We start from the raw sequence: 57671 nt of genomic DNA, 5'->3' as shown, positions 1-57671 counted from the left end.
TCGCTGTTGAGTTTGATAATGCCGTTTGCAAGATAAGAGAGCTCATCCGCTCAAGGCAGCTATTTTTGCGTGCGATCATGCATGAGCTAAAGACTCCGATTGGCAAAGGTAGGATCGTCTCTGAAATGGTTGCAAATGAGACCCAAAAGATGAGGCTCATAAACGTTTTTGAGCGACTTGAGATGCTGATAAATGAATTTAGCAAGGTCGAGCAGCTCCTTTCTAAAAGCTACGCGCTAAACTATCAAGAGTGCCATTTCTCGCTCATTTTAGAGCAGGTGCAGGATATGCTCATGCTTGATAAATTTGAAGAGCGAGTGAGCTGCGACATCAGAGATGACGTCATATTAAGAGTGGATTTTCAGCTTTTTAGTTTGGCGATTAAAAATTTGATAGACAATGCCCTAAAATACGCAGAGGACAAAAAGGCCATCTTGATCTGCGATAGCGAATTTATAGCGGTTAAAAATTTAGGCAAAAAGCTAAATCATCCGATTGACTACTACAAACAAGCCTTTGTTAGAGGCGATAAGGTGAGTGCAGGAAGTGGTATGGGGCTTGGACTTTATATCATCGAGCAAATTTGTCAGATGCAAAAATTTGAACTAGTTTATGACTACGAAGACGGCTATCACGTCTTTAAAATTTTACTTCGTGCAAAGGCAAAACGCGCATGAAAAGGGGCTTAGAGAAATTTAACGAACTAACTGAGTCTTTTGCCAAGCTGCCAGGTGTCGGTAAAAAATCAGCCGCAAGGTTTGCCTATTTTGTCTGCATGCAAGATAGCTTTGCAGGGCTAAGGCTCGCTCAAAATATCGAAGATGCGGTGAGGTTTATCAAACGTTGTGAGCGTTGCGGTGGGCTAAGTGAAAATGAAATTTGTGACATTTGCAGCGACGAGAGCAGGGACAGTGAGGTCATTTTGCTGGTTGAGAGCCCAAAAGATATCTTGGTTTTTGAGCAAAATGGCATTTATAACGGCCTTTACTTCGTGCTTGACGAGATCGATGATGACGCCATAGAGAGGCTGCGAAGTGCTATCACGCAAAATGGCTCAAAAGAGGTTGTTTTTGCCTTTACGCCGGGGTTAAATTCAGACGCGCTCATGCTTTACGTCGAGGACAAGCTAGGGATGAGTGAAATTTCATTTAGCAAGATCGCCCAGGGCGTGCCAACTGGTGTAAATTTAGAAAACGTCGACATGCTTTCACTTTTAAAAGCCTACGAAAGCCGTACAAAAGCCTAATTAAACTTTCTTTTAGTTATAATTTTGCCTAAAATTATAGAAATTTAGCCAAGGCTCAACAGCTGCTAAATTTAAAGGATATAGGTTGATTTTACTCATAGATAATTACGATAGTTTTGTTTTTAATGTCGAGCAATATGTTAAAGAGCTTACCGATGAAGAGGTTAAATGTGTTAGAAATGACAAGATCACGCTTGATGAGATCAAAAAACTAAACCCAAGCAAGATAATCTTAAGTCCAGGACCAAAGCATCCGAAAGATAGTGGAGTTTGCTTAGAAATTTTGCAGGCAGACCTTGGTGTGCCAGTACTTGGAATTTGCCTCGGACACCAAGCTATAGGACTTAGTTTTGGTGCAAAGATAAAAAGACTAGATGACCCACTTCATGGAAAAACATCTTTTATTGATGTAAAAAATAAAGAGCCACTTTTTTATGGGTTGCCTGAGCGCTTTGAGGTTATGCGCTACCACTCACTTTATGTTGATGAGCTCCCAGCTAGCTTGAGTGCTGATGCGGTGAGCGATGATGGCGTAGTTATGGCACTTAGCGTAAAAGATAAGCCGATATTTGGTATCCAGTTTCACCCTGAGAGCTACTTTACGCAATACGGTAAAAAGATAGTTGAAAATTTTGTAAATTACAAAGCAAAAGATGAGGTTAAAGAGCCAAAAATTCGCTCACTTAAGCCATATCTTATCAAGCTTCAAGAGAGCATACCGCTTGATGATAGTGACTTTGAGCAAATTTGTGAGATAATAGCCAGTAAAGAGTACGAGATCGTGCAGCTTTCGGCACTTTTGGTGCTTATAAGCGAAAAGAGCCTCTACCCAAAAAGTCTTGCTGCGCTCGCGAAAAATATCCTAAAATACTCGCAAACTTACCGTGATGACACGCCTATGATCGATCTTTGCGGCACTGGAGGCGACGGCTTTAAGACGATAAATATCTCAACAACTGTGGCATTTATCCTTGCAAGCCTTGGCGTAAAGGTCGCAAAACACGGCAATAAAGCAGTTTCAAGCAAGTCAGGTAGCTCTGATGTGCTTGAAATTTTAGGCGTAAAAAGTGAAAAATCACTGGCAAAACAGTGTGAAAATTTAGCTAGTAAAAATTTAGCCTTTTTTCATGCGCCATTTTTCCACCCGCTAGTTGGTGAGGTGAGAGAGGTGCGCCAAAGACTTGGCATAAGAACCGTATTTAACGTGCTTGGACCGCTATTAAATCCAAATTTAAACCTTACAAACCAGCTAGTTGGCGTCTATCATAAGCCTGTTCTAAAACTCTATGCCCAGACGCTTAAAATCCTTGGCAGAAAGCACGCTCTAGTCGTTCGCGGAGATGACGGACTAGACGAGATCACTCTTTGCAGTGAAACAAGCGTTGTTGAGCTAAAAAATGGCGAAATTTTTGAGTACAGCATCACGCCAGAGCAGTTTGGCTTTAAAAGAGCGCTTCACAGCGACATCGAGGGCGGCACGTCAGAGGAAAACGCCAAAACCTTGATCCGCACGCTAAAGGGCGAGGAGCAGGGGGCGAAATTTGACATCGTGGTCTTTAACGCGATGTTTGCGCTTTATGCAGCAGACGGCGCAACGAGCCTAGACGAAGCCAAAAATATGGTGCTTGAAGTGATAAAAAGTGGCAGGGCGTATAAATTTTATGAAGAGTTTATAAAGGCGCAAGCGTAATGGCGCTAGTTAAAATTTGTGGTATCAAAACACTAGATGAAGCAAGTGCGGTTTGCGAGCTTGGAGTCCATTATATAGGGCTAATATTTGCCAAAAGCAAAAGAAGAGTCGAGTTAAATTTAGCTAGGCAGATAGCTAAATTTGCTCACGCCAAAGGCAAAAAAGTAGTTGGCGTTTTTGCTGATCAAAGTGAGTGCGAGATAATGGAAATTTGTCAGTTTGCGGAACTTGATGTCGCTCAGGTGCACGGAGGGGTGAGCGAAAATTTACATGCAAATTTAAAAGATATGGGACAAGAAATTTGGCAGGTTTTTAGCGTGAAAGATAGCTTGCCAGAGGTTGATTTTAAGCATTTTGACATGGCGCTTTTTGACTGCAAGGGCGAAAATTTAGGCGGAAACGGCACTAGCTTTGAGTGGGAAATTTTAAAAGAGGTCAAATTTAAATTTGGCATGGCTGGGGGCATAGGCGAGCACAACATAAAAGAGGCGCTCAAATTTAAGCCATATCTAGTCGATATCAACTCAAAAGTCGAGGACGAAAACGGCATAAAAGACGCGCAAAAGATAGAGAGAATTTTAAAGATCATAGGTGAGGTAGAAGATGAATAGTAAAGCATATTTTGGAAAATTTGGCGGGCAGTTCGTGCCTGAAACGGTGATGTTTGCCCTTGATGAGCTGGAAAGCGCCTATGCTAGCATCGCAAAGACTAAGGAATTTAAAGACGAGCTTGATGATCTGCTTAAAAATTATGTGGGTAGGCCTAGTCCGCTTTTTTTTGCAAAGCGCCTGAGCGAGCACTACAGACATGAAATTTACCTAAAAAGAGAGGATCTAAACCACACAGGTGCGCACAAGATAAATAACGCTCTTGCTCAAGCGCTACTTGCTAAAAAAATGGGCAAAAAGAAAATTTTAGCTGAGACTGGAGCTGGTCAGCACGGCGTGGCGACAGCGACTGCTGCGGCACTTTTGGGCTTGGAGTGCGACGTGTATATGGGGGCTACGGATGTTGCTAGACAGCAGCTAAATGCCTTTCGTATGCAGCTTCTTGGAGCAAAAGTGGTGAGCGTAGAAGACGGCTTAAAAACGCTAAAAGAGGCGACTACGGCGGCCATACAAGCGTGGGTAAACGAGATAGAGAGTGCATTTTACGTCATCGGCTCAGCCGTTGGCCCGCACCCATATCCAAAGATCGTGCGTGATTTTCAAAGCATCATCGGCACAGAGGCCAAAGCTCAGCTTGCAGAGTATGGCAAAAAGGCCGACTACGTCATCGCCTGCGTTGGAGGCGGCAGTAATGCTATTGGAATTTTTAGCGCATTTTTAGACGATGAGAGTGTAAATTTAGTAGGTATCGAGGCTGGCGGCCTTGGCATAGAGACGCCTTATCACGCAGCTACGCTTAGCAAAGGCAAAACCGGCATCATCCACGGCATGAAAACTACGGTCTTGCAAGACGAGTATGGCATGATCTCGCCAGTTTACAGCATCTCAGCAGGCTTAGACTACCCAGGCATCGGTCCAGAGCACGCCCACTTAAACGACATCAAAAGGGTAAAATACGAAGCTGTAACTGACGATGAATGCATAAACGCTCTTTATTTCTTAAGCAAGATGGAGGGCATCATCCCAGCCATCGAAAGCGCACACGCACTGGCGTATCTAGAAAAGCTTTGCCCAAAACTTGATAAAAAAAGCGTCATCGTCGTAAACGTCTCAGGCAGGGGCGATAAGGACATAAATACGGTTATCGGCTACGAAAAAGGAAAAATTTATGGATAAGATAAGAAGCGCATTTAGCGGCAAAAAAGCAAACATCGGCTACATCGTGGCTGGATATCCAAGCCTAGAAAAAACGAAGGAATTTTTAGAAAATTTAGATGAGAGTACGCTTGATCTAGTAGAGATCGGCATCCCTTACTCTGATCCTCTGGCTGACGGTAAACTCATCGCGCAAGCTAGCTTTGAGACGGTGCAAAATGGCGTAAATACGGACGTCGTCTTTGACATGCTTGAGAGTTGTAAGACAAAAGTGACAAAGCCACTTGTTTTTCTGGTCTATTTTAATATCATCTTTGCTTACGGCGTTGATAAATTTCTAAAAAGATCGGTTGAGGCAGGAGTAAGCGGCTTTATCGTGCCCGATCTGCCTTGTGAGGAGTGTGAGGAATTTGCTCTAAAGTGCAAGGAGCTAAATCTAAGCCTGATACCACTTATCAGTGTCACCTCTGGGGGTAGGGCGGATGGAATTTTAAAATTTGGCTCAGGTTTTATTTACGCTCTTGGTGCGATCGGCGTTAGCGGTTCAAAAAGGGCTGATGAAGATAGGATAAAAAATTTGGTCCTAGAGCTTAAGAAAAAGAGCGATTTGCCAGTGGCTGTGGGCTTTGGTATAAAAAACAAAGATGATGTTAATGAGGTAAAAAAATATGCTGATGGAGCAATCATAGGTACGCAAATAGTTAAGCTTTGTGCCGAATTTAGCGGTGAAAAGCTAGTAAAAGAGATAGATAAACTCTTTTAAAATGCTTAATAAATTTATAGCTAATTTAGTAAAGCCAAAGTATAATTGAAAATGCATTTCAAGTCTTAAGGAAGAGATATGAGAAAAGTTATAGATGAAGCTACAAGCTATCTTTGTAAGGATACTTTAGGGCTAGATTTAGAGTTTGGTAAGAGTCTAGGCAAAGGATTTTACGGAGCTAGCATACCAGTCTATAAGGGCAAAAGTGAGTATCATTTTTACCTATTTTTTAAAAAAGATACTTTGAAAATTTTCATGAATGCCTTTTTTGGTCACGAAGATGTTGATGGTGGTGATCTAGACGATCTTTGTAAAGAGATAGCAAATCAGATCATTGGCAAAGCTAAAAATTTGCTAAACGAAAAAGAGCCAAATACTTATAAACTTGGGACACCTGAATTTTTAGGTGAAGTTGAAAATTTCGGCATAAAGCTAAAAGAGAAATTTGTATATAAAATAAAAAATAGAACATTTCAAATAGGCTACGACATACAATGAACGACGAGAGTGCGATAGAGACGCTAGAGCAGCTAGGGCTTTTTAAGAGCTATGATGAGCTTATGGATATAAGCGTTGATTTTATAGCTGAGCTAGGAACTACCACGGTTAGCATAAATGAGCTTTTGAAATTTGAAGCTGGTTCGGTCATAGACCTTGAAAAGCCAGCTGGTGAGAGTGTGGAGCTATATATAAATAATAGAATTTTTGGAAAAGGCGAAGTAATGGTTTATGAGAAAAATTTAGCCATCAGGATAAATGAAATTTTGGACTCAAAGTCAGTTATTCAGTACTTCAAAAAAGAACTTTTATGAAATTTATACTATTTTTCTTACTTTTTGTAACTCAAATTTTAGCTTCAAACCTATTAACTTACAATATCTATGAACGTGCTGATAGAGTCGATATTATGCTTAGCTTTGATGCACCTTATGAAGGAAATATCTTTCAAAAGCGCGAAAAGGACACAACGTCTTTGATATTAAATTCGCTAAATTACGATCAAAGTGCTAGCAAAGATATAAACTCAAAGATTATTCAAGAGCTTGAGATAGAGCCAAAGCAAAACTCACTTGTCTTAAATTTACGCTCAAATGATGCTATTATCGTAAATGCTTCAAAGACGACTGATAGTTTTGGACTCCGCATTCGTGTAACTCTAAAAAATGCAAAACCTCAAATACAAAATATGCCTCAAGCTAGTGCAAAAATAGAGACCCCTAGTACTCCAAAGGCAGATGAAGAGCCTATGCTGAATATAGACTCAAGATATTTTATAGTCTTAAGTGTGCTTATTGCGCTTCTTGTATTTTTATATGTATTTAAAAGATATATTACTTCAAAGAGTAATGATTTTGGCGGATTTAAAACACCTAGAAATCAGTCTCAAAATGATACAAAATCAATGAACTGGCTACTTAAAAATCAAAATAGTGGCGTAAATATCATCTATGAAAAATATCTTGATCGTACTAATAAACTAATGTTATTAAGCTATGAAAATAGGCGTTATTTGGTGATAGTTGGTAGCTCAAATGTAATGCTTGATAGCTTTGGTGAAGACAAGATACAAAATGAGCAGGATTTTGCTATATTTTTCGAAGAGAACAAGAAAAAACTAAGCTCATTTTTAGAAGAACGAAAAAATAGTTTAAGTAACTATAAAGATAAAATGAGCGGAGAATTTTAGTAGTTTTAGCTAAAATTCTCATCCAATTTAAATTTATGCGTTAAAGTTAGTTTCAAAATTTATACAAACGAAATAGCAAAAATTTCAGGCTTTGTGATCTTTTTTATCTCTTCTTTTGCCATAGCAAATTCTTTTGCACCTTCTATTTTCAGCGTATGCCCACTAAATTCGAAGTTTAGATTTGGCCTTTCACAGGTTAGATCAAGTGCCTTTGCTAGTGAGAGTATAAAACTTAGCCATCTTATACACTCGGCTTTTGGAAGTAAATTTTTATATCGCTCAAATTCATAGATGTTTTTCTTTCCGTTTGTGCCAATTACTACTGCAATCAATGCTTTTTGTTCATGCGAAAAGCCATAATTTAAGGCATTTAGGACTATATAGGCTGAGTTTTTATGATCGCCATAAAAGCCAATCTCTTGACCGACATTGTGAAGTTTTGTAGCAACTAAAAGCACTTCAAGATAGTTATCGCTTAAACCGTGAAGCTTTTTTAATACCATAAATATATCTTTTGCATATCTTGTGACCGATTTATTACATGATAATATAAAACGATCTTGCAAACTTTTGATACTTGGATTAAAATTTTGCGGAAATTTAATGCTAGGGCGTAAAAAATCTTTTAAGAACACTCCCTCTCTTACGCCAACCCCACTTGTTATAATATTTTTGGCATTTAGAGCTTCGGCAAGGGCTAAAAAGATATGTGCGCCTTCTCTAATGGTGTCGTATCTATCTTTTTTAATAGGAAATTTATTTAGCTCAAGCACGCTAACATTTGCAATGCTCTCGATGTAGGCTTGCTCGTCGCTAAGCTTATAGCAAAAGCCATGCAGTGATGAGAGTGGATATAAATTTTTGCTCATTATAGCAGATGATATCGCTCTAAGAGAGCCACCAATAGCGATTATATTTTGGCATTTAAATCGCTCATCTATCTGTTTTGTAACTTGTTCTAAAAATTTTGGCAACTTATTTAAGTTTTTCTTATCAAAAAAAAGCTCTTTTAACCTAACTGTACCAATGTCAAGTGAGAGCGTATCTATTATTTTGCCTTTGCTTATTCTGGCAAGCTCAGTTGATCCGCCACCGATATCAATAGTGACGCATTCAGCGATGTTATGGAGTAAATTCTTGGCCGCGATTGCACCAAAAGTAGCCTCTTCTTTGCCGTCTATGACTTTTAAATTTATGCCAAGTTTTTTTCTTAAAAGAGAAATCAAAACATTTGCGTTTGGAGCGTCCCTAAGCGCTGAAGTACCAACACATAAGACTTTATTGCATTTGTAGCTTTTTATGATATTTGAAAATTCTCTAAAAGCCTTTAGCGCTTTTTCCATTGAGCTTTCGGATATTTCATTGTTTGAGCCATATCCGCCTTCACCTAGACGCACTTTTGTTTTATATTCAGCTAGTATAAAAAATGCTAAGCGTGACGTTCTCTCAAATATTGCCATTCGCATGGAATTTGAGCCAAGGTCGATTACTGCGGTTCTCTTTGCCATTTTTATCCTTTTATATTTAAAACTAGGCTTGCGACTGCACCGCTTCTATCGTTTCTATTTTTAATGTCTACTTCGCCACCAAGAGCCTGTGCTGCACCTTTAGCTAGAAACAACCCAAGCCCAGCACCACCTTTGTCGCCATATCTTTTAAATGGAGCAAATAAATCTTTACTCTCATCTATGCCTATTCCTTCATCTATTACTTCGATGATAAATTTATTTTTTATAAGCTTAGAGCTAATCGTAATGGTGCTATTTTTTGGTGAAAATTTAATGGCATTTTGAACAAAATTTTGCACAATGTGAGTTAGCAAGCTAGTTTGTATTTTTAGATTTAAAATTTCTGGTTTTAGGTCCAGTTTTATATTTTTTTCATCATTTTTCGCAAGTATCTCATAGTTTTTCACAAGTTTTTTTAAAAATCCTATGACATCGGTATTTACTGGCTCTTCAAACTGGGCTCCCTCTTGGCGACCGATCTCAAGCACAGAACTTATCATCGCGTTCATGCCGTTTATAGCTTCATTGTTTGATTTTAGTGCCTCGATATATTTTTCGCTCTCGCGTGGCTTTAAAAGCGTAACTTCATTTTTTGTTTTCATTACAGCCAGCGGTGTTTTTAGCTCATGTGCCACGCCTACAAAAAGTTCTTTTTGGTATAAGACAAATGTTTGGATGCGAGAGATTAGCCTATTTATACTCTGCCCAAGTGGTAAAAACTCATCTGGTAGACTTTTTATATCGATTTCATGAAGAAATTTTTCGTCTAAATTTGTAAGTTTGTGACTCAAAATTTTTATAGGTATTAAAAGCATTCTTGATAAAAATAGTGCATAAAAAAGCACCAAAAGTATCGCTGACACATTTACGATTATAATATCTATAAAAATTTCTTCTACTATATGAGCTTGAAGAGTAGTATCTTTTTCTAGGCTTAAATAACTACTTTCATCGAGTTTTGTTATTAAAATAGTTTTACTTTGATCCTTTAATTTTTGCGTTATGATATATGTTTCTTTATCTTGTGGCTCGTCTGTTTTTATCGTTGCTAGAGTTTTGTTTGGATTTTCTATCGTAAATGTTTTTGAATTTAAAGGATTGAAATTCTGAGGATTTTTTTTATAAGCTTCGGCTTGATAGTTTAGCTCATTAACTACACTTTGAAAAACGGTAACCCTTATATAGTGATAAAGCATTACCGAAATAACTACAATTAGCATCATAGCACCAGATGCTAATTGTAGTATAAATCTATTCCTTAGGCTTTTTTGGGAAAACAAAATCTATATCCGCGTCTTCTAACAGTTTCAATTGTTGAAATATTTAGTGGTTTATCCATTTTTTGGCGGATTTGGTTGATAGCGACTTCAATAACGTTTGGAGTTACAAGCTCTGGCTCTTCCCAGATAGCATCAAGCAGTTGCTCTTTAGATACGATCTGATCTGAGTGTCTTGCAAGATGAGTTAAGACTTCAAAAGGTTTGCCCTTAAGCTCAATATCACGACCCAAATATGTGATCTTCTCCTCATCTGGATTTATGATGAGCTCATCGATTTTTATAATATTTGTGCCGCCAAAGCGTAGTCTAGCTTCAAGTCTAGCTACTAGGATATCAAAATCAAATGGTTTTTTGATATAGTCATCAGCACCAGCTCTAAGTGCTTTTATTTCGCTTTCTTTGTCATCTTTTGCAGAAAGAACTACAACTGAAGTGCGTGGAGATTTATGTTTGATGATGTTTATAAGATCTATGCCATCGCCATCTTGGAGCATCCAATCAGTCAAAACTAGATCGTAATTTCTGATACCTATATAGTATTCAGCATCTTTAAAATTTTCAGAGCTATCAGTTTGATAGCCAAACTCCTGCAAGCCCTCAGCAATCGTCTTATTTAGCGTCACTTCATCTTCAACTATTAAAATACGCATTTTGCTTCCTTAAACTAAAATTTATGGGCGATTGTATCATAAATTAAGCAATATTTCAAGATAGTTTAATAAATTTTTAAAAAATAGTATTTATTTTTGCTCCAACAACTACGTTTGGTAAAATTTCAGTTTTTAAAATTTCCATTTTAAGGCTAGTTAGTGAGCTAAATTTCTCTTTTAATGCTTTGCTGGTTTCTTCAAGAGACTCTTCAACGCTTTGGAACTGTCTTTCATTGTAAAAATTTTTAACAAAGCCAATAATTAAAACATAATCAATAAAGCCAGTTGAGCAAATTTCTAGATTTATTTGCACCTCTTGCTTAGCGACTCGCTCAAAATCAAGCATTCCGATGATCGTTTCAAATTTATAATCTTTAATGATCGTCGTCATCTCGCTTTTCATACGACTTTTTTCTCCTTGCCAGATATTAAACGAACGATATTTGGTATGTGTTTATAAACCACCAAAAATGCGATGATTAGTATTGGAGCGTGTGTGTAAATTTCATCTAACTCTGGGTGGATTATAAAGCTTGATGCTATGAGAGCTATCAACGCACAAAGTGAAGCAAGAGAGCTAATTTTTAAAAATTTACCGATCAAAAACCAAACGACAAGAGCGATTATGATCTCAACTGGTAAGAAAAATGCGATCACTCCAGCTCCAGTTGCCACACCTTTGCCGCCTTGAAAGCCCAAAAATATAGAAAAACAATGTCCAGCCACGCTTAAAACCGCCATCGTCCAAAGTACACTTTGGCTAGCTCCCAAATGTGAAGCGACAACAAGTGGCAAAACGCCTTTTAAAACATCACAAATTATCGTTAAAATGGCTAGTTTTTTGGCTAATTTTGGATCTTTTTGTTTTAAAACTCTTAAAACATTTGTTGCACCGATGCTCTTGCTACCTTCGTTTTTTATATCAACATGCCCAAAAATTTTTGCAAGAATGAGACCAGATGGAATGCTTCCAAGTAAATAACTAATGGCATAAAGTATTAAATTTTGCATATTTTACCTTTTAAATTTAACAGAAATGATAGTAAAAAAATACTAATTTTTTTATAAATCATCTCCACAAAAGCACGACTTTTTCGTCGTAGATGTCGCTTTTCTTTGGCGAAATTTGCGTTTCGTTTATAGTGATGTTTTTAACATCATTTGCCTCTTTTAGCGCATCGCACTCTTGCGCAAATTTCTCTTCAAGCTCGCTTATGGCTAAATTTATATCATTTACGCTTTGCTCGCTAAGCTTGACGTCACTTCGCTCTTTTAAAACCTTGTTTGCGCTTCTTGCACTCGATGCGATTTTGCCAGCATTTTGGCGAGATAAGAGCTTGTTGCCAAATAGCGCTCCAAATATGCTTGCGCCTATATTTATAGCAGCGTCAAGTCCGCTTGTGGTCATCTCTTTTTGCTCTTTATCAAGCTTTGCAAGAGCTTTATTTAGCTTGTCTTGCAAGCTTTTTTGCTCTTTTTCAAATTTAGCCGTGAGTTTTGCAGTTTGCTCCTCTAAAATTTCATTGCACTTATCCTGAAGCCTTATGAAAAACTCCTCTTTTGACTCGTTTTCTTTTGAGTAAATTCCCATCGCTTCAAAGGTGTTAAATTTGAAATTTCTATACAAAAACTCTTTAAAATCTTTCTCTAAAGCATCAAAATTTTTAGCGCTCGTTATGAAATTTGGCACAGCTGCAAAGCTTGCACTGCTTGGCTCATTTTCGATTGCATCAACGTGCATGCCTTCGCTAGCCTCATCCCAGTTTGGCTCATTGTCATTTTCGTTTAGTTCATAAAGATAGCTTACTTCATAAACGCTATCGATGCCTTTTTTGGTGTCATAAATTCTCACCTTCGCACTTGCAAATAAATTTGGCGTGAGGCTTTTTGAGTTAGCATAAAGTTGCGTAATCTCATTTGAGATTATGGGCTTTATGCTAAATTTCATCTCGCTTTTATCCACGCTTTGAGTGCTTAAATTTTCTTTTTTATCTTTCATCAAATTTGAAATTTGCTCGCGGCTGAGCGGTCCTTTTAGATAGCTAAGCGCCCAGCGCGTGGAGATGACGTTTAAGCCGTCCTCGTTTATATTTTTGAGTAAGAAATTTCTTTTTGCCAAATTTGATATGAGATTTTCAAGCGAAGCTTTATCTAAGCTTGAGCCTGCGATGCCGCTTAGTCCGTCGATCACGCGGGCTTTGTCCTGCGCTGTTTGGAGGCGGCCGATGAACCAAGTACCGATGTTGCTAAGACCTTTGTAGTCAAGATCTACTGGGTTTTGCGTGCTTAAGACGCAGCCAAGACCAAATGCACGAGCTTGCTTTAAAAGTGTGAGCATAGGTGTTTTTGATGGTGGGTTTGCGTTTGGTGGGAAAAATCCAAAAATTTCATCCATATAAAGGATCGCTCTAAGTGAGCTTGTGCCCTCGGTGCCGCGCATCCATGCGATGATTTCGTTTAGTAAAAGGGTAACAAAAAACATCCTCTCAGCGTCATTTAGGTGCGAGATCGTGAAGATATTACACTTTGCCTTGCCGTTTTCGTCAAATAGCATCTTTGAAATTTCTAGTCTAACGCCTTGAGTCCAGCCTTTAAAACTTGGGCTTGCGATGAGCGCATTTATCTTCATGGCAAGCCTTAGGCGCTCACTGCTTGGATAGAAGGTATCGACATCAAAAACGCCTATCTTTTTAAAAGGCGGATTTGCGATGAAATTTATAAGCTCTTCGATGCTGATATCTTTTTGCTCTTTAAATTTAGTATCAAATATGGTTGAGATGAGCAGCTGTTCTTTTGAGTTCATGTCCTCAGAATTTATACCAATAAGAGATAATACCGAGGCTGCAAGCGAATTTATATAGTTGCTAAAAATTTCTTCATCAGTGATATTTGGGCAGGCAAAGTCACTAAGTAGCGCTACGCCTATGCCAGCTGAGCTTTTTGGTGTGTAGATGTTAAAGCTAGCGCTCTCTTTTAAAATTTTTACTCGCTCAAGATCTTGAAAGCTCGACTCTATGCCGTTTCTCCATAGCTCGGCTTGAGCAGTGGCAAATTCCTCTACACTTTGACCTTTGTTGGCCGCTTCTGCTTCATCTATGTATGGTAAAAAATCCTCCGGCCTCATCTGCGGAAAAGTGAGGGCTAAATTTGTGATATCGCCTTTTGGATCGATGATGATAGAAGGTATATTGTCTATGCAGGATTCTTCTAAAAGCGTGATACCAAGGCCTGTTTTACCGCTACCTGTCATACCTATGATAGCTGCGTGGGTGGTTAGATCCTTATTTTTATAAAAAAATGGCTCTTTATCTTTTAATCCGATATAAAAAAGTTTTAAATTTTCTTGTATTGTTTTCACTAACTGCCTTATTCGTATAAATTTATACGTGAGCGAAGCTCGTCAAGCGTCTCTTTTATGCGCTTTTGCGTAAAATCTTTTATCGTTTCATCATCATCAATGAGTTTCATGCAGTATCTGATGTAGCCTTTATATGCTAGCTCTGTAACAAGTCTTAGCTTTAAAGTCACGTTTTTTACTTTATCTGGTGCGATTAAGATTTCAAAGGTCGCTTCTAGCTCTTCTCCATCTTGAAAATTTGTAGTTTGCGGGCTTAATACGCTTATGCCGCCTTCAGAAACATCATAAAGGCTACCTTCGATCTTGTCTTGCTTGCCTTTGATAATAGCTTTGGTAAAACGATTTGGCAAGATACGTTGGAATTTTCTTTTATATGCGTACATCGTCGTATTTCGTAAGAAGTTTGAAAGAGTGACGCCTTTATTAACTATATTGTAATTAACAATATCAGCACATAATGGCTTTGAGAAAAAGCTATTTGGCAAAATAAAACCTTTGCCGTCTTGCTTCATGGCTAAAATTTGCATCATATCCACGCGAAAAACGACACTATCTTCTTTAACTTCTAAAATTTCAGCCTCATATTTTATATTTAATCCATCATATAAATTTAAAAGCTCTGGCCTTACCTTGGCTTTTTTCATGCGAGTGAATGTATTGATCGGATCTTCATAAAAAAATGTTCCGGTCTCAATCATATCTTTTACACTTATTTCTTGCTGGTCTTTGGCACCACATAAAATTTCTTTGATTCTTGAAACGGCATTTACGAAATAGCCTACGAAGGTGCTATTGTCGCAAGAGTGACTAAAATTTAAAGTCAAATTTAAAAGTAGGAAATTGATTAATTCATCTCTTGCATTTGATTTTGGTATTAGATTATTTAAATCATCTTGTAGCTGCGTAGCATTTGGCTTTTGAATAAGCAGTATATCAAAGATGTTTTCAAGACAAATTTTTACCTGATCGTACGGCACGATAAATGTTAGCTGTCTACAAAATTTGATACCGTCATCGATAAATTTATCTCTTAATTTAAGTATGCTATCTTCGCAATTTATTACAAGCTCTTGCCTGCCTTTAAAATCCATGTAGTCTCCGGAATGTTATTGATTAAAGCCAAGGCTATGATATAAAAAGTTATATTAAAAAAGTATTTAAATTTATTTGGAGGAGAAATTTCTAGGTAAAGACACCTAGAAATTTCTATTGATTATAGTTTGCCTTCGTTGTGTGAAAGGTAGTCAGCAACACCTTCAGTGCTTGGTTTCATGCCAGCATCACCTTTGTTCCAGCCAGCTGGACAAACTTCGCCGTGCTCATTTGTAAATAGCATAGTATCTACCATTCTTATCATCTCATCGATGTTTCTGCCAAGTGGAAGATCGTTGATAACTGCATGGCGAACAGTGCCATCTTTGTCTAGTAAGAATGAGCCACGAAGTGCCACACCAGCATCTTCTAGAAGTACGTCAAATCCGCGAGCGATTGATTTTGTCATATCAGCTACGATAGGGAAGCGAACTTTGCCAATACCGCCTTTATTTACCGGAGTCTCTTTCCATGCAAAATGTGAGAATTGATTGTCGCATGAAACTGCGATAACTTCGATACCACGTGACTTGAACTCGTCATATCTTTTGTCAAATGCGATAATTTCGCTTGGGCAAACAAAAGTAAAATCCATTGGATAGAAAAATACAACCGCGCCTTTCTCGCCAATATTTTTATAAAGATTAAAATCATTTACAATTTGATTGTTTCCTAAAACTGCTGCAGCTGTAAAATCAGGTGCTTTTTTTGTTACTAACATTTGTTCTCCTTAATAATAAATTTTATTGATTGCGAAATTATATCTATTCAAAATTAAATTTAGTTTAAACATATTTTAGAAATTTTTATTTAGTAAATTTAGTGTTATTGGAAAAATAGAAAATGGATTTTGTTAAAAGTTGTAAAAATTTGAATTTTTAAAAATTTATTGATAAGAGTATTTGAAAGAAGTCAGTAAAAGCGTTGCTAAAAATTTAGAAAATGGATTATTGTGATTGTCATAAATCACTAAAATTTTTTCCGCCAAATTTTAGAATCGCTGATCCCCATGTAAAGCCGCCACCAAATGCGTCAAGAAGCAAAACTGAACCATTTTTGATGCGGCCGTCTTCATAGGCATCATTTATAGCCATTGGAATTGAAGCGGAGCTTGTATTGCCATATTTGGCAACAGTCAAGACACATTGCTCATCTTTAAAATTTAATCTATTTTTTACTGCATCTATTATTCTTATATTTGCTTGATGAGGTATAAAAAAATCAATATCTTCGCTTTGCATTTTATTTGCATGTAAAATTTCTATTACGCTTTTGCTAAGTGTTTGAACTGCTATTTTAAAAACTTCATTTCCACTCATATGGATAAAATTTAGCCTATTTTTTAGTGTTTCCTCACTGGCTGGAAATACACTCCCGCATCCTGGAGTTATTAAAAGTTCAGCTTGCTTGCCGTCACTTGCTGTATGAATATCAATGATCTCATTATCATTACTACTACTAATTATAGCTGCACCTGCTCCATCACCAAATAGTATACAAGTGCTTCTATCTGTATAGTCAACAATAGAGCTTAATTTTTCGGCCCCAATGATTAAGACATTCTTTTTGGCACCGCTAATAATGAGAGAATTTGCAAGCTCTAAAAGATAAATAAAACCGGTACAAGCCGCACTTATATCAAATGCTGTAACTCCATAATTTAGACCCAAATTTGCAGCTATTTTGCAAGCAGTAGATGGCATGCAAAGATGATCCGGAGATATCGTAGCACAGATAATTGCATCGATTTGAGATTTATCAAGTCCTGAGCGTTTTATGGCTAATTCACCAGCTTTTGTACCAAGGTCACTTGTTGTTTCGTTAGTTGCAATATGCCTTTGTTCGATACCTGTTCGCTTTACTATCCATTCATCACTCGTTTCAACCATCTTTTCAAAGTCAAAATTTGTTAGAATTTTTTCTGGAATGTAAGAAGCGATAGAAATCAGTGAAGCTTTTGGCATATTTTACCTTGCAAAGTGCGAAAGTTCTTCTTCGATAACTTTATTTATATTTGAATTAGCAAATTTTATTGCTTGAAAAATTGCATTTTTTATAGCTTTTGAATTACTTTTGCCGTGACTTATGATAACACAACCATTTACACCAAGAAGTGGTGCACCGCCATATTCATCATAGCTAACCTGCTTTTTAAGTGTCTTAAAAACTTTTCTCATGAGTACAGAGCCAGCTATAGCAAGAGGCGATTTTTTAATTTGTTTTTTGATAATTTTACCTATAGCATCTGCAACGCCTTCGCTAGTTTTTAAAAGAATATTTCCTATAAAACCATCACAAACCATTACATCAATACTACCATCAAAAATTTGATTACCTTCTGCATTACCAACAAAGCTATCAAGCCTAGAAACTAATTTAAATGCTTCTTTGCTAACTTCATTGCCTTTGCTCTCTTCTTCGCCATTTGACAAGAGAGCAACTTTTGGCTCTTTTCTACCTAAAATTTCTTTTGCATAGGCTTCACCCATTATGGCAAATTGAAACAAATGCTCGCTTCTACAATCAACATTTGCACCAACATCTAAAACCAAAGTCGCAGATTCTTTTGAATTTGGCATAAGTGTTGCAATTGCTGGACGAGAAATATTTTTTAGTCTACCAATTCTTAGGGTAGCTAAACTCATAGTTGCACCACTATGACCGGCAGAAACTACAGCATCAACTTCCTTATTTTTTAAGAGTTCAATTGCTTTGTAGATCGTACTATCTTTTCTTTTAAGCGCATCAGTTGCACCATCTGCCATTGAGATAACTTCGCTAGCTTCTAAAAATTCGATATTTTTTAAATAAGATTGTGGAATGAGTGGTTTGATGACATTGCTATCGCCGACTAATACAGCTTTAAATTCTGTCTCTTTTAGTGCATCAATAACACCAGATATTATAGGATCTGCACCAAAATCACCACCCATAGCATCGATAGCAATGCGAATCATATTTTAATATTCACCTGTAGTTTTGTTTATACGGTGAGGCATTTTCCAAGAACCATCTTTGTCTTTTACAGGTACTGGAAGTGTAACTTTATAATGTGTTCTGCGTTTTGCTGCACGAGAATGACTCACTCTTCGCTTTGGTACTGCCATTTTTACTCTCCTTTATAAATTTTTACATTTTTCACAATAGAAATAATCGCTTTTAAAAGCTTCTAACTCACTCTCAAAGACTTCTTTTAAATCAATATTGCCATCAAAAAATTCCATCGTATCGCTAAGCTCATTTTCGCTATCTTTATAAATACCGTCACTTAAATTTAGCTCTACATCTTGATCGATAGGTAGCATAAATACTTCACCGCATCGATCGCAAACATAATTTACATTCCCTTTTATTTTGCCTTGGCATTTTACCAAAAAAGGGTCTTTTCTTTTTAAAATTCCAATAAAAACTAAATTATCATTTCCTACTAGCTCAAAGCTTATATTTTTGTTTGCTATTTTAGAAAAAGATATAATCAATTTTCTTGACCTAAAGTTAGCAAATTTCTCTTAAAGCAAAGAAGAAATTTATCTCATTCACAGCATTTTCTAGGCTGTCACTTCCGTGAACTGCATTTGCATCAATACTATCGGCAAAATCAGCTCTTATAGTGCCAGGAGCTGCTTCTTTTGGGTTAGTTGCACCCATTAGCTCGCGGTTTTTAGCAACTGCATTTTCACCCTCTAAAACCATAACTACAACTGGTCCGCTTACCATAAAATCAACTAAATCATTGAAAAAAGGTCTATCTTTGTGAACTGCGTAAAACGCTTTTGCATCGCATTTGCTAAGCTTGATTTTCTTTGCAGCTGCGATCCTTAGGCCGTTACTTTCAAATCTATCTATAATTTTTCCAACAACATTTTTCTTAACAGCATCAGGCTTAATGATAGAAAGTGTTTTTTGCATAAATTTTTTCCTTAAATCTAGGTTATTTAAATTGAAGTTGGCAATTATATCAAATAAAGCTTAAAAATAAAATAGGCCCAAATTGAGCCTAAAATTTATAAATATAAATTTATTGAATAACTGGAATAGAGCCATTGCGTGCATCAGCACCGATTTGATCGCGAGAAGGTTGTCCTGCTACAACAGTATCCCATACGATACAACCGTCAGTTGGACAGGCGGATGCACAGGCTGGCTCATCGTTGTAGCCTACGCACTCAACGCATTTATTTGAATAAACATAGTATGTATCTGCTCCAGTTGGGTTGTCGCTATCATCAACGATAGCTGAAACTGGGCATTCATCAATACATGAACCACAGCTTATGCATATATCAGTTATTTTTACAGACATTTTTTCTCCTTAGGTTAAAATTTGGCGTAGAATATCAAAAAAAGCTGAAAATGATATAAATAAGCCCTTAAATTTAACTACGATCTTAAATTTTAGAAAAACTACTTTATAAATCTTTTATCACTTTTAGACTAAATTTACAGATTAAAATTTTAAAAAGGTTGTATAAATTTAATGAACGATATTATTGAAATAACTGGCGCAAGGGAACATAACTTAAAAAATATAAATCTCAAAATTCCAAAAAATAAATTAGTAGTTTTTACCGGTCTTAGCGGAAGCGGCAAGAGTACGCTAGCCTTTGATACGCTTTATGCTGAGGGGCAAAGAAGATACATGGAGAGCCTTAGCAGCTATGCTAGGCAGTTTTTAGATCGCGTTGGCAAGCCTGATGTTGATAAGATAGAAGGTTTAACGCCTGCTATTGCGATCGATCAAAAGACCACCTCTAAAAATCCTCGCTCAACGGTCGGTACGATTACAGAAATTTACGACTATCTAAGGCTTTTATACGCAAGGGTCGGCGTTCAACACTGCCATAAATGTGGCAAACCTATCTCAAAAATGAGTGCGAGCGATATCATAAATGAAATTTCAAAACTCCCACTTGGCGCAAAAGTAATCATTTATGCACCGCTAGTGCGTGAGAAAAAGGGCACATGGGCGGACTTGATCGAAAATTTACGCCAAAAAGGCTTTGTGAGAGCGCAGATAGATGGCGTGGTAGTGAGGCTTGACGAGGAGATCGAGCTTGCAAAAACAAAAAAACACACGATAAAGGTTATCGTTGATAGGATCGCTATTGATGAGCAAAATCACGAGCGCCTTGCAAGCGACGTAGAAAAGGCACTAAATGAGAGCTTTGGAGAGGTTGAGATAGAGATCGCAAATGCCGATGAACTGGGCTTAAAAGAGAGTTTTATACATTACAGTGAACACATGGCTTGTTTTGACTGCAAAATTTCATTTACGCCACTTGAGCCACTAAGCTTTAGCTTTAACTCTCCAAAGGGCGCTTGCGAGCACTGTGACGGACTTGGTATAAGATACAGCCTAGATATGAGCAAGATCATCGATGAGGAAAAGTCGATAGAAAATGGAGCGATCAGGCTACTTTACGGCTACAACATGAGCTATTACTATAAATTTTTACTTGCTTTTTGTGAGCAAAATAGCATTGATATCAAAAAGCCATATTATGAGCTAAGTGAAGATGAAAAGAGGCTTGTTTTATACGGGAATGTCAAGGAAGTTGAGTTTTTTTGGAAGCGAAATAAGCTGCTTAGAAAGTTTGATGGAGTGGTTAAAATTTCACATGGGCTTTTGAAGGATTACAAAGACTTTGACGAATACATGAGTGAGAAAATTTGTGATGCTTGTAACGGACACAGGCTAAAGCCTCAAAGTTTAGCGGTCAAGGTCGCTGGCCTTGGACTTGGTGAAATTTTAGATATGAGCATAGAAAACTGCACTGCATTTTTTTCAAATGAGAAAAATTTCGCATATCTTAGCGACTATGACAAGGCGATCGCAAAGCCTATCTTAAAAGAGATCAACGAGAGGCTTTTCTTTTTGTATGACGTGGGGCTTGGCTATTTGTCGCTTGGACGTGATGCTAGGACGATCAGTGGTGGTGAGGCGCAGCGTATTAGGATCGCGAGCCAGATAGGAAGTGGGCTAAGTGGCGTCATGTACGTGCTTGATGAGCCAAGCATCGGCCTTCACGAGCGAGATACACTAAAACTCATAAAAACGCTTAGAAATTTACAAGCCAAAGGCAACTCTGTAATCGTCGTTGAGCATGACAAAAAAACGATAGAAGAGGCTGATTTTATCGTAGATATTGGCCCTGGAGCTGGTAAATTTGGCGGTAACGTGGTCTTTGCAGGCAGTTCAAAAGAGCTTTTAAGCTCAGATACTCAGACTGCACAATACATAAATGGTAAGAAAAAGATAGACTATCAAAAAAATAGGAAAGCTGAGAAGTGGCTTGAAATTTCAAATGTAAATATCAATAATATCTCAAATTTAACCGCGAAATTTCCTCTTAGAAACCTTGTGGGTATCACCGGCGTTTCAGGATCTGGTAAGAGTTCACTAATACTTCAGACCTTGCTTCCAGAGGCGCAGGAGCAGCTAAATAGAGCTAAAAAAGTTAAAAAGATAGCTGGGGTAAATTTAAGCGGGCTTGAGAATTTAGATAAGGTGATCTACCTCGATCAAAGCCCGATCGGCCGCACTCCACGCTCAAATCCAGCAACATATACCGGTGTGATGGACGAGATAAGAAATTTGTTTGCGCAGACCAAAGAGGCCAAGCTTAGAGGCTATAAAATAGGGCGCTTTAGCTTCAACGTCAAAGGTGGACGCTGCGAGAAGTGCCAAGGCGAGGGTGAGATCACGATCGAGATGCACTTTTTGCCTGATATAAACGTGGTTTGTGACGTTTGTAATGGCGCTAGATATAACGCTCAGACCTTGGAAATTTTATATAAAGGCAAAAATATCGCCGAGGTGCTAAATATGAGCATAGATGAGGCGGTTGAGTTTTTTAAGGCTGTGCCAAAGATCGCTTCAAAGCTCACCACGTTGCAAGACGTGGGGCTTGGCTACATAACGCTTGGACAAAATGCAGTCACACTTAGTGGCGGCGAGGCGCAGCGCGTGAAGCTAGCAAAAGAGCTTAGTAGAAGTGATACCGGAAATACGCTTTACATCCTTGATGAACCAACGACAGGGCTTCATTTTGCTGATGTTGATAGGCTGGTAAAGGTACTAAATCACCTGGTCGATCTTGGAAATTCTGTTTTTGTGATCGAGCATAATATGGATGTTATCAAAAACTGCGACTACATCATTGATATGGGACCAGAAGGCGGCGCAAAGGGTGGCAAAGTAATAGCGTGCGGCAACGTAAAAGAAGTAGCTAAAAACTATAAAAAAACTGGTAGCTACACTGGAGAATTTCTCGCACAAGAGCTTGAGGAAATGAAGAAAAAATAAAAGATTTGCTTCAACCGTTTCTTTATACAATTTAAAACGATTGAGGCGTGTTGAAGCGTTAGCTAATTTTTAAGGTCGATTTTTCATCTATCGCACTTAAAGCTAGGGCCCAAAATAGTAGCATTAAAAGGGCATTTTCATGGTGAAATGTTGTATTTGCAAGTGAGATTATATTATTAGCCATAAGCATTAAAAGTGCAAGAAAAACTATGCTATTTTGTCTAAAATTTTTAATGAATTTTATAAAGAGTAATAGTTGAAATACCAAATATGCAAACAAGGCAACGACGCCCTTTTCTGTTAAAAATGTTAAAAAGGTATTGTGTGCGTGACTAACATGAACTTCAACATTGCCTGGAAAATATTTTGTTATATCAATGATCTTAAACTCACCAGAACCTATCCCAAATAAAGGGTGTTCTAACCACGTATAAAACGCGCTAGCAAAGATCGGATATCTAGTCTCTGATCCAGTTACCCCCTTTGTTAGTTGACTATACAATCTTTCATCTTGAGCGATATTTACTGATATATATATATAAGAAATAGCTATTACACTAAATAAAATTATCAAGCCTAATAAAAATTTTATTTTTATCTGTTTATTTAGAATTTCAAAAAACAAGTAAATAAAAATGATAATTGGCAAAAGATACATTGTAGCTCTAGAGCCAGCTATCATTATACCAAGGACGCAAAATCCGGCAACACTTATGCCTATATACTTTTCAAAAATTTCTTTGCTATTTATCGAAACTAATGCTACACAAAAAACTAGTAGCATAAAAATAGCGCTATGATTTACGTGTCCTATTGATTTAAGCTCAAAAAGTGCTAAAGGATCATTTGAAGTGAATTTTTCTATACAAGCAGGGATAAACGCAGCAATAAAACCAGCAAATAAGGCAAAAAATAAAAATTTAAAATTTATTTTTTCTACGCCGACACTTCTGGCTACAAAGAAAAATAGCATACACCTTAGTGGATCAAGCGCTCTTGATGCAGAAACTCCATTTATAAGACAACTTATAAAAGTAGCCAAAACAAAGATAAAAAGTGAGATATTTATGAGATCAAATTTAAATTGCCTTTTTTCTTTGACACAAATATAAATTCCAGCCAAGACAAAAAGTGTAAGTGAAATTTGCTTTAAGCCCTCAGTTACTGGTAGTGTAAATAAGACAATAACTAAAAAGAGATTGTAGAGCTTAGACACAATATCGTTTTTCATGCAGATCCTTTAAATTTTAAGTGGACATTTTATCATTGCTGAACTAAAAATAATATACAATTAAACAAAAATTAAAAGGAAGTATCGTGCCTAATGTGAAAATAAGCTTTGTAGTGCCTGTTTTTAACAAAAAAGAGCACATTAAGGATTGTTTAAATTCGCTTATATCTCAAGACATGGATGATATTGAGATTATAGTTATTAATGATGGAAGTACTGACAATACGCTAGAAATATTAGAAGAATATAAAGATAAAATAATATTAAAAACAAAGAGCAATGCCGGTGTTAGTGCTGCTAGAAATGATGGTATATTGCTAGCTAAAGGAAAATATACTATTTGTGTAGATGCTGATGACTATGTAGAAAAAGATTATGCTTCAAGTATTTATGATATCGCAGAAAAATTTGATGCCGACATAGTGATAACAGATATGTGTAAGGTCTATGGTCATAAAAAGCTCCTTTTGAAGGATTTTGAGACAAAAGATGATGGCATAATCGATAAAAACGAGTATCTAAAAAGGCTTTTAGCCTCAAGGCACAACAAAGTCTTGCATAATGCGGCAAATAAGGCGATTAGTACTAAAATTTTAAAAGAAAATTTATTTCCAGTTGGAATCACACAAGCTGAAGATTTTCACGCTGTAGTGAGAAATGTTATCGCTTCAAAAACTCTTGTAAAGCTAAATAAGGCTTTTTATTACTATAAGATAGGAGACAACAACACTGCTGGCTTTGAAAAATTAAAAGCTGTGATGGATCATAAATTTGTTTATGATGACATAATCTCGATTTTAAAAAACAAAAATTTAGCTCTTGAAATGGTTCCAGATCTAGAGCTTAGAAAGATAAAAAGCGTCTATATGCCAGCCATTTTGGCAAGACCAAATCTAAAAAATAGTAGCTATGTAAAGGTACTTGATCTCTTTTATGAAGATAGTGATAGCATCATAAACTCAGCTGGTTTTTCAAAGCTTAGATTAAAACAGAGAATTTTGCTTAAAGTGCTAAAAAATGTAAAATCGTACGAAAATGTATCAAAAATTTTAAAAATCTTTAATACAATAAATGGCTTTTTGTCAAATAAAAAAATGAAAGAATTTAAAGAGTAGAAAATGATAAATATACTTGAGCTTGAAAGCTCTCTTGGATTTGGTGGGCAAGAACACCGTACACAGCGTGTGATAAATGGGCTAGATAAGAGTAAATTTAAGGTTTTTTATGGGCTAAATCCTGGCTCAAAAAGCTTTGAGAAGCAAATAGAGTGTGAATTCGTTGAGTTTAATCTCAAAAAGTCTTTCAATATCTTTGAAATTTTAAAAATTTGCAAATTTGTAAAGCAAAATAATATAAAAATCATCTCAACGCACTCAGGCAAAGATGGTGCCATTGGAGCGATTGTGGGTAAAATTTGTGGCGTTAGCGTGGTTCGTACTAGGCATTTACAGCTGCCTATAACATCGCCTTTGCCTTATAATCTAAGTACAAAAGTAGTCGGCGTGTGCGACTCAGTATGCGAGGATCTTATAAAAAGAGGCGTGAAAAAAGAAAAAGTCGTCAAAATTTATACAGGTATCGATACGCAAAAGTACACACCAGAATTTAAGATAAATATGAAAAAAGAATTTGGCCTAAGTGACGATGTAGTAGGCATTTGTATTGTGGCAGTGCTAAGGGCTGCTAAAAACCACAAGCTCTTAATCGATGCTTTTAGTGAGCTAAATTTAGAAAAGTCAGCCCTTTTCATCGTAGGTGACGGCCCTCAAAATGAGAACCTAAAAGAGTATATAAAAGATAAAAAAAATATCTTTATGCTCGGCAACAGAACCGATGTGAGCGATTTTTTGGGCTCACTTGATATCTGTGTGTTACCTTCAGACATGGAGGCTATCGGCGGAGCGCTACTTGAGGCGTCTTCGTGCAAGCTTGCTACTATTGGAAGCGATGTGGGCGGACTTGGTGAGGCTGTGAGCGATGGTAAGAGTGGATTTTTATTTCAAAATGGCGATAAAGAGGGGTTAAAAAAGGTGCTTGAAAAGCTCATTTTGGATGAAAATTTAAGAAAACAGATGGGCGAGTTTGGCAGAAAGTACGTAAAAGAGACATTTAGTATCGAAAAAATGATAGAAAATACACAAAATTTATATATGGAACTTGTAAAATGAGCGTAACGGTTTTGATGTATCACCACGTGCTTGAAAAGAGCGGCTTTATCGCTAGTAGCGTGGATGAGTTTAGATCGCATATGAAATTCTTAGCCGAAAATGGTTATAAAACTCTAAGCGTAAATGAATTTATCGCGTACAAAAAGGGCGAGCTTGAGGTGCCTAAAAAGAGCGTTTGCATAACATTTGATGATGGCTGGATGGATAACTACATTTACGCCTATCCTATTGTGAAGGAATTTGGGCTAAAGGCAAATATTTTTATAATTACTGGCTGGATAGAAGCGGCACAAAAGGCACACGAGATGAGGCCTGCTAACTTTTTAAATGTTGATCACAACGAGTGCAAGAGGCTTGCTCCAAGTAGGCCACAAGATGTGATATTAAATTTAGAGCAGATCGAGAAAATGAGTGATTGTTTTTACTTTCACTCACATACACATGGCCATTTTGATGGATATTTTGGGCAGCTGAGCCTAGACGAGGAATTTGGTCTTTGCCGTGAGTTTATGAAGAAAAACTTTGGCTTTGATGATGAGGCACTTTGCTGGCCAAGAGGCAAATATAGTGATGAATACCTAAGTTCTGCTAAAAAGCACGGATATAGCGCATTTTTCACTACAAAACGTGGTATAAACAAGGCTGATGGCAACCTTGAAGAGATAAAACGCATTGTTACAAAACGTGATGAAAAATGGCTAAAAAAGACTATGTTTATTTATCAAAATAATATTTTAGGCTCTATCTACGCGGCGATAAGGTCTTAGTGAACTAAATTAATTGGTAAAAATTTTCTTATTTTTGGCTATATGTTTTTTGTGATATCTGGAGAATCGCTTCTGATTATATATTTTGCTTTATTGGCGATTTGAACTCTAGTTTAAATTTATGCTCATTGTTTTGATTACTGGCTTGGATCCTTGCTCGAGTTTCTTTTATAAATTCCAGCGATTCGAGTTTCTTCATCAGCGTTTAAAATACAAAGAATGTCACATTTACTTATACGTAAGAGTGGATTTGCGCTTACGTATATTACGACTTTTACAAATGGCATGATAAATTTAAAAAAAACGGCATTATCTCATTTTTGTGGTCGACTTTAATTTTTACCATTGGTCATATAAAAAAGAGATTTATACTCATTACATCATCGTCGATTACAGCGGCTTGATAAGGTTTAAAGTTTTTAAATCCATTTTTTCTAATTTGTTTTGCAAGTGTGCTTTTGCCACTGCCGTGAAGCCCAGTAAGAGCGATTAAGGCTCGTTTTTTATCTTTTAAATTTCTTTGCAAGCCTCGTTTAATGCTTCAAGCATTATTTATAGCCTCTATTTCTAAAATTTGAATATAAATTTCCTAGCACTGGTGTAGAATAGATAAAAAGCTTCTTTTTGATCCTAAAAATGTAGTCACTCTCGCTCTTTGCATTGTTTGATATATCGATACGTCTTATCTTAAATTTATCATCTCCTGCGCAAAATCCGCCATCTATCACACTAAAAGCAAAGTCATAATACTCTCTCACAACTTTTAGTGAAAGCTCGTTAAAGTGCCCTTTGGGAAAGCAAAAGCCAAATTCTTGTTTTTCAGGAAATAGCTCTTTTATCTTAGCCAGCGAGCTAGAAAATTCCTCTCTTAATTTTTCTTTATCATTGCTTTTGCAAGAAAAGTGGCTCGCTGTATGGCTATCAAACTCAAAAAGGACACTCTCTTGCATTTGCCTGATCTCGTCTAAATTTAAAAAATACTCCGCATCTTTTTCGTAGTCTATTTCTTTATGTTTTTTAAATGCAAAGTCGTAGTCTTGCCTTTTAAAATCTTTGATCTTATCTGTTATCAAAAAGCAAACAGCTGGAATATTTAGCTCTTTTAAGATAGGAAATGCAAATTTATAATTATCAAAATATCCATCATCAAAAGTTAGTAAAATGCTCTTTCTTGAGGCTTTTGCTCGGCCACTAGTTATATCTTTAAACTGGCTGTAGTTTATAAATTTATAGCCCTCATCGAGTGCCATAAGAAGAGCTTTTTTAAATAGCTCTGGCTTAATGGCAAAGTCATTTTCATTGTTATTACAGTGGTGCATCGTTAGCACGCAAACTGGGTAGTTCATTTTTGCTCCAGTAAATTTTTAATAGCTTCTTTTAGCGCCTTATGGCTAAAGTTCTCATCCACAAATTTAAAGGCATTTTGTGAGTAAATTTTAGCTTTTTCGGGCTCGTTTATCAGCTCTAAAATACACTCTTTTAGTGAAATTTCATCTAAATTTTTAGCACAAAGCCCACGTTCTTTGTTTTTAACTAGTACATTCATCGGTGCGTTATCGTAGACTACGACTGGCACTTTTGAGCTCATTGCCTCAAGTAGGACTGTACCAAGCCCCTCAGAGTGCGAAGCAAAGACATAGATATCAAAACTTTTTATAACATTTGCCGCGTCATTTCTAAAGCCAGTGAAGATGATCCTGTCTTTTTCATCAAACATAGAGGCGATCTGCTCTTTTGTGCCGTCGCTAATGTTGCCAGAAAAAACAATAGTCGCATCCTTTGACTTTAAAATCTCTTTTGCAGCACTTGCAAAGTCAAAGACGCCTTTCTTGCGGTAAAGCGAGGTAAAAATGCCGATGACTAGCTCGTCTTTGGCGATATGAAACTCATCTCTAAAAGTGCTTTTTGTGCTATCGATCTTTTCAACATCAACCGTGCTTGGCATAAAAAAGAGCTTATCTTTGCTAACTCTGATGCTTAACAGGTACTCTTTGACACTATCTGAGATGTATAAAATTTTATCAAATAGCTTTTTGTGCATGAGTTTTGAAAGAAAGCCTTTTATAGGAAAAAGATTATGCCTTTCCTTGTAAAATTTAACACCTTTGCTTCTGTAAAATAGTCCAGCAATTGCTCCAACCCAGCTATCAGTCGAGCCATGTGTGATTACGATATCTATCTTGTTTGAGCTTATCGCTTCACAAAGTACTGGCACGCTTTTATGAAAATTTTTCTTATTCATCTCTTGTGCTATAACACTAAAGCCTTCTTTTTTTGCAATGCTTTCTATCTGGGAATTTGGGTTGCAAAAAAGTATGACATTGTGACCCATCTCGCGCATAAAACGCATCTCATTTAGCGTCTTGTTTTGCTCACCACCCCAGTTAAAAAGTGTCTGCGTGTGAAGAATATTCATCTGCCTATCCTAAAATTTCTTTTATTTTGGCTTTTATTTTTGGCATTTCGTCGCTAAAATCCATCAAGGTCTTTTCTATTCCATGCTTTGCTATGCCCTCTTTATCGCAAGGCACAAAGTCCCAGTCTTTTTGATAGACGATGTGTTTCCCCATATTTTGGATACCATTTTGTGCTGTATAGCCATTTTCCATGAGTGAGTTATCCCAAGGCCCCCACTCAAAAGCATTACTTGGACCAAAAAAGGCTATGACTGGTACATCATTTGCAGCGGCAATATGCATGATGGCGGTATCAACACCGATAAAAAGGCTTGAACGCTTCGATAAGGTGATCGTTTGTTTCAAATTTAATTTGCCGCCTAAATTTATAGGCTTACTCTTGCAAATTTTTAGTACGCTTGCTAGCTTTTCAAGTTCATTTTCTTTATTGTCGCTTGTTAGCACGACCTTTACCCCAAGCTCATTTTCGCAGTAGTCAATGATCTCTGCCATGCTCTCATCATTTGCGCATTTAAACATCCAGCGGCTTGTAAGATGCATATGTACAAAGCGTTTTGGTAAATTTAGATGCTCCACACTCTCGTCCGAAAATACACTCATCTTTTTGCTAACCGGTTCAAATCCCAAAGCCCTTAAAGCATTTAGATTATGATCGATCGTATGTGAAAAATTTTCATAGTATTTTGCTTTGACGTTTAGAAGTGTATTTATTGATTGATTTTTACCAAGAAAGCCTACTATTTTTTTGATCTTTGCGTATTTTGAGATGATGATACCGCGATCCCCCGTGGTTGTTTGCACGGCCATATCGTATTTTTCTTTTTTGATGGCTTTTATAAATTTTATCTCGGTAATTAGTTTTTTAAAAAAGCCAGAATTTGCACTTTGTCTATCGTAAATGTGAATTTTATTTATATAAGGATTGCCTTCTATCATCGCTTCTGTGTCTTTGTTTAGAGCAAAGTCGATGGTTGCATCTGGGTAGTAGTGGTGTAAATTTTCAATGAGCGGCGTGGTTAAAAGCACGTCGCCGATATTTCTAAATTTAATTACAAGTATTTTCATTTTATATATTTCCAAAATGTGTACTGGGCGTAAAGCCTGGCTATGACGTAGCCAGCAAAGCCCTCTTTAAAGCCACCTTTTAGCACATAAAGCTTAAAAAATGTCCACGCTGGGCTTGTTAAAGCTTTAAATAAATTCCTTTTTGCCCCCATGCTTGAGTAGCGATTTTGTTTAGAGATAAACTGCTCGATACTCTCATATGCATAGTGCAAGAAGTGATTTTTAAGTACTCCAAGCTTTTGCGAGCCGTCATTTAAAATAACCTTTTCATGCACGGCTCTGCCATCAAATTTGGTAAAATTTTTGTTAAAAAGCCTCACCGTGTAGTCTGGATAGAGCCCCATATTTTTGATCGCTTTGCCAAAGAAAAAATTTAGCCTAGCTACGTTGTAAGCCATAAATTTTGGCTCTTTTAATGTATCTATGATCTCGTTTTTAAGTTCATCCATGATCACCTCGTCGCTATCAAGCACAAAGATCCACTCATTTTTAGCTAGATCCACGCCCTTTTGCTTTTGCGCGCCAAATCCCAGCCAAGCTTGCTCGTGAAATTTCACATTGCTAAAGCCATCACAAATTTGCCTTGTGCTATCTTTTGAACCACTATCTACAACGATGACCTCATTAGCAAATTTAGCGCTTTCTAGTACCTCTTTTAGATATTTTTCGCTATTGCAAGTTAGGATGACAACGCTTAGCATTCATACTCTTTTTCGTAAAATCTTTTAAAGCGTTTGTGAAACCAAAAGTACTCCTCTGGCCTTGCTCTAACCATCTCTTCGCACGCGCTGCACTGCATTTGCGTTACTTTTTGTACCGCCTCTTCTTTGTCAAATTTATTTATATCAATGGCTGGCGAAAAGCAAACTTCGCTTATGTTTTCATCTTTTTGATAGATAAATGCATTAATTATTAGTGCGTTTGTTTTTTGAGCTAGCACGCTCGCAGCTGGCGTGTGAAGCACATCTTTGTCAAAAAATTTCACCTTTATGCCATCTTTTGGAGCGGTATTTTGATCGACTAAAATTCCCACTATTCGCCTAGCTTTTAGCGCTTTTAAAATATCTTTTGCGCCGCCATCTTTGTCAATGAGCTCCACATCAAACTGTGATCTGTTTGCACTTAAAATTTTATCCATGACGCTACTATCAAGCTTTCTGCCAAGCACTGAGACTGCACCAAAGCGAGCAGCCATCGCTAGACTAAAAAGCTCCCACTGCCCAAAATGCGCGGTCGTCACGATAATCGGACGATCAAGCTTAAGCACTTCAAGCAGATTATGCTCATTTTTAAAGCTAACTTTTTCAAGCACTTTTTGCTTTGTTGTATTTTGGTTTAGGATGAAATTTATACCAAGGTATTTTGCAAAGTTGTAGTAGCATTTTTTAGCGATCTCTAGCTTCTCTTCCTTGGTTTTTGACTCACCAAATGCAAGGTTTAAATTTGTCATAACGACGTGAAGTCGCTTTTTATTAAGCTTCATATACGAAAAAGCTAAAAATTTAGCGAGCAAATCTCTAAGTGAGCTAGGCAGTAAAAATATAAAAAATTTTAAAGTATAAAAGCCAGCCAGATAGAGCCTATCCATTTAGTAGCCTTTTTGCAAAATTTGTAATCGTTTCTGGGAAAATCTCTCTTATGCAAAAGTCGTTTTTATCGATACTTCTGGCGTCTATTTGCTTGCCCATATCTATAACTAAATTTTTATCCGTGATGTAAGCATTTCTGTGGCTTGGACGGTTACCAAAAAGTGTGATAGAAGGCCTATTCATCGCCCAAGCAAGGTGTGTTAGGCCACTATCGTTACCAATTACTAAATCACAGCTTGCAATGAAGCTTATCATCTCTTTTATGTTAAGTTTTTCAAGTAGCTTTGCCGAGGTGCCTGAGATGATCGCCTCAGCCCTTACTTTTTCGCTCTCACTTCCGTAACAAAGGTAAATTTCGCATCCATCAAGCAGCCTAATCACATCTTTAAATTTGTTATAAATTTTGCTCTCTTCGCTTGCAAAGGCAGCGATCAAAACACGTTTTTTGCCACTTTCATTTTTATAAATTTCACTTGCTTCAAAGCAAGGTACTTTTTCTAAAATTTCACTTGCTTCAAAGCTAAAATTTAGAGCAAATCCTGCAAGGCTTAGATTTCTAACTATTATGTTTTCGTTGTAGTCAATTTTAAATTTATGCTTGTAAAGCTTAGCAGCTATTTTCTCTTTGACGCTCTCTTTGCTAAAGCCGTAAATTTCTTTGCCAAGTAGTTTTGCGACGACGGCTGATTTAAAAAGTCCCTGCAGGTCGATTATCTTATCAAATTTACCAAGCGTTTTTATGATCTTATAGCTCTTTTTAAAACTCTCTTTGAGTGGTAAAACGACTAGCTCGTCGATTAGCGGATGATCTTTTAAAAGGCTTGCAAAACGAGCATCAACGAGCCATGTGATATGGGCATTTGGATGGTGCTTTTTGATAAACTGAAGCACTATCGCCGCATGGACAATGTCACCAAGTGCTGATAGCTTTACAATGGCTATTTTTAGTTGATTTTTGTTTTGCATTGATCACTTTAGATATAAATTTTTGGTATGATTTTAAAAAAAAATGCTTAAAAAAGGGCTAAAATGGCGAAAAGTTACATCTGTGTCTTTGACTGCGAAACGATACCTGATGCAAATTTGATAAGAAAAATTTATGGCATTGACGGGAGCGATGAAGATGTGAGCGTGCAAGCGATGAAGCTACAAAAAGAGGCCAGTGGTAGTGAGTTTTTGCCTGTGATGTTTCATAGAGTCGTGGCTATCTCTGCGGTAATGGCTGATGAGTACGGCAAATTTTTAAAAGTTAGCACGATGGAGGGCAAGGATGAGCGCGAGATCATCGCTAAATTTTTAAAATTTATCAATGATTATAACCCAAGGCTTGTTAGCTTTAATGGCCGTGGCTTTGACCTACCGATGCTAATGGTGCGTGCGATGCGCTACAACCTAAACGCGGCGGCATATTACGAGAGCGAAAACAAAGAGCTAAATAAAAATAAATGGGAAAACTATAGGGCAAGGTATTCGCCTAAATTTCACCTTGATTTGCTTGATTTTATAAGCGATTTTGGAAGCGTAAGAGGGCTAAAGCTCGACACTCTTTGTGCTAGCTTAAATTTACCTGGCAAGTACGACGTACACGGCGATCAGGTGCTTGAGCTATACTATGCAGGCGAGCTTGATAAAATAAACGAATACTGCGAAAGTGACGTGCTTAACACCTACTGGCTTTTTTTAAAATTCGAGCTTTTACAGGCAAATATCTTACAAGATGACTATATAAATCACCTAAACGTGATGAGTGAATTTCTAGCCAAAAACTGCGCTCACAGAGGATACACTGAGGTCTTTTGCACTGCGATAAGCGACGAGCTAGCTAGACTTAATGGCAAGCTTGATTACGAGATAAAGATCCAAAAAGAAGACGATGAAGAATTTGATAATTTTAGTGATCTTGACGGCACAAAAGATACGCCAGAGCAGCTAAATGAGCGTTTGGCAAGACAAGGGCTTGATGGGCTTTTAAAAAAAGCTAGTGAGGTTGCGTCAGCTGCCAAAAAAGATAAGAGTTTTGCCGAAGAGAAACTACCTGAAATAAATTTGGACGAAGAGTAGAAATTCTACGCTTTTAGGCTGTAAAATATCTTTTGCTACTCTATGGAATTAATATCCTGATCCACGGAATATCACGGGTACTCAAATCCAAATTCATACTCTTTTAAAACTCCATTAGAAAAGATGAATTTCTCGTAGTAGAGTGGCATATCAAATTCTTGCAAGAGTTTGCTTTCATTTTGCTCAGTGATGTAGGTGACGGTAGAGGTGGTGTTTTCTTCTTGTAGATCGTTTGGCTTACCTAGCTTCTTTAAAATTTGCTCTTGTTTGTCGCCAAGTTTTATACCAGAATTTGTAGTAAAATCTTTTATTATATTTGCTTTTCGTAAAATATTTCTGATGCTAATTGGATCATCTATGACTGCTAAGTTACCGTTACCCCACTATTTTCTGTTTGTTCAAATTTTTAGTTCAATGTTTTATAGTAGCTTTGCTAGACATTAAGAGTTTATAAGCATATAAATTCTGTCCTATTAATATATTTACTTTTTAATATGTTGCTCAAATTACCTAATTACTGCTTATTTTTCATAAAATTTTTTCTCATGTCATTAAGAATTTTTGAAGTGATTTGATTTATATAAAGCTTATTCTTTTTACCATGATCTACGTAGTAATTTTCTACTTTACTAATCTTTTCGTCGCTCGTATTTTCATCTATGTATCCAAATTTCCAAGTATACTCATACAAATAAAATTTCGAGGCTAATTTTTTAAAAAGTATATAAAAATCCACTATGTTTCCGTCTCTGTCTTGGGTTCCACCTTTAAACTCAATTATATTGCCATTAGCCGTAACGCTCCACATCGACATATCGTCATAACAAAAACTCCATTTTTTTATCTTGTCTTTGTAAATAATTGCGCACTCTTTTATGCCTATTACTCGACCCAGATTGTCTTCACTATAATTACGTAAAATTTTTACAGAATAGCTATCGCTGCCCGTTTTAAAATAATAGTTAGATACGTCTTTGTATTTAAAATTTGGTATTTCATCTTTTCCCATACCATTGAAGGTCAGCAATGATACTAATAAAAATACACTATTTAAAAATTTGAAAAATTTCATATTCTATGATCCATAGGTACTATATCCATTAGGATTTTTTATTAGTAATTTTTTAACAGCATCCGCATCATATTCTATACACTTGTCGTCACATTGAAAATTCAAGACTTTTGTTAGAAGCGAAACAATGATCGAATTTTCTTTTTTGTTTAACTCATAGTAATTAGTTACATTGCTCCTTGCGTCATTTAAAGAGTAGCTATTGATGACACAAAGATTTTTCTTTTTATTTATTTCTATAAAAAATACTGATTTTATTTCATCTAGAATGTCTATAATATCAGGTTTTATTAAGGTTTTATCTGTATTTAAAAGCACCATTTGTGTTTTGTTGTTTTGTGTTTTTAAAAACGTAAGTATAGCTAAAGCACCATCTAGTTTTACTGCAACTGGCTTATGGGGCATTGTATTATTGCTATCTATTTTGCATTGCTCCCGGTCATCTTTTTGTCCATTGGCTTTAAGCTTTTTAGAGATAAACATGCAGTTTATTTCGGCTCTATTGGCATTTTTTTGAGGCTCAAAAGCGTTTAAATTTATGACTATTAAAAAGCTTATTAATAGTATGGTTTTAAATTTAATCTTTTATCCTTTGTAAATTTATTAGTCAGGTAAATTCTTGGATGTAAATTTATAAACATCTACGCTACCGTCTTTTTCCTCATATAGCCATAGCTCACAGATATTTTCAGGATTAGTGTCAAATAACTGAACCAAGAGAGTGTTTTTGTTTATCCATTTAAAATCAAAGTCATAAGAATAGTTATTTGCATCATAGGTCTTGTATCTCATATTTTTCATACATTCTATGTCTTTTATAGGAGGTTCATAAATAAGAACATTTAAAATCGGCTCTTTATACATATTTAATATTGTATCTCTGCGGTAAGTGACCATACTTTCAACCCAAATTTTCTTTGCAAGCTTTTTACAGTCTTTATTCAAAAACTTTTTAGGTATTGTCTTTTTTCCCCAGTTATAATCATAATCATCTGTTGCAAATGATAAATTTACAGCTAAAAGTAAAGCTAAGATTATTTTAAAGATTATCCTCATAATATTTCCCCAAAAGTATTTTTATACCCCTCTTTTAATATCTCAATAGGATCTGCTAAGTCTTTACGCCTTTTAAATTTATTGTTTGGATCATTGGTGACAGTCAAAACATCACAATAGCTATTAAAAATTTTTCATTTTCATAGTAATATCCTATTTATTCAGCTTTGAAAAAAAGTAATTACAAAATCACGCACGCTAGCCCTATTTATCAAATTTTAAATATTTACTATCGCAATCTTCAAAATGATTATACTCGTTCATAGAGTTTCCGTAGTTTTGTATGACTATGCTACCATTTTCATACATCCCGTCAATTTTTTTAAATTTTATATAAAATCCACCTTCGCCATTGCTTTTTATGCTTGATATATAGCCTTGTGATTTTGTCTGATTATTATCAACTATCTTGTAAAAATACTTTGCCTTATTGGTATTTTTCGTTATTTCTATTGAAATATTACAAGGCTCATTTTTGTAAAGCCCAGTTAAATTTATATCTTTTGCGTAGGCATTATGCGCCATAAAGGCTAGCACCATAAAATAAAAAATAACTATCTTTTTTACCATATCTATCCGCTATTTTTTAGTCGCATTATATCTATTTAACAAAGGCAAAACTATATCTTTTTGATCTTTCCATTCTCAAATTTATATTTTCTTTCGTCTGATAGTTTTCCACTGCTTTTAAAATTTGGCTCACCATTGTTGGTTAGTATATTTTTGTGTGGTTTGTCTATTATTAAGATGCTTTCATTAGTGACTTCGAAAAATGGTATACTCGCGCACCAATCTATCTTGCCTTGAAATTTAACATTATTGTCCTCTTTCTTTTCAAAAATTCTCAAAGGCCCATGTCCACTGCAGGCGGAATAGTTTTGTATGTCTTGAAATATCCACACTTCACTTCGATTAAATTTGGTATAAAATATTAAATTTGGTTCAAGCTCATATTCGCACTCTCTGCTATAAGTCTCTTCATCATTTATACTTATGGAGCATTTGTTGTCCTTGCTGTACGTTTCTATACTTAAGTTTTGGGCGTTAGAAAATATAGCTAAAAGTAGCAATAAGTATAAAAATCTAGTTTTTATCATCATTTTTTCTATTCTCAGGCAAAATCAAATGACCATTTTTGTCTATAAGGGAGTATTGGACTAATAAAACATAGCTTGCATCCCAGCAATGATTATACCCAAAGCCCTCAATATCATAGTCCTTATATTTTTCTTCAAAATTTTCATAAAGCTTTAAATTTTTTTCTTTTTGTTTTGCGCTTATGCCTTCAAATTTTAGGTCTGATATAGAGATAGTATCTTCAAAAACCTCTTTAAATTTCTCATAGTCTTCGCCGTAAATTCTTCTAAATAGCTCTTTATCGTCCTTATAAAGCATTAAAGTTAGCTTTGCTGCAAAGTCTCTATATTTTTCACTTATACAACCTATACTTTCAGATACAAATAAAGCCTTGCTCTCTACAAAGCTATAGTCATACTCTTTTTTTAAGTATTTAATGCACTCCTTTTGGGTTTTAGCTATCCTCTCTCTAGCTATCTTTTGAGCCTTTTCTTTTAAATTCGGATTTTCTTTTACTATTAGATTATAAAGATCGCTAAAATAGTTATCTCTAAAAGAATTATAGTCTGACTGGCATATAAAGTCTTCTAAAGAGTATTTTTTAAATTTATATTTGCCCTTGGTATCGTAGCAAGCAAAGCTTGGTAAAATAGTATGGCTGCCATAGTCCATTATGGGATCAAGTGGATAGTCGTTTATCTGCGAAAAGTCAGAGGCAAATTTTATCATAGCTTCGTCTGGGCTTAAAGGCTCGTAAGCATATAAACTTAAGCCTATCGTCAAGCTAGCTAATAATATAGTTTTAAATTTCATCCTGTTTCCTAGCTGAAGTATCTTAAATGCTTTATCTATCTTTTTCTATTATGCGGTAAATTATATGCAATATAACAATGAATACAATTAAGGCTAAATTTATTAATGTTAGCACTGATATAAATGGTAAAAAAAGAAAGTCTCCAGTATCTGGATCCCAAAAAGAAGGATCTAAAAGATCTTTTGAGGTATTGTATAAAAAGCTACCACATCCGACCCAAACGTTTAGCGTGACAAATAAAACTAGCTTAAAAAAGAGCGTATCAAATTTTTGAGAGATCTTTTTAAATAGTGTACTAAGAAAAAGAAAGAGTAAGAATATGCCTATTTCAAAGAAAATTATGATTAAGATAAAATTTAAACTCATTAAAATCACTTGTAGAAAATTTATGCACTACTCCTCTTTTCTATTCTCTGGTAAAACTAAATGACCATTTTTGTCTATAAGGGAGTATTGGACTAATACTATATAAATTAGATCATGGATTTTGTAATTACCATAATTGCCAGTATAGTCATCATATTTTCTTAAAAACTCAGCATAAGGATTTTTGTCTGTATTTTTAATACCATTTAGCTCTACTTCTGAGTAAAGTATCGGCACATACTTTAAAGTATCTTCAAATACCTCTTTAAATTTCTCATAGTCTTCGCCGTAAATTCTTTTAAAAAGCTCTTTATCGTCCTCGTAAAGCATAAGTGCTAGTTTAGCTGTAGAGCTTCTATAGTGTGATTTTATGCAGTGAATAGTATTTGACATAACATCAGTATCGTTGCAATTTACCTCAAATTTTTTATAACTACGTGCTATGCACTTTTTCTTACTGTTTTTTATTCTATCCCTATTTATCTTTTCAGCTTGAACCTTTAAATTTGGTTTTTCTTTTACGATTAGATTATAAAGATTAGCAAAGTAGTTATCTCTAAAAGAGTTATAGTCTGACTGGCATATTAAATCTTCTAAAGAGTACTTTTTAAATTTATACTTGCCACTATTGTCATAGCATTTAAAGCTAGGAGTAATTGAATTGCCATTATTATAGTTTTCACCACATGATATAAGAATATTAACCTGTAAAAATCCTCCATAAGATGCTTTATTGGTAGACTCGCTCGGCATCATAGGTTCAAAAGCATATAAATTTAAGCTCATTAGAAAGCTTAATAATAGTATGTTTTTAAATTTCATTTATATCCTTATATAAATTTATTAATCAGGTAAATATCTTGATGTAAATTTATAAACATCTACGCTACCATTCCTTTCTTCATATAGCCATAGCTCACAGATATTTTCAGGGCTTGTATCAAATAGTTGAACCAAAAGAGTATTTTTATTTATCCATTTAAAATCAAAATCATAAGAATATTTTTTTGTATCATAGGCTATATATCTTATGTTCTTCATACGCTCTATATCTTTTAACTCTGGCTTAGGCGGGAAAAATATCATTAAAATAGGTTCCTTCCACATATTAGTTATTGTGTCTGATACATAAGTATTTTTACTTTCGCAAAATATTTTCTTTACTAATTTACGGCAGTCTTTATTTAAAAATTTCTTAGGTATCGTCTTTTTCTCCAAACTATCGTAATAATCATCTGTTGCAAATGATAAATTTACAGCTAAAAGTAAAGCTAAGATTATTTTAAAGATTATCCTCATAATATTTCCCCAAAAGTATTTTTATACCCCTCTTTTAATATCTCAATAGGATCTGCTAAGTCTTTACGCCTTTTAAATTTATTGTTTGGATCATTGGTGACAGTCAAAACATCACAATAGCTATTAAAAATTTTTCATTTTCATAGTAATATCCTATTTATTCAGCTTTGAAAAAAAGTAGAAAAATAAGCAAATAAAAGAAAATCTAAAAACCACTATACTTTATATCTTTTTAAATTTATTTTGATCGCTTCAATTCTTTAAAATACTCTTTTGATATAAGCATATTTTTTGGTACCCATTCCTTTTTGTTTAATGTCTCACACTCTTCAAAATTTACTATAGCTCTTTTGTTTTCATCGGCATCTATTCGTAGTGCTAGGTAGCATCCATTGCCTTCATATATGTATTCATCTGCAAAGTAGGCTAGTTTCTCGCCATATTCGTCATCATCTGTCTCTGGGTCAAGATCTATATTTTTATTCCTGGCTACTCCAGATATTTTTACAATATCTTTATATACGTTATTTTCATAGGTTAGACTAAATTTGATCTTATCTTTTGCTATCTGCTTTGTACTTAAATTTATACTTATGGTATCTGTTTTGTATGTAAAGACTTGTGCAAACGAACCACTACAAAAAAATACTATAAAAAATATAAATAAAATTTTTTTCATCTAGTTTCCTTTATATTGTCAATATTGCCATTTTCTATGGTAGGTAGACTGTAATTGGGTGTAAAATTTTCCGGATATACAAATGTAAAATTTTTGTTTTTATATATAGAATATCTTACTTCATCTTTTTGGTTACCTCCTAATATTACAAGATTATTATTTTTTGTTACAGCAACAACAAACCCAACATGTCCTGTTCCATTTTTATTAACAACAACTGCTAAACTACCATATGCGGGCTTGTCCAATTTTTTCCCCCAATTTTTCCAGGAGTATGCACCAGCACTATTGGTTCCTTTTATACCAACCTGGGACATTACCCAGTTTACAAAACTGGAGCACCAAGGTGTTTCATCGTCTTTGAAATTTCCTGAAGTAAACGAGTGGTATTCTATGATTTTAGGGTTGTGGTCTTTGCCTGTTATTTCTTTTACTCCTACTTCTTCTCTTGCGACAGCTATCCAAGGCAGCTCTTCTTTTTTTATCTTTATTACCCCAACCCCCTCATCTCCATCTTCCCACATACCTTTATTTACTCTAGTTAAACTCTTTGATTCATTAAAAGAGTTAATAAATTTATCCATATTCTCTTTACTTAATAAATTTATACCAAGCTTATCATCTTTATCTGCATTAGACTGATTATTACTAGAGCTCTCTTCTTTTGCATAAATTTGATAGCTCTTATTTGTATTCTCATCACTTTTTAGCTCTTTGCTTAGCTTGTCGTCTTCATAGATATTTATCTCATTTGATGAGATATTTTTATTTATATATAAGTAATTATCATTTTTTATTAAAGCATCGTCTTTATTATCACTAAGCTTTAATTTAGCATCAAAGCTCTTCTCTTTTATAGCATGCTCAAACTCATATATAACTAGCTTATCATCTTTAAATTTAATATATAAAGGTATCTTTATATCTATTCTTATATGATTTTTGCCATATCTTGTATAAAACTTAAATTTATCCTTATCACCTTCAAGATATGCGAAAAATACTATAGTATGACCACCTTGCTTTAGCTTATCTAGATCATCTTTTTGTATAACATCTGAAATTTTAAATGTTATCTCTTTACCCTTTTGATCTTTTAAGGCTACTACATCTTTTGGATTTGATTTGGATAGCTCATCATACTCTTTACTTTTTATGACCTTATATCCCCAAAGTATCTCTTTATATCTCTTACTACCTTTTTCTTGTTTATATATAGCCTTTAAGCATATTGGCTCATTTGTCTTAAATGGATACTCACTATCAGAGATTACATTTGTTATATGATCTGTTATATCTCTTAACGAGACCTTATTGCTATAGCAAAAGTTAGAACTACTCTTATCTTGATATCCTAAAGATATTACAGCTGTATCAGAGTGAGCATGAATATCTTTAGTGCTATAAACTTTACTTAGATCACTTGAATAAAGTATAAATTTAGTATCTCCTTTATTCTCTTTATCTATTGGGATATTAAATGTAGCTGTATATGAGTTTTTGATACCTGAGTCTTCATTTTTTATTAAAGATATACTCTCATATATACTTTTATCAAAGCAGTGATGAAGATATATCTTATCTATATCTTCACTTGCCTTACCATCTTCGTTTTCAATGATGAGATTGTTTATTGTAAGAGTAAGACCTGAACTTGATGCTGATGTAGGTACTATATTGTTGCCATGAGCTAGACGAAGCTTTATATCAAACATAGCTGAGTCTTTATCATCTCTTAGGGTAAAGTTATTCTCTTTGGCGAAATTTAATAAAGAGAAATTTAGGTGTTTGTTGTTAGATGAGGGGTCTTCAAAGTACTTCATACTTATAACGCTATCTTCTAGCTTATACTCTATATCATCGCTATTTTGCTTTATGCTAGTAAAGGTAGCACCATTTATCTTATCTTCTTCATTTTTGTTTTCTTGATAGAGTATTACCGTATCTTTGCTCTTTACATTTTTAAATTTTATCTCTTCATTTTTACTATCTTCGTAAGAGTCAAATTTAAAGTCAGTAAGTATTAGCTCGCATAAATTTACCTTGCCATAGTTTGGTCTACTAGAATTTAGCTCTTTTGGGTTTAGCTCACTGCAATCAAATGGAGTTTGACAAGCTAGCACAACGGTAAATTCGCTCTTTTTAGGTTGAAAGACTCTAATAGGAGTTGTCATCTTTCTTGGGCATAGCAAGAGTATATTTTCTTGTTTGTAAAATTCCTCCTCTCTTTGCCTTAGGAGCTTATTTATTCTTGAAGTATTTGAAGCATTTGAGCTGATTAAATTTACGCAGTATATGTTTTCAAGGCTAAAGGTCTTTGTACTTTGAGTGCTTAATAAAGAATTTATCTTTGTAACAAATGGCTGAAATAAAGCCTCACATTTTAATGCATCTGATGCGTTTAAATTTGATCCATTTTCTTGAAGCTTCATAAATTCTAAATGAGTGACGTTTTGGATGATTTCTTTATTGTTTTGATTTTTTAATTTATATTTTGCTTTGGATATATTTAAATGACTAAAAACATCTATGCACTCGGCAAAATTAACATTTTGTTCATCACTTTCATAAAGCCCAAACTGATTTGAAATTTTTTCTCGCAAAAGAGATATTTTATTGCTTACTTCATCACTAAAGCTCTCATATGCTAGCCAAAACCAGGCCTTAAAACGATTTTTGCTTTTGATATGGCTTGCTAGGGATGGATCAATATTACTTTTCTTGCTGATATAAAGAAGTGCTAAAAGCGCGACATGCTCTCTTGAAATTTGGCTATTTTTATCTGAAGTGAGCGAAACGGCTTGTAAATTTTTAAGCGGAGAGTTGTTTAATTTTTGATTTATCTCTTGGATTAGCGGCGTAAGCTTTTGCTCCAAGATGGCATTTAGCTGATCTTCCGAGCTAAATTCAAACTCAGGCAAAGTATCGGTACTTCCAGACTTTGCATAAGCCTCTTTTGCGGCGTCATTTATCTTTTTAAAAAGTTCATCTGTATCTATCTTTTCTATGGTAGTCTTACTCGTGGTGTTAGCAATAGCTCGCTTGATATCTTTTATGACTTTATCTTTGTTATTTTTATAAATTTGAGTACAAATAAGTTCTATATCATCTTTTATACTAAAGCCATATCCAATGAGTAGTTTGTTGTTAGATATAAATGGCCTACTTATGTCATTGTCATATGAAAATTTTATGATATCTATTAAATTTCTTTTAAAATTTACATCATTTCTGGGCGTTAGAGGCATTAAACTTCCTTGGAAATTTTTGCTAAATATTAGCACAAACTTAAAAAGTATTCAACAATAAAACTTTATAGTAAAAATTTGTGTCAAAAACATAAATTTACATGTTTTTATTTTTGACAAGGCTACTTAAAAGGGCTTGTAAATTTAAAGCGCCTTTATAAACTCTTTAAATTTATCGCCTCGCTCGGCATAGCTCTTAAACTGATCAAGGCTCGCAGCTGCCGGGCTAAGAAGTGCTATCTCGCTGGTCTTTAGCTCTTTATTTATCTCATTGACAGCATTTTGCAAAAAATCGCATTTCAAAGCTGGTATGCCAAATTTAGCCGCTAATTTCAAGAGCTTATCACTATTTGAGCCAATGGCGTAAATTTTTACTCTTAAGCTCTTTAAGCCTTCAAAAAGTGGCGTCATATCAACACCCTTATCATCGCCACCAAGTATTAGATGTATGAAATGATCTTTGTAGCGTTTAACGGCCTGTATGCTCGCGTCTATGTTGGTCGCTTTTGTGTCATTGACCCAGATTCTGCCATTTGCGTCGCTAAATTCTTCAAGCTTGTTTGCCTCGATGACGAAGGTATTTAAAAGTGCGACATCGCAGCGGTCAAATAAAATTTTCTCCACCGCGAGTGCTAGCAGCGCATCAAGCAAAAATGGCGTTTTAAAATTTATATCATCTACGCTTACACCACAAAATTTAGCTAGATCGCTCTCGTCTTTGTAAGCGATCACTTTTGCCTTTGTTGGTGTGCTGGCGTAAATTTCTGGCACTATCGCCACGCTACTTTCGCTCATGCTAGCAAGCGGCTTTAGCTTAGCCTTTTCGTATTCGCTCATATCGCCATGCCAGCTTAGATGGTCTGGAGTGATCGGCAAAAGCACGTAGATACCAGGTGTAGCGTGATTTGTGTAGTGAAGTGTAAATGAGCTAGTCTCAAGTATCCAAATTTTAGCGTTTGAGTCTAAATTTGCTAGTGCGATACCAACATTACCGCCCATGACTGAGCCCTTGCTCTCTAGTAGGTGCTGGGTCATCTTGGTTGTCGTAGTCTTGCCGTTTGTGCCGCTTATCCAGATGTTAAATGGCAGATTTTCTTTATAAATTTCATAAAAATAGTCATACTCGCTTACCAAATTTCTAGCTTTTTTAATAAGCTCGTGATGAGGCGGGATACCAGGACTTGGTATCTCTAGTCCGCTTTTTGCTGGATCAAATTCGCTAACTGGCAAAAGGGTGTTGCCAAACTCATCTTTTGAAATTTCACTAAATTTATCATCATAGATATCCCAAAATCCATCTTTTATAAAATTTTTAGCGATCGCCTTTATCGTGCCACCGTAGCCAAATAGCGATTTTCTCATGACTTTCCTTATCTGATCTTTAGCGCAGTTAGTGCGATTAGGTTTGCTAAAAGCGCGATGATCCAGAAGCGAACGATGATCTTATTTTCCGCCCAGCCTTTTATCTCAAAATGGTGATGTATAGGCGCCATGAGAAAAATTCTACGTTTGAAAATTTTAAAGCTGCCCACTTGTAAGATAACGCTTAGAGTTTCAACCACAAATATGAGGCCGATGATGATGAGTAAGATTTCATTTTTTGTCGCAACGCCCATAAAACCGATATATGCTCCAACGCTTAAGCTACCGCTATCGCCCATAAAGACTTCGGCTGGATGGCAGTTAAACCATAAAAAGCCCATTAATGAGCCAATTAGGGCTGAAGAGACAACAACGCTTTCACCAACACCTATGATCTTTGGCAAGAGTAAATATGAGCTAAAGACAGCGTGTCCGCAGATATAAGCAAAAACGCCAAGTGTTAAAAGTGAAAATATCGATGGCACAGTAGCTAGCCCGTCAAGCCCGTCTGTTAAATTTACTGAATTTGAAGCAGCGACTATGACCAGTGTCCAAAAGAAAATGGCAAAAATTTTTAAATCTAAAATAGGTTGCTTAAAAAAAGGTAGATAAAACTCGGTGCTAAGTTCGTGACTTGCATATAAAAAAACAGAAATTACAAAGGCTATTAAAAACTGAAAAAATAGCTTTGCTTTTGGGCTTAGGCCGGCGTGATTTTTTGCTCCTAAAATTTTACTGTAATCGTCCTTGTAGCCAAGCAGTGTAAAGCAAACTAGGCAAAAGAGCGATGTTAAGACAAATACGTTATCAAGCCTTGCGCAAATTATCGTGGCGATCACAGCTGTAAAGACAAAAACAAGTCCGCCCATGGTCGGTGTTTTGGCCTTTTTTTGGTGAGTTTGCGGGGCAAGCTCATAGATAGGTTGGGCGGCGTTTTTTGCCTTTGCCCAAGTGATAAATTTGGGCATCAAATAAGTTGTGAGTGCAAAAGCGATGAAAAAAGCGATACCAGCACGGACGGTGATGTATTGAAAGATATTAAAATTTAAAATTTCATAGATATAGTAAAACATGAGAGCCTTTATTTTAAAAAAAAGCAATTTTAGTATAATGGCCTTAAAAATTATCTAAATTTAAGGATAAATTTTCAAAATGAGTCAAAAAACTATACTGATAATAACTGATGGCATTGGATTTAACAAAAACAGCGAATTTAACGCATTTAATGCTGCCAAAAAACCAAACTATGATAGATTTTTTACTGAAATTCCAAACTCGCTCATAAAAACTTCCGGAAATGCTGTTGGGCTACCTGAAGGACAGATGGGAAACAGCGAAGTAGGGCATATGTGCATAGGAAGCGGACGAGTTTTATATCAAAATTTAGTCAAAATTTCACGCAGCTTTGTTGACGGCTCGATAGCAGAAGATGAAGCATTAAAAGCTCTTTTTAAAAAGTGCAAAAGAGTCCACGTTATAGGGCTTTATAGCGACGGCGGTGTGCACTCTCATATGGAGCATTTTGATGGGATGTGTGAGCTTGCCAGTAAAAATGGCTGCGAGGTTTTTGCCCACGCTATCACAGACGGACGTGACGTCAGTCCAAATAGTGGCGTAAATTTTATAAAAAGCTTGGAGGCTAAATTTAAGGTAGCGACCGTTTGTGGAAGATTTTACGCAATGGATAGAGATAAGCGCTGGGAGCGCATAAAAGAAGCCTATGAGAGTTTAGTAAATGGAGCAAATTTAAGCGCTTTAACGCCAAGTGAGTATCTACAAAAAAGCTATGATGAGGGTGTGACTGACGAGTTTGTAAAGCCTGCAAGCTTTAATGGTTTTAAAGGCATAGGTGAAGATGATGGAGTGATTGTTATAAATTTTAGAAATGATAGAGCAAGAGAGATATGTGAGGCGCTAGGAGGTGAGAAATTTAGCGAGTTTGAGCGACCTTTTGCTATCAAAAATTTAATCACCATGACCGAATACGACGCAAATTTTAAATTTGAAGTACTATTTAAAAATGAAAAGATAAAAAACACTTTAAGCGAGGTCATAGCAGCGGCTGGACTAAGGCAGCTTCACACGGCTGAGACTGAAAAATATGCCCATGTAACATTTTTCTTTAATGGCGGCGTCGAGGAGCTAGCTAGTAACGAAACTAGGGTGCTCATCCCTAGTCCAAAGGTCAAAACCTACGATGAAAAGCCAGAGATGAGCGCTGCAGAGGTTTGCAAAGCTGTGCTAAAAGGTATGGATTATGAACAAGACTTCATCGTAGTAAATTTTGCAAATGGCGATATGGTGGGCCACACTGGCAACTATGATGCAGCTATAAAAGCAGTTGAAGCAGTGGATACGGCTCTTGGAGAAATTTACACTAAAGCAAAAGAGAAAAACTATGCGATGATCATCACGAGTGATCACGGAAACTGCGAAGAGATGCGCGATAGCAGTGGTGAGCTACTGACAAACCACACAACTTATGATGTCTTTTGTTTTGTGATGGCTGATGGCGTAAAAAAGGTAAAAAATGGCGGTCTAAACAACATCGCTCCTAGTGTTTTAAAGATCATGGGGCTTGAAATTCCAGCTGAGATGGACGAGGCGTTAATATAAAATAATGGAACTAGTCGAGTTTTTTGGAGCAGATAAAGTCATAACTTTCATGCTCCTTTTTGCACGTCTTAGTGGGCTTATCGTATTTTTTCCATTTTTTTCTCACAATCAAATCCCACTTAGTGTAAAAACTTTGCTAGTTTTCGCCCTTTGTGTCGTGCTTTTTCCGCTCTCACATGCTCATGAGCATGCTATAAATTTTTTGATTATGGAAATTTTAACTGAGGCTATGCTTGGACTTTGTGCTGGACTTTTGCTAAATATCGTTTTTGCCATACTTCAAATGGCTGGCGAGCAAATCTCGATGATTATGGGTTTTTCGATGGCTTCAGTGCTTGATCCGCAAACTGGTACAAATTCGCCAGTAATTGCAAATATTCTAAATTTCATCGCACTTCTTGCATTTTTGATGCTTGATGGGCACCATTTAATATTGCAGTTTTATTCCACTTCTCTTTCTGCTATACCGCTTGGGGATTTTTATCCAAGAAGCGGTGTGATGAGCTACGCCCTAAAGCTTTTTGGCAATCTTTTTATGTTTGGATTTGTTCTGGCTTTTCCTATTATCGCGCTTTCTATACTTTCAGATGCTATTTTTGGCATGCTTATGAAAACCATGCCACAATTTAACCTATTGGTTGTTGGCTATCCTATTAAAGTGAGCATTGGCTTTTCGGTTTTGATAGCTATTTTAGCCGGCATTATAAAAATCATAACTGATATGATGGTGCAGATTTTAAACGATATGCCAGCACTATTTTTTTAAGTAAATAGCAATGAAATTTATCATAGAATACAGCCTCAAGCTCTTCAAGGAGGGATCATGAAAGTTGCACTTGTAAACAAAAACCCAGCAGTTTCTCGCCTTATAACGTTAAGTTTAAATAAGCTAGGCATAGAATATAGCGAATTTGACGATGTTAATAGTGTTGGCGATCAATTTGATTATATTATCATCGATAGTGATATGGATAGCAGCGATGTTAATTTAAATCAAAAGATAATGTATCTAGCACCTAGAGGCGGTGAAAAGCCTGATTTTGCTGATGTTATGCTTGAAAAGCCCTTTTTACCAACAGAATTTATTAGTTTATTTGAACAAAACAGAGATACTGACAATGATAAAGAACTTGAGCTTGGACTAGATGAGTCTGCAAATTTTAATGACTTTGACGAAAGCAATAAAAACTTTGATGATTTAGAAAATTTTGAGCTTCCAGAAATTGATATGGGACTTGAAAATTTAGCAAAAGAAGATGATGAGGCAGATAAATTTGATAATGAGGCTTTAGATGATGAGTTTTTAAAAGAGGAGCTAAGTGAACTAGAGACCGAGGATTTAAAGGATAAAGATATCAGTTTTGATGAAACAGACACTGAACTCATAGATGATGATATGATAAATGACATAGCTAGCAAATATATGGCTGATTCAGAAGATCTGGATAAATCCTTAGAGCAAAACAATGAGCCGCCTGTGACAAAAGAAGAGCATAGCGATGACTTTGATGAGCTTAGTTCGCTTGTAGATGAGATAGATGATATGGGTGAGAGCGACTTGGCAGATGAAGAGGCTAAAAACGAGCTCGATAAAATGGTCGAGCAAAATTCTCAAAATTTAGAAACTGCCGAGCTTAATGAAGATTTTGTAGATGATATAAGCCAAAGTAAAAAAGAGCTCAGCGAGATCGAGTCTTTGGATAAAGAGCTAAACGAAGAATCTAGCGAAGATAGCGAAAATTTTGATGAGCTAGAGACTGATTTTGGTAATGATGAAAATTTTGAGCCTGAAAGCAGTGAGGTAAATTTGATAGATGAAGCTAGTCAAAATTTAGAGGAAGATAGAGATGAAGAATATACCAAAGAAGCAAAGGACATTTCTTTGGGCGAAGATATAGACCTTGAAAAAGAGCCAACTAAAGAAGATCATGGAGAAATTTCTGAAGAAGTCCTTGCTCAAGAAGATCTAGGTATGGTAGATGAGGTGTTTGAGGAAGAAAATTTTAAAGAAGAGACGTTGGGTAGCCCAAATTTTGATGTAGCGTCTATTGAAGAAATAGATGAAAATACGATGCAAGCAGCATTTGGATTAAATAATGCACCACAAACTAGCTCATGCGATGAAATAAAAATCGATGCTGACTATAAAGAAGAGCTAACCAAAAAGATCACAAAACACGTTCATGAGTCGTTAAATGAAAGCTCGCTAAGAGATGTGCTAAAAGATATGAATATAAAGATAAATATAAGTTTTGAGGAAAAGTAGTTGCAAGGACAAATTTTAGTAGTTTCTGGACCTAGTGGAAGTGGGAAAAGTACGCTTTTGGGCCGTATTTTAAAGGAAGAGAAGGATCTTTATTTTTCTATTTCAAGCACGACAAGGGCAAAAAGAGAAGGTGAAGTCGATGGAGTGGATTATTATTTTATAAAAGAAGATGAGTTTAAAAGCGGCATAGAAAAGGGCGAATTTTTAGAATGGGCGCAGGTGCATAAAAACTATTATGGAACGAGTCTAAAGCCTGTTTTGGCAGCACTTGAGGCTGGGAAGATAGTTATATTTGATATCGACGTACAAGGCTTTCACATCGCACTTGAAAAATTTAGAAGCTACATAACTTCAGTTTTTATCACAACTGCAAATAAAAAAGAGCTTAAAAAACGCTTGAAAAACCGCGGAACTGATAGCGACGAAACGATAGAAAATCGCCTAATGAACGCAGTTGGCGAGATGGAGCACATCTTAGAATATGATTATTTTTTGGTAAATGATGACATTGAAAAGAGTTATAAAGGCCTAAAATCAATTCTTAGAGCGATGAGGTTAAAAAGCACGAAAATAGATCTAAGACGCGTTATTGATGAGTGGATAGATTGCTAGAAATTCAGGAATTTATGATAACATTTTGAAAAATTTATTGAGGAGAAAAAATGGGTTCTTTTAGTATTGGTCACTGGCTAGTTGTTTTAGCGATTATTGTTTTACTTTTTGGAGCAAAGAAGATCCCAGAACTTGCAAAAGGACTAGGCAAAGGCATAAAGACTTTTAAGGCTGAGATGGAAGATACAACACCTGAAAAAAGTGAGAAAGTCGAGCATAAAGAAGAGAATGCCAATAGTCAAAAAATAGAAGAAACAACTAAAAACGCATAGGTTTTAGAGTTGAAAAATAAAATAAAAGCTGAAATTTCAAAGGTTTTAGAGCGTGAATTTGTGCTTGAAAAGCCAAAGGATAAAAATTTAGCCCACTATGCAACGCCACTTTTTAGCCTAGCAAAGGAGTTAAAAAAGTCACCAGCCATGATAGCTAGCGAGTTTGCTGATAAATTTAGTGATAGCAAAATAGTTGAAGCTAGTGCGGTAAATGGATATTTAAATTTCAAACTAAAAAGCGAGTTTTTAGATGAAATTTCGAAGCAAATTTTGCTAGATAGCGAAAATTTTGCAAAAGAAGATGTGAAAAAAGATAGCTATTTAATAGAATACATTAGCGCAAATCCAACTGGACCGCTTCACATCGGACACGTTAGAGGCGCAGTTTATGGCGATACTTTGGCAAGACTTGGCAAAAGACTTGGCTACGCTATCTCAACAGAATACTACATAAACGACGCTGGTAATCAAATTGACCTACTTGGCACTTCGATATCGCTTGCGGCAAAAGAACAGCTTTTTAACGAAAGCGTCGTCTATCCAGAGAAATACTACCGAGGCGATTATATTTTAGATATTGCTAAGCTTGCAAATGAGAAATTTGGCAAGGAAATTTTTTATGATGAGAGTAGAAACCTCGAGCTTGCCGAGTTTGGCAAGGATATAGTACTTGATATCATCAAAAAAGATTTGGCGGACGTTGGGATATTTATAGAGAGCTGGGCTAGTGAAAAGGCTCTTTATGACGGCCTAGAGCCAACTATAAACAAGCTAAAACGTTCAAATCAAATGTACGAAAAAGAGGGCGCTACTTATATCGCTTCAACCACGCTTGGCGATGATAACGATAGGGTTGTGATTAGAAATGATGGTAGACCGACATATTTAGCTGGCGATATCATCTATCATAACGCTAAATTTGAGAAAAATTTCGACCACTACATAAATATTTGGGGTGCAGACCACCATGGATATATCGCAAGGCTAAAGGCTGCGATAAATTTCCTTGGATACGATGAAAGCAAGCTTGAAGTGATACTTATGCAGATGGTTAGCCTGCTAAAAGATGGCAAGCCATACAAGATGAGCAAGCGCGCTGGTAATGCCGTGCTAATGAGCGATATCGCAAGCGAGATCGGTGCTGAGGCACTTAGATTTATCTTTATAAGCAAGGCAAATACGAGTAGTTTGGAATTTGACGTAGATGAGCTTAAAAAAGAGGATAGCTCAAATCCTATCTTTTATATAAACTATGCTCATGCTAGGATAAATCAAGTCTTTGCAAAGGCTGGGAAAAATGTTCAAGATATAATCAATGCTGACTTTGAATGTCTAGATGAAAATGCGAAAAATTTACTTTTTGAGGCACTAGTCTTACCTGAAATTTTAGGGGACGCTTTTATCTCAAGGCAGCTTCAAAAGATCCCAGATTATCTGAAGTCACTAGCTGCTAGTTTTCATAAATTTTATAACGAAAACCGTGTGGTTGGAAATGAAAACGAAGATAGCTTACTAAAAATATTTGCAGTTGTCGCTATCTCGATAAAAACAGCATTTAATATAATGGGAATTACAGCTAAAGATAGGATGTAGAATTTGTATTTATTCTGACTAAATGCAACAAAATTAAATTTGAAAAAAGGTTTATTTAAAAATATCTCAAACTCATGATTCTCTTGAGAATTTAAATACCTTTTTTCTCAAATACAATCGCAATGGTTTTTACTATGATCTTTATCTCCAGCCAAAGCGACCAGTGTTTGATGTAGTAAAGATCATACATTAGTTTTTGTTTGGCGTCGTGTGTATTCGAGCCATAAGGGTAGTTTACCTGTGCCCAGCCGGTAATCCCTGGGCGGACGATGTGGCGTTCATTGTAGTAAGGGATCTCTTTTTCAAAGAAATTTATCCAGTGCCTTCGCTCAGGTCTTGGCCCTATTAGATGCATTTGCCCTCGAAAGACATTTATGCACTGTGGCACCTCGTCTATACGAGTTTTTCGCATAAATTCGCCAAACTCAAATACTCTCTCATCATTTTCGCTAGCAAATTTTGCCCCATCTTTCTCGGCATCTTCCATCATCGAGCGAAATTTTATGCACTCAAATTCCTTGTTGTCCAGCCCAACCCTACTTTGTAAAAAGTAAAGGCTTCCAGGTGATTGCTTGTCTATCTTTCTCTTTACATAAAATTTTAGACCAAAAAGTAAGATAAAAAGTATTAAGCAGCTTGCATAATCGATCATTCGCTTGAGTGCGTAATCAAAAGCACCATAAGGCCTTATTTCATCTAAAAAATTAAGGTTTTCGCCATTTTCTGGGATATAACATTTGTGTAGATAAATTTCTAAAAAATTCTCTACGTTTAGAAATTTTATTTTTTTATACTTCGTTTTAAACTGCAAAAGCGTGAGAAATCTCACCAGTTTGCCATCAACCGGCTTTGCGGTATTTAGTACGATCAGCCTTTGATTACCTGATTTTATAAGATTTTCTAGTGCACTTCGCAAGGCTTTTGCGTCGCTATTTTCATGGGATAAAAAATTTACTTGACCAAATTTCTTTCTAAGCTTTTCTAGCTCGAGTTTGGTGAAAGTATATTTTTCGCCAAGGATGATCATAGGCCTATCCCTTTATCTTTATTTTAAATTTGCATTATAAAATTCGTCTAATTATACCCAAACGTGCTAATTGCATTTTTAAAAAATATATTAAGGTTAAAATATGTCTCATAAATTTCTTGCTGTGCTTGTTTTAGCGCTGATTTGCGGCGTTTCTTTTGCGCTCTCAAACACGATTTTAGCTAAATTTCACACCAGCCCGCTCATTATCTCTATCATTTTAGGCGCCATTTTTGCAAATCTTTTCACCAAACAGACACAAATTTTAAAATCTAGTGGCGTCGTAGCGATCGCTGGGAAGCAAATTTTAAGGCTAGGCATCATACTTTTTGGCTTTAACATAAGCCTTAGCGAGATCGCAAGTGTCGGCACTCTTGGCGTGATATATGCAGCTTTTATGGTCTTTGCGACCTTTTGTTTTGCACTTTTTACCGCTAAGGCTTTGGGGCTTAGCAAAGATAGTGCCGTGCTCATTGGCTCAGGGGCAAGCATATGCGGCGCAGCTGCTGTTATGGCTACTCAAAATGAGATAAAAGCAGACGCAAACAAGCTTGCTATCGCCATTTGCACGGTGGTGCTCTTTGGGACGATTGGTATGTTTATCTATCCATTTATCGCTAAATTTCTAGCTCTCACGCCACACCAAACCGGCTTTTTTATCGGTGGCTCACTTCATGAGGTAGCCCATGTAGTCGCAGCCTCAGCAGCATTTGATAGCACAGCAAGCAGCACCGCCGTCATCATAAAAATGCTTCGTGTCATCATGCTAGTACCATTTTTGTTTTTGCTAAATTTCTTAAATTTAAGCCAAAATAGTGGTGGCTCAAAGCTAAAGAGCATACCATGGTTTGCGCTATTTTTCTTAGTGGCGATCTGCGTTAGGTCTTTGCCATTTTTCCCTGAAAATTTGGTGCAAATTTTAAAGCTAGCAGCTAGCATCTGCCTTTGTGTTGCGATGTGTGCTTTGGGATTTGGGATAGATAGGAGTATATTTAAAGCGACGGGCAAAAAGCCATTTTTGCTAGCATTTTTTATATTTTTATGGCTTATTTGCTCTTCGCTTCTTTTTGTTAAGACTCTTTGCTAGTTTTTAGCTTTTGTAAAAACTCTTCGATGTTGTATTTTGCTCTGTATGCCGGGCTTAAAAGATGTACTAAGATGTCGCCAAGGTCCATCACGATCCAATCAGGCGAGCTCTCAGTGCCTATAAATTTTTCTCCAAGAGGTTTAAGCTCCTCTTTTAGATCCTCGCTCAGCGAGTAAGCGTGTCTCTCGCCAAGCGTTGTAGCGATAACTACGGCTTTTACGAAATAATCATCTTCACTCATATCAAACACTTGTATCTCTTCAGCCTTTTTTGCGTCTAAAACCTTAACTATACTTTCGGTGCGCTCTTGCATCGATCTCTCTTGCATTTTTAATCCTTGGTAAAAATTTATAACTTCATCTTTTATCTCGCTAGGTAGCTCATCAAGCCCCTTTTGGTGCCTGATCTGTGACGAGCTAACATCCACGTGCACGTCCATTTTTTGTAAATTTTGTGGAATTTCTATGTGATTGCGCTTGGCGATCACAAACTGCACTAAGCTTTTTAGCTCCTCGTACCCGTGCCATTTATCAAGTGTGGCTAGGTGGTCAGCGCCTATTATGAGATAAAATTTTTCTATCTTGAATTTCTCATACAAATACTTAACCGTCTCTATGGTAGGCACTGGGCGAGCTAAATTTATCTCATAGTCAGAAATCTCGACCTTCTCTAGGTCGCCCCAAATTTCTCTTATCCACTTTAGGCGAAGCTCTGGCGGAGCTGAAAATTCGCTCTTAAAGGGGCTTATAAAAGTTGGCATGATGATGAGCTTGTCGATATCTAGGCCACTTAGTGCCATTTTCACAATGCTATCGTGTCCTAAATGAACCGGATCAAAGCTCCCGCCAAAAAGTGCTAACTTCATCTATTAAAGTGCCTTGTTTATATTTGTTTTAAAATTCTTTTTTGTAGAATTAGGCGTAATTATATCAAAAGGAGCTAAGATGTCAGTTAAAGTAGCAATAAACGGCTTCGGGCGTATCGGCAGGTGCGCTGCTCGTATTATTTTAGAGCGAAACGACGTTGAGCTTGTCGCTATCAACGACACGGCGACGCGCGACATGACGCGCTATCTGCTCAAATACGACAGCGTGCACGGCGAATTTAAGCAAGACGTTAAGGTGATAAGCGACGATTTTATAGAAGTAAACGGCAAAAAGATAAGAGTTTTTTCAACAAGAGATCTAAACGAGCTTAGCTACGCAGACTACGGCGTGGACGTGGTTTTGGAGTGTACTGGCAAGTTTTTGACCACTGAAAAATGCGAACCGTATCTAGCTCGCGGCATCAAAAAAGTCGTCATGAGCGCTCCTGCAAAAGATGACACGGCGACGTTTGTAGTGGGCGTAAACGACGATAAATACGCAGGCGAAGCGATCGTTTCAAACGCAAGCTGCACCACAAACGGCCTAGCGCCTGTCGCAAAGGTGCTAAACGATAAATTCGGCATCGTAAAAGGGCTCATGACTACGATCCATGCCTACACCAACGGACAGAGCCTAGTAGACGTGAAGGCCAAAGACTTCCGCCGCTCGCGCGCTGCAGCTCTAAATATCGGGCCTACGACCACCGGAGCTGCAAAAGCGATCGCTAAAGTACTTCCCGAACTAAACGGCAAGATGCACGGACAAAGCGTGCGTGTACCGGTCGCTAACGTCTCTATGGTCGATCTAACGGCGGTTTTAAAAAGACCGGCTAGCAAAGAGGAGATAAATGAGGCGTTTAGAGCGGCTGCTGAGTCAAATTTAAAGGGAATTTTATTCGTCGATGACGATTATAGAGTAAGCAGTGACTTTTGTACGAGCGCATACAGCAGCATCGTAGCCAGCGACACGACGCAGGTCATCGCTGATGATATGGTGAAGGTCTTTGCGTGGTACGACAATGAGTGGGGCTACTCGACAAGGCTTGTGGACCTAGCTAAGATCGTGGCTACGAAGTAAATTTAAAGGGTGAAAAATGAGTGAAATTTTATCGATCAACGACCTTGAACTTAACGGCGCGAAGGTATTTGTTAGGTGCGATTTTAACGTGCCGATGGACGAGTTTTTAAACATCACCGACGACCGCCGTATCCGCTCGGCGATACCAACTATCCGCTACTGCCTAGATAACGGTTGCAGCGTGGTTTTGGCTAGCCACCTAGGACGCCCTAAAAACGGCTTTGAGGAGAAATTTTCGCTGCGAGGTGTGGCAAAGAGGCTTTCAAGGTTGCTTGATAGAGACGTGATATTTGCCGAGGACGTCGTCGGCGCGGACGCCAAAGCCAAAGTCGCCGCGCTAAAACCGGGCGAAATTTTACTTCTTGAAAATTTACGCTTTGAAAAGGGTGAAACCAAAAACGACGAGGCTTTGGCAAAGGAGCTTTCTGAATTTGGAGAATTTTACATAAACGATGCGTTTGGCGTCTGCCACAGAGCGCACAGTTCAGTCGAGGCGATTACTAAATTTTACGACGAGAAGCACAAGGCGGCGGGATTTTTGCTACAAAAAGAGATAAATTTCGCTCAAAATCTCATCAAACACCCCGCGCGCCCGTTCGTAGCGGTCGTGGGCGGCAGTAAGGTTAGCGGCAAGCTGCAAGCCCTGCATAACCTGCTTCCGCGCGTGGATAAGCTGATAATCGGCGGCGGCATGGCATTTACATTTTTAAAATCGCTCGGCGAAAATATCGGAAATTCGCTGCTCGAAGAAGATCTTATCGACGATGCGCGCGAAATTTTACGCAAGGGCAGGGAGCTTGGCGTTAAAATTTACCTGCCCGTAGACGTCGTCGCAGCCCAGACCTTTTCGGCCGAAAGCGCCGTAAAATACGTCCCAGCTCAAGAGATCCCAAATGGCTGGATGGGGCTAGATATCGGACCAGCGTCGATTAGGCTCTTTAAAGAGGTCATCGCCGACGCGCAAACCATCTGGTGGAATGGGCCGATGGGCGTTTTTGAGATGGATAAATTTAGTAAAGGCAGCATCAAAATGAGCCACGCCATCATCGACACTCACGCGACTACGGTCGTTGGCGGCGGCGATACGGCCGACGTCGTCGAGCGCGCGGGAGATGCTGATGAGATGACCTTTATCTCCACGGGCGGAGGTGCTAGCTTGGAGCTTATCGAGGGCAAGGAGCTACCTGGCATAAAACCGCTTAGAAAGGCTGCGGAGTGAGGTTTTTAGCAAATTTGAAGTGCAATCACACGAGAGCTAGCTTTGCTAAATACGCTGAAATTTTAGACGCAAATTTAAGCGCAAACGACGACGTGACGGTATTCCCCCCGTTTAGCGCGCTTGATGGCGCGGCTCATAAATTTAAACTCGGCGCGCAAAATTTCTACCCATGCGAAAGCGGCGCTCACACCGGAGAGATCGGTAAGGCGATGCTGGACGAGTTTGGCGTAAAAAGCGTGCTGATCGGGCACTCCGAACGACGCGAGCTTGGCGAGAGCGAGGAGCTTTTGCGAGCTAAATTTGATTTTGCCGTAAAGGCGGGCTGGCAGATCGTCTACTGCATTGGCGAAAATTTGAGCGTGAACGAAGCTGGCGGCACGAAGGAGTTTTTGGCGGAACAGCTAAAAAATATCGACCTTGG

Annotated in this window: 60 protein-coding genes (1 of these 60 running past the window's edge); 24 read left to right on the top strand and 36 right to left on the bottom strand. The window is 36.7% G+C overall.

Translation table 11 applies throughout. The features are described 5' to 3' along the window. The 9 genes from B9N66_RS06080 to B9N66_RS06040 all read left to right on the top strand — a co-directional run. Positions 1-677 carry the 3' portion of an ArsS family sensor histidine kinase gene (locus B9N66_RS06080; protein WP_087580335.1) on the top strand. The gene continues 580 nt to the left of window position 1, outside the view, so only the last 677 of its 1257 coding nucleotides appear in the window; the start codon falls outside the window, past its left edge; it ends in the stop codon at positions 675-677. Beyond that, a complete protein-coding gene (recR, locus tag B9N66_RS06075) occupies positions 674-1246 on the top strand; it encodes a recombination mediator RecR (RefSeq protein ID WP_084041236.1) in 573 nt (190 codons plus the stop codon). Before B9N66_RS06080 ends, recR begins: the two co-directional genes overlap by 4 nt. 85 nt (positions 1247-1331) lie before the next feature. Beyond that, a complete protein-coding gene (trpD, locus tag B9N66_RS06070; RefSeq protein WP_087580334.1) occupies positions 1332-2936 on the top strand; it encodes an anthranilate phosphoribosyltransferase in 1605 nt (534 codons plus the stop codon). Then, positions 2936-3547, top strand: coding sequence for a phosphoribosylanthranilate isomerase (locus B9N66_RS06065; protein ID WP_087580333.1), 612 nt, complete (start codon positions 2936-2938; stop codon positions 3545-3547). The genes trpD and B9N66_RS06065 overlap by 1 nt, the downstream gene beginning before the upstream one ends. Continuing rightward, positions 3540-4721, top strand: coding sequence for a tryptophan synthase subunit beta (gene trpB, locus B9N66_RS06060; RefSeq protein WP_087580332.1), 1182 nt, complete (start codon positions 3540-3542; stop codon positions 4719-4721). The genes B9N66_RS06065 and trpB overlap by 8 nt, the downstream gene beginning before the upstream one ends. Beyond that, positions 4714-5463: a tryptophan synthase subunit alpha gene (gene trpA, locus B9N66_RS06055; protein WP_087580331.1), complete on the top strand. Its 750-nt coding sequence runs from the start codon at positions 4714-4716 to the stop codon at positions 5461-5463. The genes trpB and trpA overlap by 8 nt, the downstream gene beginning before the upstream one ends. 78 nt (positions 5464-5541) lie before the next feature. After that, positions 5542-5961: a chemotaxis protein CheX gene (locus B9N66_RS06050; RefSeq protein WP_087580330.1), complete on the top strand. Its 420-nt coding sequence runs from the start codon at positions 5542-5544 to the stop codon at positions 5959-5961. Next, positions 5958-6275 (top strand): flagellar motor switch protein FliN, encoded by a 318-nt coding sequence (fliN, locus tag B9N66_RS06045; RefSeq protein ID WP_021091807.1) that lies wholly within the window; start codon positions 5958-5960, stop codon positions 6273-6275. The genes B9N66_RS06050 and fliN overlap by 4 nt, the downstream gene beginning before the upstream one ends. After that, entirely contained in the window at positions 6272-7150 is an 879-nt protein-coding gene (locus B9N66_RS06040) for an excinuclease ABC subunit A (protein ID WP_087580329.1), read from the top strand. The genes fliN and B9N66_RS06040 overlap by 4 nt, the downstream gene beginning before the upstream one ends. Before the next feature lie 59 nt (positions 7151-7209). On the opposite strand, the gene B9N66_RS06035 is transcribed toward B9N66_RS06040, so the two are convergent. From B9N66_RS06035 to B9N66_RS05970, 14 genes are all read right to left on the bottom strand, one after another. Further along, a complete protein-coding gene (locus B9N66_RS06035; RefSeq protein WP_087580328.1) occupies positions 7210-8658 on the bottom strand; it encodes a Ppx/GppA phosphatase family protein in 1449 nt (482 codons plus the stop codon). 2 nt (positions 8659-8660) lie between these two features. Then, entirely contained in the window at positions 8661-9878 is a 1218-nt protein-coding gene (locus tag B9N66_RS06030) for a sensor histidine kinase (RefSeq protein ID WP_180382074.1), read from the bottom strand. A gap of 38 nt (positions 9879-9916) precedes the next feature. After that, positions 9917-10588 carry a homeostatic response regulator transcription factor HsrA gene (hsrA, locus tag B9N66_RS06025; RefSeq protein WP_021091657.1) on the bottom strand — a complete coding sequence of 224 codons (672 nt, stop codon included), beginning with the start codon at positions 10586-10588 and terminating at the stop codon, positions 9917-9919. Positions 10589-10664: 76 nt separating this feature from the next. Beyond that, positions 10665-10991, bottom strand: a complete 327-nt coding sequence (locus B9N66_RS06020) for a dihydroneopterin aldolase (RefSeq protein ID WP_087580327.1) — start codon at positions 10989-10991, stop codon at positions 10665-10667. Continuing rightward, positions 10988-11599 carry a glycerol-3-phosphate 1-O-acyltransferase PlsY gene (gene plsY / locus B9N66_RS06015; RefSeq protein WP_087580326.1) on the bottom strand — a complete coding sequence of 204 codons (612 nt, stop codon included), beginning with the start codon at positions 11597-11599 and terminating at the stop codon, positions 10988-10990. The genes B9N66_RS06020 and plsY overlap by 4 nt, the downstream gene beginning before the upstream one ends. A gap of 58 nt (positions 11600-11657) precedes the next feature. Beyond that, entirely contained in the window at positions 11658-13946 is a 2289-nt protein-coding gene (locus B9N66_RS06010) for an ATP-binding protein (RefSeq protein ID WP_087580325.1), read from the bottom strand. Between the two features lie 8 nt (positions 13947-13954). After that, complete coding sequence (locus B9N66_RS06005) at positions 13955-15037, bottom strand: PilZ domain-containing protein (RefSeq protein ID WP_087580324.1); 1083 nt, start codon at positions 15035-15037, stop codon at positions 13955-13957. 122 nt (positions 15038-15159) lie between these two features. Further along, positions 15160-15759, bottom strand: coding sequence for a peroxiredoxin (locus tag B9N66_RS06000; protein ID WP_021091673.1), 600 nt, complete (start codon positions 15757-15759; stop codon positions 15160-15162). Positions 15760-15997: 238 nt separating this feature from the next. Further along, entirely contained in the window at positions 15998-17002 is a 1005-nt protein-coding gene (locus B9N66_RS05995) for a beta-ketoacyl-ACP synthase III (protein ID WP_087580323.1), read from the bottom strand. Positions 17003-17005: 3 nt separating this feature from the next. After that, positions 17006-17995 (bottom strand): phosphate acyltransferase PlsX, encoded by a 990-nt coding sequence (gene plsX, locus B9N66_RS05990; protein ID WP_087580322.1) that lies wholly within the window; start codon positions 17993-17995, stop codon positions 17006-17008. 3 nt (positions 17996-17998) lie between these two features. Next, entirely contained in the window at positions 17999-18145 is a 147-nt protein-coding gene (gene rpmF, locus B9N66_RS05985; RefSeq protein ID WP_002942540.1) for a 50S ribosomal protein L32, read from the bottom strand. Positions 18146-18157: 12 nt separating this feature from the next. Further along, positions 18158-18517: a hypothetical protein gene (locus B9N66_RS05980; RefSeq protein ID WP_087580321.1), complete on the bottom strand. Its 360-nt coding sequence runs from the start codon at positions 18515-18517 to the stop codon at positions 18158-18160. Between the two features lie 16 nt (positions 18518-18533). Further along, on the bottom strand, positions 18534-18947 hold the full coding sequence (gene ndk, locus B9N66_RS05975) for a nucleoside-diphosphate kinase (RefSeq protein ID WP_087580320.1): 414 nt from the start codon (positions 18945-18947) through the stop codon (positions 18534-18536). Positions 18948-19056: 109 nt separating this feature from the next. After that, positions 19057-19341, bottom strand: coding sequence for an NADH-quinone oxidoreductase subunit I (locus B9N66_RS05970; protein ID WP_087580319.1), 285 nt, complete (start codon positions 19339-19341; stop codon positions 19057-19059). 174 nt (positions 19342-19515) lie between these two features. Between B9N66_RS05970 and uvrA the strand changes: the two genes are divergently transcribed. Beyond that, positions 19516-22344 carry an excinuclease ABC subunit UvrA gene (gene uvrA, locus B9N66_RS05965; RefSeq protein ID WP_087580318.1) on the top strand — a complete coding sequence of 943 codons (2829 nt, stop codon included), beginning with the start codon at positions 19516-19518 and terminating at the stop codon, positions 22342-22344. A 58-nt stretch (positions 22345-22402) separates the two neighbouring features. Here uvrA and B9N66_RS05960 read toward each other — a convergent pair whose 3' ends face one another. Continuing rightward, a complete protein-coding gene (locus tag B9N66_RS05960; RefSeq protein ID WP_087580317.1) occupies positions 22403-23575 on the bottom strand; it encodes an O-antigen ligase family protein in 1173 nt (390 codons plus the stop codon). Positions 23576-23661: 86 nt separating this feature from the next. Between B9N66_RS05960 and B9N66_RS05955 the strand changes: the two genes are divergently transcribed. From B9N66_RS05955 to B9N66_RS05945, 3 genes are read left to right on the top strand one after another with little or no spacing between them, the layout of a single operon-like run. Then, positions 23662-24690, top strand: coding sequence for a glycosyltransferase family 2 protein (locus B9N66_RS05955; protein WP_180382073.1), 1029 nt, complete (start codon positions 23662-23664; stop codon positions 24688-24690). Between the two features lie 3 nt (positions 24691-24693). Continuing rightward, positions 24694-25743, top strand: coding sequence for a glycosyltransferase family 4 protein (locus B9N66_RS05950; RefSeq protein WP_087580315.1), 1050 nt, complete (start codon positions 24694-24696; stop codon positions 25741-25743). Next, on the top strand, positions 25740-26510 hold the full coding sequence (locus B9N66_RS05945; RefSeq protein WP_087580314.1) for a polysaccharide deacetylase family protein: 771 nt from the start codon (positions 25740-25742) through the stop codon (positions 26508-26510). The genes B9N66_RS05950 and B9N66_RS05945 overlap by 4 nt, the downstream gene beginning before the upstream one ends. A gap of 349 nt (positions 26511-26859) precedes the next feature. On the opposite strand, the gene B9N66_RS05940 is transcribed toward B9N66_RS05945, so the two are convergent. From B9N66_RS05940 to waaC, 7 genes are read right to left on the bottom strand one after another with little or no spacing between them, the layout of a single operon-like run. After that, the gene (locus tag B9N66_RS05940; RefSeq protein ID WP_257639788.1) at positions 26860-27036 is read right to left on the bottom strand and encodes an adenylyl-sulfate kinase; all 177 of its coding nucleotides are present in this window, start codon (positions 27034-27036) and stop codon (positions 26860-26862) included. Positions 27037-27058: 22 nt separating this feature from the next. Further along, on the bottom strand, positions 27059-27856 hold the full coding sequence (locus B9N66_RS05935) for a polysaccharide deacetylase family protein (protein ID WP_087580312.1): 798 nt from the start codon (positions 27854-27856) through the stop codon (positions 27059-27061). Continuing rightward, positions 27853-28926 carry a glycosyltransferase family 4 protein gene (locus tag B9N66_RS05930; protein ID WP_087580311.1) on the bottom strand — a complete coding sequence of 358 codons (1074 nt, stop codon included), beginning with the start codon at positions 28924-28926 and terminating at the stop codon, positions 27853-27855. The genes B9N66_RS05935 and B9N66_RS05930 overlap by 4 nt, the downstream gene beginning before the upstream one ends. 4 nt (positions 28927-28930) lie before the next feature. Then, positions 28931-29992, bottom strand: coding sequence for a putative lipopolysaccharide heptosyltransferase III (gene rfaQ / locus B9N66_RS05925; RefSeq protein ID WP_087580310.1), 1062 nt, complete (start codon positions 29990-29992; stop codon positions 28931-28933). Further along, positions 29989-30693, bottom strand: coding sequence for a glycosyltransferase family 2 protein (locus B9N66_RS05920; protein ID WP_087580309.1), 705 nt, complete (start codon positions 30691-30693; stop codon positions 29989-29991). Before B9N66_RS05920 ends, rfaQ begins: the two co-directional genes overlap by 4 nt. Next, positions 30687-31580, bottom strand: coding sequence for a lipid A biosynthesis lauroyl acyltransferase (locus B9N66_RS05915; RefSeq protein WP_087580308.1), 894 nt, complete (start codon positions 31578-31580; stop codon positions 30687-30689). The genes B9N66_RS05920 and B9N66_RS05915 overlap by 7 nt, the downstream gene beginning before the upstream one ends. Beyond that, positions 31573-32547: a lipopolysaccharide heptosyltransferase I gene (waaC, locus tag B9N66_RS05910; RefSeq protein WP_087580307.1), complete on the bottom strand. Its 975-nt coding sequence runs from the start codon at positions 32545-32547 to the stop codon at positions 31573-31575. Before waaC ends, B9N66_RS05915 begins: the two co-directional genes overlap by 8 nt. A 63-nt stretch (positions 32548-32610) precedes the next feature. Here waaC and B9N66_RS05905 point away from each other — a divergent pair, with 63 nt between their 5' ends. Then, positions 32611-33642, top strand: coding sequence for a 3'-5' exonuclease (locus B9N66_RS05905; RefSeq protein WP_087580306.1), 1032 nt, complete (start codon positions 32611-32613; stop codon positions 33640-33642). Positions 33643-34156: 514 nt separating this feature from the next. On the opposite strand, the gene B9N66_RS05895 is transcribed toward B9N66_RS05905, so the two are convergent. The 12 genes from B9N66_RS05895 to mraY form a co-directional block, all read right to left on the bottom strand. Next, positions 34157-34714 carry a hypothetical protein gene (locus tag B9N66_RS05895; RefSeq protein ID WP_087580304.1) on the bottom strand — a complete coding sequence of 186 codons (558 nt, stop codon included), beginning with the start codon at positions 34712-34714 and terminating at the stop codon, positions 34157-34159. 3 nt (positions 34715-34717) lie between these two features. Then, positions 34718-35197, bottom strand: coding sequence for a hypothetical protein (locus B9N66_RS05890; RefSeq protein ID WP_087580303.1), 480 nt, complete (start codon positions 35195-35197; stop codon positions 34718-34720). A gap of 120 nt (positions 35198-35317) precedes the next feature. Next, positions 35318-35770 (bottom strand): hypothetical protein, encoded by a 453-nt coding sequence (locus B9N66_RS05885; RefSeq protein WP_087580302.1) that lies wholly within the window; start codon positions 35768-35770, stop codon positions 35318-35320. A 204-nt stretch (positions 35771-35974) separates the two neighbouring features. Beyond that, the gene (locus B9N66_RS05880) at positions 35975-36340 is read right to left on the bottom strand and encodes a hypothetical protein (protein WP_087580301.1); all 366 of its coding nucleotides are present in this window, start codon (positions 36338-36340) and stop codon (positions 35975-35977) included. A gap of 50 nt (positions 36341-36390) precedes the next feature. After that, positions 36391-36867, bottom strand: coding sequence for a hypothetical protein (locus B9N66_RS05875; RefSeq protein ID WP_087580300.1), 477 nt, complete (start codon positions 36865-36867; stop codon positions 36391-36393). Further along, entirely contained in the window at positions 36854-37660 is an 807-nt protein-coding gene (locus B9N66_RS05870) for a hypothetical protein (protein WP_087580299.1), read from the bottom strand. The genes B9N66_RS05875 and B9N66_RS05870 overlap by 14 nt, the downstream gene beginning before the upstream one ends. A gap of 394 nt (positions 37661-38054) precedes the next feature. Further along, positions 38055-38849 carry a hypothetical protein gene (locus tag B9N66_RS05860; protein ID WP_087580297.1) on the bottom strand — a complete coding sequence of 265 codons (795 nt, stop codon included), beginning with the start codon at positions 38847-38849 and terminating at the stop codon, positions 38055-38057. A 21-nt stretch (positions 38850-38870) separates the two neighbouring features. Beyond that, complete coding sequence (locus B9N66_RS05855) at positions 38871-39326, bottom strand: hypothetical protein (protein WP_087580296.1); 456 nt, start codon at positions 39324-39326, stop codon at positions 38871-38873. 238 nt (positions 39327-39564) lie between these two features. Further along, the gene (locus B9N66_RS05850; RefSeq protein WP_087580295.1) at positions 39565-40005 is read right to left on the bottom strand and encodes a hypothetical protein; all 441 of its coding nucleotides are present in this window, start codon (positions 40003-40005) and stop codon (positions 39565-39567) included. Continuing rightward, the gene (locus B9N66_RS05845) at positions 40002-43253 is read right to left on the bottom strand and encodes an NlpC/P60 family protein (protein ID WP_087580294.1); all 3252 of its coding nucleotides are present in this window, start codon (positions 43251-43253) and stop codon (positions 40002-40004) included. The genes B9N66_RS05850 and B9N66_RS05845 overlap by 4 nt, the downstream gene beginning before the upstream one ends. A 144-nt stretch (positions 43254-43397) precedes the next feature. Beyond that, entirely contained in the window at positions 43398-44615 is a 1218-nt protein-coding gene (gene murD / locus B9N66_RS05840; RefSeq protein WP_087580293.1) for a UDP-N-acetylmuramoyl-L-alanine--D-glutamate ligase, read from the bottom strand. A gap of 8 nt (positions 44616-44623) precedes the next feature. Beyond that, positions 44624-45688: a phospho-N-acetylmuramoyl-pentapeptide-transferase gene (mraY, locus tag B9N66_RS05835; RefSeq protein WP_087580292.1), complete on the bottom strand. Its 1065-nt coding sequence runs from the start codon at positions 45686-45688 to the stop codon at positions 44624-44626. A gap of 79 nt (positions 45689-45767) precedes the next feature. Between mraY and gpmI the strand changes: the two genes are divergently transcribed. From gpmI to argS, 6 genes are read left to right on the top strand one after another with little or no spacing between them, the layout of a single operon-like run. Next, complete coding sequence (gene gpmI, locus B9N66_RS05830) at positions 45768-47231, top strand: 2,3-bisphosphoglycerate-independent phosphoglycerate mutase (protein WP_087580291.1); 1464 nt, start codon at positions 45768-45770, stop codon at positions 47229-47231. A 4-nt stretch (positions 47232-47235) separates the two neighbouring features. Continuing rightward, entirely contained in the window at positions 47236-47997 is a 762-nt protein-coding gene (fliR, locus tag B9N66_RS05825; RefSeq protein ID WP_087580290.1) for a flagellar biosynthetic protein FliR, read from the top strand. A gap of 57 nt (positions 47998-48054) precedes the next feature. Further along, the gene (locus B9N66_RS05820; RefSeq protein ID WP_087580289.1) at positions 48055-49497 is read left to right on the top strand and encodes a hypothetical protein; all 1443 of its coding nucleotides are present in this window, start codon (positions 48055-48057) and stop codon (positions 49495-49497) included. Next, positions 49498-50109, top strand: coding sequence for a guanylate kinase (gene gmk, locus B9N66_RS05815; protein ID WP_087580288.1), 612 nt, complete (start codon positions 49498-49500; stop codon positions 50107-50109). Positions 50110-50159: 50 nt separating this feature from the next. Then, a complete protein-coding gene (gene tatA, locus B9N66_RS05810) occupies positions 50160-50381 on the top strand; it encodes a twin-arginine translocase TatA/TatE family subunit (protein WP_054197075.1) in 222 nt (73 codons plus the stop codon). Positions 50382-50390: 9 nt separating this feature from the next. Further along, entirely contained in the window at positions 50391-51974 is a 1584-nt protein-coding gene (gene argS, locus B9N66_RS05805) for an arginine--tRNA ligase (protein ID WP_087580287.1), read from the top strand. Positions 51975-52065: 91 nt separating this feature from the next. On the opposite strand, the gene B9N66_RS05800 is transcribed toward argS, so the two are convergent. Then, entirely contained in the window at positions 52066-53001 is a 936-nt protein-coding gene (locus B9N66_RS05800; protein ID WP_087580286.1) for a sugar transferase, read from the bottom strand. A gap of 103 nt (positions 53002-53104) precedes the next feature. On the opposite strand from B9N66_RS05800, the gene B9N66_RS05795 reads away from it, so the two are divergent. Beyond that, a complete protein-coding gene (locus B9N66_RS05795; protein WP_087580285.1) occupies positions 53105-54088 on the top strand; it encodes a YeiH family protein in 984 nt (327 codons plus the stop codon). On the opposite strand, the gene nadD is transcribed toward B9N66_RS05795, so the two are convergent. Then, positions 54072-54953 carry a nicotinate (nicotinamide) nucleotide adenylyltransferase gene (gene nadD, locus B9N66_RS05790; RefSeq protein WP_087580284.1) on the bottom strand — a complete coding sequence of 294 codons (882 nt, stop codon included), beginning with the start codon at positions 54951-54953 and terminating at the stop codon, positions 54072-54074. The two genes, B9N66_RS05795 and nadD, sit on opposite strands and share 17 nt — an antisense overlap. A gap of 79 nt (positions 54954-55032) precedes the next feature. Between nadD and gap the strand changes: the two genes are divergently transcribed. From gap to B9N66_RS05775, 3 genes are all read left to right on the top strand, one after another. Next, entirely contained in the window at positions 55033-56031 is a 999-nt protein-coding gene (gene gap / locus B9N66_RS05785; RefSeq protein ID WP_087580283.1) for a type I glyceraldehyde-3-phosphate dehydrogenase, read from the top strand. A 16-nt stretch (positions 56032-56047) separates the two neighbouring features. Next, positions 56048-57250 (top strand): phosphoglycerate kinase, encoded by a 1203-nt coding sequence (locus B9N66_RS05780; protein ID WP_087580282.1) that lies wholly within the window; start codon positions 56048-56050, stop codon positions 57248-57250. Further along, the coding region (locus tag B9N66_RS05775; RefSeq protein ID WP_141083435.1) for a triose-phosphate isomerase at positions 57247-57671 on the top strand (425 nt) is incomplete at its 3' end. The genes B9N66_RS05780 and B9N66_RS05775, both read left to right, overlap by 4 nt.

The sequence above is a fragment of the Campylobacter concisus genome (genome assembly GCF_002165775.1).
In the GTDB taxonomy this organism is placed as follows: Bacteria; Campylobacterota; Campylobacteria; order Campylobacterales; family Campylobacteraceae; genus Campylobacter_A; species Campylobacter_A concisus_E.
Note: the sequence above shows the minus strand (reverse complement) of the source record. Positions and strands in the feature narration are given on the sequence as shown.

What these genes read in the sequence shown, in the direction of transcription:
- recR (WP_084041236.1), top strand. Translation starts at nt 674, where the DNA reads ATGAAAAGGGGCTTAGAGAAATTTAACGAACTAACTGAGTCTTTTGCC.
- B9N66_RS06065 (WP_087580333.1), top strand. Translation starts at nt 2,936, where the DNA reads ATGGCGCTAGTTAAAATTTGTGGTATCAAAACACTAGATGAAGCAAGT.
- trpB (WP_087580332.1), top strand. Translation starts at nt 3,540, where the DNA reads ATGAATAGTAAAGCATATTTTGGAAAATTTGGCGGGCAGTTCGTGCCT.
- trpA (WP_087580331.1), top strand. Translation starts at nt 4,714, where the DNA reads ATGGATAAGATAAGAAGCGCATTTAGCGGCAAAAAAGCAAACATCGGC.
- B9N66_RS06050 (WP_087580330.1), top strand. Translation starts at nt 5,542, where the DNA reads ATGAGAAAAGTTATAGATGAAGCTACAAGCTATCTTTGTAAGGATACT.
- fliN (WP_021091807.1), top strand. Translation starts at nt 5,958, where the DNA reads ATGAACGACGAGAGTGCGATAGAGACGCTAGAGCAGCTAGGGCTTTTT.
- B9N66_RS06040 (WP_087580329.1), top strand. Translation starts at nt 6,272, where the DNA reads ATGAAATTTATACTATTTTTCTTACTTTTTGTAACTCAAATTTTAGCT.
- B9N66_RS06035 (WP_087580328.1), bottom strand. Translation starts at nt 8,658, where the DNA reads ATGGCAAAGAGAACCGCAGTAATCGACCTTGGCTCAAATTCCATGCGA.
- B9N66_RS06030 (WP_180382074.1), bottom strand. Translation starts at nt 9,878, where the DNA reads ATGCTAATTGTAGTTATTTCGGTAATGCTTTATCACTATATAAGGGTT.
- hsrA (WP_021091657.1), bottom strand. Translation starts at nt 10,588, where the DNA reads ATGCGTATTTTAATAGTTGAAGATGAAGTGACGCTAAATAAGACGATT.
- B9N66_RS06020 (WP_087580327.1), bottom strand. Translation starts at nt 10,991, where the DNA reads ATGAAAAGCGAGATGACGACGATCATTAAAGATTATAAATTTGAAACG.
- plsY (WP_087580326.1), bottom strand. Translation starts at nt 11,599, where the DNA reads ATGCAAAATTTAATACTTTATGCCATTAGTTATTTACTTGGAAGCATT.
- B9N66_RS06005 (WP_087580324.1), bottom strand. Translation starts at nt 15,037, where the DNA reads ATGGATTTTAAAGGCAGGCAAGAGCTTGTAATAAATTGCGAAGATAGC.
- B9N66_RS06000 (WP_021091673.1), bottom strand. Translation starts at nt 15,759, where the DNA reads ATGTTAGTAACAAAAAAAGCACCTGATTTTACAGCTGCAGCAGTTTTA.
- B9N66_RS05995 (WP_087580323.1), bottom strand. Translation starts at nt 17,002, where the DNA reads ATGCCAAAAGCTTCACTGATTTCTATCGCTTCTTACATTCCAGAAAAA.
- plsX (WP_087580322.1), bottom strand. Translation starts at nt 17,995, where the DNA reads ATGATTCGCATTGCTATCGATGCTATGGGTGGTGATTTTGGTGCAGAT.
- rpmF (WP_002942540.1), bottom strand. Translation starts at nt 18,145, where the DNA reads ATGGCAGTACCAAAGCGAAGAGTGAGTCATTCTCGTGCAGCAAAACGC.
- ndk (WP_087580320.1), bottom strand. Translation starts at nt 18,947, where the DNA reads ATGCAAAAAACACTTTCTATCATTAAGCCTGATGCTGTTAAGAAAAAT.
- B9N66_RS05970 (WP_087580319.1), bottom strand. Translation starts at nt 19,341, where the DNA reads ATGTCTGTAAAAATAACTGATATATGCATAAGCTGTGGTTCATGTATT.
- uvrA (WP_087580318.1), top strand. Translation starts at nt 19,516, where the DNA reads ATGAACGATATTATTGAAATAACTGGCGCAAGGGAACATAACTTAAAA.
- B9N66_RS05960 (WP_087580317.1), bottom strand. Translation starts at nt 23,575, where the DNA reads ATGAAAAACGATATTGTGTCTAAGCTCTACAATCTCTTTTTAGTTATT.
- B9N66_RS05950 (WP_087580315.1), top strand. Translation starts at nt 24,694, where the DNA reads ATGATAAATATACTTGAGCTTGAAAGCTCTCTTGGATTTGGTGGGCAA.
- B9N66_RS05945 (WP_087580314.1), top strand. Translation starts at nt 25,740, where the DNA reads ATGAGCGTAACGGTTTTGATGTATCACCACGTGCTTGAAAAGAGCGGC.
- B9N66_RS05935 (WP_087580312.1), bottom strand. Translation starts at nt 27,856, where the DNA reads ATGAACTACCCAGTTTGCGTGCTAACGATGCACCACTGTAATAACAAT.
- B9N66_RS05930 (WP_087580311.1), bottom strand. Translation starts at nt 28,926, where the DNA reads ATGAATATTCTTCACACGCAGACACTTTTTAACTGGGGTGGTGAGCAA.
- rfaQ (WP_087580310.1), bottom strand. Translation starts at nt 29,992, where the DNA reads ATGAAAATACTTGTAATTAAATTTAGAAATATCGGCGACGTGCTTTTA.
- B9N66_RS05920 (WP_087580309.1), bottom strand. Translation starts at nt 30,693, where the DNA reads ATGCTAAGCGTTGTCATCCTAACTTGCAATAGCGAAAAATATCTAAAA.
- B9N66_RS05915 (WP_087580308.1), bottom strand. Translation starts at nt 31,580, where the DNA reads ATGGATAGGCTCTATCTGGCTGGCTTTTATACTTTAAAATTTTTTATA.
- waaC (WP_087580307.1), bottom strand. Translation starts at nt 32,547, where the DNA reads ATGCAAAACAAAAATCAACTAAAAATAGCCATTGTAAAGCTATCAGCA.
- B9N66_RS05905 (WP_087580306.1), top strand. Translation starts at nt 32,611, where the DNA reads ATGGCGAAAAGTTACATCTGTGTCTTTGACTGCGAAACGATACCTGAT.
- B9N66_RS05895 (WP_087580304.1), bottom strand. Translation starts at nt 34,714, where the DNA reads ATGAAATTTTTCAAATTTTTAAATAGTGTATTTTTATTAGTATCATTG.
- B9N66_RS05890 (WP_087580303.1), bottom strand. Translation starts at nt 35,197, where the DNA reads ATGTTTATCTCTAAAAAGCTTAAAGCCAATGGACAAAAAGATGACCGG.
- B9N66_RS05885 (WP_087580302.1), bottom strand. Translation starts at nt 35,770, where the DNA reads ATGAGGATAATCTTTAAAATAATCTTAGCTTTACTTTTAGCTGTAAAT.
- B9N66_RS05880 (WP_087580301.1), bottom strand. Translation starts at nt 36,340, where the DNA reads ATGGTAAAAAAGATAGTTATTTTTTATTTTATGGTGCTAGCCTTTATG.
- B9N66_RS05875 (WP_087580300.1), bottom strand. Translation starts at nt 36,867, where the DNA reads ATGATAAAAACTAGATTTTTATACTTATTGCTACTTTTAGCTATATTT.
- B9N66_RS05870 (WP_087580299.1), bottom strand. Translation starts at nt 37,660, where the DNA reads ATGAAATTTAAAACTATATTATTAGCTAGCTTGACGATAGGCTTAAGT.
- B9N66_RS05860 (WP_087580297.1), bottom strand. Translation starts at nt 38,849, where the DNA reads ATGAAATTTAAAAACATACTATTATTAAGCTTTCTAATGAGCTTAAAT.
- B9N66_RS05855 (WP_087580296.1), bottom strand. Translation starts at nt 39,326, where the DNA reads ATGAGGATAATCTTTAAAATAATCTTAGCTTTACTTTTAGCTGTAAAT.
- B9N66_RS05850 (WP_087580295.1), bottom strand. Translation starts at nt 40,005, where the DNA reads ATGAAAAAAATTTTATTTATATTTTTTATAGTATTTTTTTGTAGTGGT.
- B9N66_RS05845 (WP_087580294.1), bottom strand. Translation starts at nt 43,253, where the DNA reads ATGCCTCTAACGCCCAGAAATGATGTAAATTTTAAAAGAAATTTAATA.
- murD (WP_087580293.1), bottom strand. Translation starts at nt 44,615, where the DNA reads ATGAGAAAATCGCTATTTGGCTACGGTGGCACGATAAAGGCGATCGCT.
- mraY (WP_087580292.1), bottom strand. Translation starts at nt 45,688, where the DNA reads ATGTTTTACTATATCTATGAAATTTTAAATTTTAATATCTTTCAATAC.
- gpmI (WP_087580291.1), top strand. Translation starts at nt 45,768, where the DNA reads ATGAGTCAAAAAACTATACTGATAATAACTGATGGCATTGGATTTAAC.
- fliR (WP_087580290.1), top strand. Translation starts at nt 47,236, where the DNA reads ATGGAACTAGTCGAGTTTTTTGGAGCAGATAAAGTCATAACTTTCATG.
- B9N66_RS05820 (WP_087580289.1), top strand. Translation starts at nt 48,055, where the DNA reads ATGAAAGTTGCACTTGTAAACAAAAACCCAGCAGTTTCTCGCCTTATA.
- tatA (WP_054197075.1), top strand. Translation starts at nt 50,160, where the DNA reads ATGGGTTCTTTTAGTATTGGTCACTGGCTAGTTGTTTTAGCGATTATT.
- B9N66_RS05800 (WP_087580286.1), bottom strand. Translation starts at nt 53,001, where the DNA reads ATGATCATCCTTGGCGAAAAATATACTTTCACCAAACTCGAGCTAGAA.
- B9N66_RS05795 (WP_087580285.1), top strand. Translation starts at nt 53,105, where the DNA reads ATGTCTCATAAATTTCTTGCTGTGCTTGTTTTAGCGCTGATTTGCGGC.
- nadD (WP_087580284.1), bottom strand. Translation starts at nt 54,953, where the DNA reads ATGAAGTTAGCACTTTTTGGCGGGAGCTTTGATCCGGTTCATTTAGGA.
- gap (WP_087580283.1), top strand. Translation starts at nt 55,033, where the DNA reads ATGTCAGTTAAAGTAGCAATAAACGGCTTCGGGCGTATCGGCAGGTGC.
- B9N66_RS05780 (WP_087580282.1), top strand. Translation starts at nt 56,048, where the DNA reads ATGAGTGAAATTTTATCGATCAACGACCTTGAACTTAACGGCGCGAAG.